The sequence below is a fragment of the Pedobacter foliorum genome, assembly GCF_013266735.1.
Taxonomy (GTDB): Bacteria; Bacteroidota; Bacteroidia; order Sphingobacteriales; family Sphingobacteriaceae; genus Pedobacter; species Pedobacter foliorum.
Genome location: NZ_JABSNU010000004.1, coordinates 115,174 through 172,844 on the forward strand (window position 1 = coordinate 115,174; position 57,671 = coordinate 172,844).

The 57,671-nt window shown below is 36.2% G+C and carries 55 protein-coding genes and 2 pseudogenes (2 of these 57 only partly in view); 48 read left to right on the plus strand and 9 right to left on the minus strand.

The features are described from left to right. The 9 genes from HQN83_RS10295 to HQN83_RS10335 form a co-directional block, all read left to right on the plus strand. Positions 1-1,932, plus strand: the 3' portion of a protein-coding gene (locus HQN83_RS10295; protein ID WP_173090256.1) for a PDZ domain-containing protein. The gene continues 426 nt to the left of window position 1, outside the view; 1,932 of the gene's 2,358 nt are visible here — the last part of the coding sequence; its start codon lies off the left edge, out of view; its stop codon occupies positions 1,930-1,932. A 19-nt stretch (positions 1,933-1,951) separates the two neighbouring features. Further along, entirely contained in the window at positions 1,952-4,090 is a 2,139-nt protein-coding gene (locus HQN83_RS10300; RefSeq protein WP_173090257.1) for an alpha-L-fucosidase, read from the plus strand. Between the two features lie 188 nt (positions 4,091-4,278). After that, entirely contained in the window at positions 4,279-5,529 is a 1,251-nt protein-coding gene (gene fucP / locus HQN83_RS10305; RefSeq protein ID WP_173090258.1) for an L-fucose:H+ symporter permease, read from the plus strand. A gap of 27 nt (positions 5,530-5,556) precedes the next feature. Next, positions 5,557-5,892 carry an L-rhamnose mutarotase gene (locus HQN83_RS10310; RefSeq protein WP_173090259.1) on the plus strand — a complete coding sequence of 112 codons (336 nt, stop codon included), beginning with the start codon at positions 5,557-5,559 and terminating at the stop codon, positions 5,890-5,892. Next, a complete protein-coding gene (locus tag HQN83_RS10315; RefSeq protein WP_173090260.1) occupies positions 5,892-7,550 on the plus strand; it encodes a UxaA family hydrolase in 1,659 nt (552 codons plus the stop codon). The genes HQN83_RS10310 and HQN83_RS10315 overlap by 1 nt, the downstream gene beginning before the upstream one ends. 10 nt (positions 7,551-7,560) lie before the next feature. Continuing rightward, the gene (locus HQN83_RS10320) at positions 7,561-8,325 is read left to right on the plus strand and encodes an SDR family NAD(P)-dependent oxidoreductase (protein ID WP_173090261.1); all 765 of its coding nucleotides are present in this window, start codon (positions 7,561-7,563) and stop codon (positions 8,323-8,325) included. A gap of 29 nt (positions 8,326-8,354) precedes the next feature. Further along, positions 8,355-9,212: a fumarylacetoacetate hydrolase family protein gene (locus HQN83_RS10325; protein WP_173090262.1), complete on the plus strand. Its 858-nt coding sequence runs from the start codon at positions 8,355-8,357 to the stop codon at positions 9,210-9,212. Then, complete coding sequence (locus tag HQN83_RS10330; RefSeq protein WP_173090263.1) at positions 9,199-10,032, plus strand: amidohydrolase family protein; 834 nt, start codon at positions 9,199-9,201, stop codon at positions 10,030-10,032. Before HQN83_RS10325 ends, HQN83_RS10330 begins: the two co-directional genes overlap by 14 nt. 7 nt (positions 10,033-10,039) lie before the next feature. Further along, entirely contained in the window at positions 10,040-10,822 is a 783-nt protein-coding gene (locus HQN83_RS10335; protein ID WP_173090264.1) for an SDR family oxidoreductase, read from the plus strand. Positions 10,823-10,952: 130 nt separating this feature from the next. On the opposite strand, the gene HQN83_RS10340 is transcribed toward HQN83_RS10335, so the two are convergent. Then, positions 10,953-12,755 (minus strand): aminopeptidase P family protein, encoded by a 1,803-nt coding sequence (locus tag HQN83_RS10340; RefSeq protein WP_317172500.1) that lies wholly within the window; start codon positions 12,753-12,755, stop codon positions 10,953-10,955. Between the two features lie 108 nt (positions 12,756-12,863). On the opposite strand from HQN83_RS10340, the gene HQN83_RS10345 reads away from it, so the two are divergent. Further along, positions 12,864-13,982 carry a hypothetical protein gene (locus HQN83_RS10345; RefSeq protein ID WP_173090265.1) on the plus strand — a complete coding sequence of 373 codons (1,119 nt, stop codon included), beginning with the start codon at positions 12,864-12,866 and terminating at the stop codon, positions 13,980-13,982. 5 nt (positions 13,983-13,987) lie between these two features. Here the strand turns inward: HQN83_RS10345 and HQN83_RS10350 are convergent, their stop codons facing one another. The 3 genes from HQN83_RS10350 to HQN83_RS10360 all read right to left on the minus strand — a co-directional run bounded on the left by HQN83_RS10350 (position 13,988) and on the right by HQN83_RS10360 (position 18,716). Then, positions 13,988-15,859, minus strand: a complete 1,872-nt coding sequence (locus HQN83_RS10350; RefSeq protein ID WP_173090266.1) for a tetratricopeptide repeat-containing sensor histidine kinase — start codon at positions 15,857-15,859, stop codon at positions 13,988-13,990. Between the two features lie 120 nt (positions 15,860-15,979). After that, the gene (locus HQN83_RS10355) at positions 15,980-17,851 is read right to left on the minus strand and encodes a tetratricopeptide repeat-containing sensor histidine kinase (RefSeq protein WP_173090267.1); all 1,872 of its coding nucleotides are present in this window, start codon (positions 17,849-17,851) and stop codon (positions 15,980-15,982) included. Positions 17,852-17,945: 94 nt separating this feature from the next. Continuing rightward, positions 17,946-18,716, minus strand: a complete 771-nt coding sequence (locus HQN83_RS10360; RefSeq protein ID WP_173090268.1) for a hypothetical protein — start codon at positions 18,714-18,716, stop codon at positions 17,946-17,948. A 644-nt stretch (positions 18,717-19,360) separates the two neighbouring features. Here HQN83_RS10360 and HQN83_RS10365 point away from each other — a divergent pair. Together HQN83_RS10365 and HQN83_RS10370 are read left to right on the plus strand one after the other, a co-directional pair. After that, on the plus strand, positions 19,361-19,780 hold the full coding sequence (locus HQN83_RS10365) for a hypothetical protein (RefSeq protein WP_173090269.1): 420 nt from the start codon (positions 19,361-19,363) through the stop codon (positions 19,778-19,780). Position 19,781: 1 nt separating this feature from the next. Beyond that, a complete protein-coding gene (locus HQN83_RS10370; RefSeq protein WP_173090270.1) occupies positions 19,782-20,399 on the plus strand; it encodes a hypothetical protein in 618 nt (205 codons plus the stop codon). A 66-nt stretch (positions 20,400-20,465) separates the two neighbouring features. Here HQN83_RS10370 and HQN83_RS10375 read toward each other — a convergent pair whose 3' ends face one another. Further along, a complete protein-coding gene (locus tag HQN83_RS10375; protein ID WP_173090271.1) occupies positions 20,466-21,458 on the minus strand; it encodes a glycoside hydrolase family 26 protein in 993 nt (330 codons plus the stop codon). A gap of 208 nt (positions 21,459-21,666) precedes the next feature. Between HQN83_RS10375 and HQN83_RS10380 the strand changes: the two genes are divergently transcribed. Beyond that, positions 21,667-22,458, plus strand: a complete 792-nt coding sequence (locus tag HQN83_RS10380; protein ID WP_173090272.1) for a lipocalin-like domain-containing protein — start codon at positions 21,667-21,669, stop codon at positions 22,456-22,458. Here HQN83_RS10380 and HQN83_RS10385 read toward each other — a convergent pair whose 3' ends face one another. Beyond that, positions 22,459-23,133 (minus strand): hypothetical protein, encoded by a 675-nt coding sequence (locus tag HQN83_RS10385; protein WP_173090273.1) that lies wholly within the window; start codon positions 23,131-23,133, stop codon positions 22,459-22,461. A 4-nt stretch (positions 23,134-23,137) separates the two neighbouring features. Next, a complete protein-coding gene (locus HQN83_RS10390) occupies positions 23,138-24,214 on the minus strand; it encodes a carboxypeptidase-like regulatory domain-containing protein (protein WP_173090274.1) in 1,077 nt (358 codons plus the stop codon). A 226-nt stretch (positions 24,215-24,440) separates the two neighbouring features. On the opposite strand from HQN83_RS10390, the pseudogene HQN83_RS25290 reads away from it, so the two are divergent. From HQN83_RS25290 to HQN83_RS25510, 7 genes and pseudogenes are all read left to right on the plus strand, one after another. Further along, a pseudogene (locus tag HQN83_RS25290) lies at positions 24,441-24,736 on the plus strand (ORF6N domain-containing protein). Continuing rightward, positions 24,733-26,511, plus strand: coding sequence for a DUF885 domain-containing protein (locus tag HQN83_RS10400; protein ID WP_173090275.1), 1,779 nt, complete (start codon positions 24,733-24,735; stop codon positions 26,509-26,511). The pseudogene HQN83_RS25290 and the gene HQN83_RS10400 overlap by 4 nt, the downstream one beginning before the upstream one ends. A gap of 458 nt (positions 26,512-26,969) precedes the next feature. After that, complete coding sequence (locus HQN83_RS10405; RefSeq protein WP_173090276.1) at positions 26,970-27,440, plus strand: hypothetical protein; 471 nt, start codon at positions 26,970-26,972, stop codon at positions 27,438-27,440. 134 nt (positions 27,441-27,574) lie between these two features. Continuing rightward, the gene (locus HQN83_RS10410) at positions 27,575-27,910 is read left to right on the plus strand and encodes a hypothetical protein (protein ID WP_173090277.1); all 336 of its coding nucleotides are present in this window, start codon (positions 27,575-27,577) and stop codon (positions 27,908-27,910) included. A gap of 189 nt (positions 27,911-28,099) precedes the next feature. After that, positions 28,100-28,357 carry a hypothetical protein gene (locus HQN83_RS10415; protein ID WP_173090278.1) on the plus strand — a complete coding sequence of 86 codons (258 nt, stop codon included), beginning with the start codon at positions 28,100-28,102 and terminating at the stop codon, positions 28,355-28,357. Positions 28,358-28,512: 155 nt separating this feature from the next. Next, positions 28,513-29,082, plus strand: coding sequence for a hypothetical protein (locus tag HQN83_RS10420; RefSeq protein ID WP_173090279.1), 570 nt, complete (start codon positions 28,513-28,515; stop codon positions 29,080-29,082). Positions 29,083-29,158: 76 nt separating this feature from the next. Next, positions 29,159-29,308, plus strand: a pseudogene (locus HQN83_RS25510) (hypothetical protein); the annotation flags it as partial. Here the strand turns inward: HQN83_RS25510 and HQN83_RS10425 are convergent. Both HQN83_RS10425 and HQN83_RS10430 read right to left on the minus strand, forming a co-directional pair. After that, positions 29,295-29,597, minus strand: a complete 303-nt coding sequence (locus HQN83_RS10425) for a hypothetical protein (RefSeq protein WP_173090280.1) — start codon at positions 29,595-29,597, stop codon at positions 29,295-29,297. The pseudogene HQN83_RS25510 and the gene HQN83_RS10425 sit on opposite strands and share 14 nt — an antisense overlap. A 499-nt stretch (positions 29,598-30,096) precedes the next feature. Continuing rightward, positions 30,097-30,327: a hypothetical protein gene (locus HQN83_RS10430; protein WP_173090281.1), complete on the minus strand. Its 231-nt coding sequence runs from the start codon at positions 30,325-30,327 to the stop codon at positions 30,097-30,099. Here HQN83_RS10430 and HQN83_RS25295 point away from each other — a divergent pair. The 28 genes from HQN83_RS25295 to HQN83_RS10565 form a co-directional block, all read left to right on the plus strand. Next, positions 30,320-30,817, plus strand: coding sequence for a hypothetical protein (locus tag HQN83_RS25295; RefSeq protein WP_246254443.1), 498 nt, complete (start codon positions 30,320-30,322; stop codon positions 30,815-30,817). The two genes, HQN83_RS10430 and HQN83_RS25295, sit on opposite strands and share 8 nt — an antisense overlap. A gap of 48 nt (positions 30,818-30,865) precedes the next feature. Continuing rightward, positions 30,866-31,135 (plus strand): hypothetical protein, encoded by a 270-nt coding sequence (locus HQN83_RS25300; RefSeq protein WP_246254445.1) that lies wholly within the window; start codon positions 30,866-30,868, stop codon positions 31,133-31,135. A 335-nt stretch (positions 31,136-31,470) separates the two neighbouring features. Continuing rightward, positions 31,471-32,163 carry a hypothetical protein gene (locus HQN83_RS10440; RefSeq protein WP_173090282.1) on the plus strand — a complete coding sequence of 231 codons (693 nt, stop codon included), beginning with the start codon at positions 31,471-31,473 and terminating at the stop codon, positions 32,161-32,163. Positions 32,164-32,344: 181 nt separating this feature from the next. Beyond that, complete coding sequence (gene gmd, locus HQN83_RS10445; RefSeq protein WP_173090283.1) at positions 32,345-33,481, plus strand: GDP-mannose 4,6-dehydratase; 1,137 nt, start codon at positions 32,345-32,347, stop codon at positions 33,479-33,481. Between the two features lie 27 nt (positions 33,482-33,508). Next, on the plus strand, positions 33,509-36,076 hold the full coding sequence (locus HQN83_RS10450) for an SLBB domain-containing protein (protein ID WP_173090284.1): 2,568 nt from the start codon (positions 33,509-33,511) through the stop codon (positions 36,074-36,076). 17 nt (positions 36,077-36,093) lie between these two features. Next, positions 36,094-37,206: a Wzz/FepE/Etk N-terminal domain-containing protein gene (locus HQN83_RS10455; protein ID WP_173090285.1), complete on the plus strand. Its 1,113-nt coding sequence runs from the start codon at positions 36,094-36,096 to the stop codon at positions 37,204-37,206. 19 nt (positions 37,207-37,225) lie between these two features. Beyond that, positions 37,226-38,413, plus strand: a complete 1,188-nt coding sequence (locus tag HQN83_RS10460) for a UDP-N-acetylglucosamine 4,6-dehydratase (protein WP_173090286.1) — start codon at positions 37,226-37,228, stop codon at positions 38,411-38,413. Position 38,414: 1 nt separating this feature from the next. Beyond that, positions 38,415-39,557, plus strand: a complete 1,143-nt coding sequence (locus HQN83_RS10465; RefSeq protein WP_173090287.1) for a LegC family aminotransferase — start codon at positions 38,415-38,417, stop codon at positions 39,555-39,557. Next, positions 39,547-40,167 (plus strand): acetyltransferase, encoded by a 621-nt coding sequence (locus HQN83_RS10470; RefSeq protein WP_173090288.1) that lies wholly within the window; start codon positions 39,547-39,549, stop codon positions 40,165-40,167. The genes HQN83_RS10465 and HQN83_RS10470 overlap by 11 nt, the downstream gene beginning before the upstream one ends. Then, complete coding sequence (neuB, locus tag HQN83_RS10475) at positions 40,164-41,183, plus strand: N-acetylneuraminate synthase (RefSeq protein ID WP_173090289.1); 1,020 nt, start codon at positions 40,164-40,166, stop codon at positions 41,181-41,183. The genes HQN83_RS10470 and neuB overlap by 4 nt, the downstream gene beginning before the upstream one ends. Further along, positions 41,180-42,298, plus strand: a complete 1,119-nt coding sequence (neuC, locus tag HQN83_RS10480; protein ID WP_173090290.1) for a UDP-N-acetylglucosamine 2-epimerase — start codon at positions 41,180-41,182, stop codon at positions 42,296-42,298. The genes neuB and neuC overlap by 4 nt, the downstream gene beginning before the upstream one ends. Continuing rightward, on the plus strand, positions 42,288-43,343 hold the full coding sequence (locus HQN83_RS10485) for a nucleotidyltransferase family protein (RefSeq protein WP_173090291.1): 1,056 nt from the start codon (positions 42,288-42,290) through the stop codon (positions 43,341-43,343). The genes neuC and HQN83_RS10485 overlap by 11 nt, the downstream gene beginning before the upstream one ends. Before the next feature lie 3 nt (positions 43,344-43,346). Further along, positions 43,347-44,066 carry an acylneuraminate cytidylyltransferase family protein gene (locus HQN83_RS10490; protein WP_173090292.1) on the plus strand — a complete coding sequence of 240 codons (720 nt, stop codon included), beginning with the start codon at positions 43,347-43,349 and terminating at the stop codon, positions 44,064-44,066. After that, positions 44,063-44,995 carry a Gfo/Idh/MocA family protein gene (locus HQN83_RS10495; protein ID WP_217277373.1) on the plus strand — a complete coding sequence of 311 codons (933 nt, stop codon included), beginning with the start codon at positions 44,063-44,065 and terminating at the stop codon, positions 44,993-44,995. Before HQN83_RS10490 ends, HQN83_RS10495 begins: the two co-directional genes overlap by 4 nt. Further along, a complete protein-coding gene (locus tag HQN83_RS10500) occupies positions 44,988-45,728 on the plus strand; it encodes an oxidoreductase (protein ID WP_173090293.1) in 741 nt (246 codons plus the stop codon). The genes HQN83_RS10495 and HQN83_RS10500 overlap by 8 nt, the downstream gene beginning before the upstream one ends. Positions 45,729-45,769: 41 nt before the next feature. Further along, positions 45,770-46,615: an imidazole glycerol phosphate synthase subunit HisF gene (hisF, locus tag HQN83_RS10505; RefSeq protein WP_173090294.1), complete on the plus strand. Its 846-nt coding sequence runs from the start codon at positions 45,770-45,772 to the stop codon at positions 46,613-46,615. 2 nt (positions 46,616-46,617) lie between these two features. Continuing rightward, entirely contained in the window at positions 46,618-47,274 is a 657-nt protein-coding gene (gene hisH / locus HQN83_RS10510; RefSeq protein ID WP_173090295.1) for an imidazole glycerol phosphate synthase subunit HisH, read from the plus strand. After that, a complete protein-coding gene (locus tag HQN83_RS10515; protein WP_173090296.1) occupies positions 47,271-48,506 on the plus strand; it encodes an N-acetyl sugar amidotransferase in 1,236 nt (411 codons plus the stop codon). The genes hisH and HQN83_RS10515 overlap by 4 nt, the downstream gene beginning before the upstream one ends. 6 nt (positions 48,507-48,512) lie before the next feature. After that, a complete protein-coding gene (locus HQN83_RS25445; protein ID WP_173090297.1) occupies positions 48,513-49,076 on the plus strand; it encodes an acyltransferase in 564 nt (187 codons plus the stop codon). Further along, a complete protein-coding gene (locus tag HQN83_RS10525; protein WP_173090298.1) occupies positions 49,066-50,247 on the plus strand; it encodes a hypothetical protein in 1,182 nt (393 codons plus the stop codon). The genes HQN83_RS25445 and HQN83_RS10525 overlap by 11 nt, the downstream gene beginning before the upstream one ends. A gap of 59 nt (positions 50,248-50,306) precedes the next feature. Continuing rightward, positions 50,307-51,833, plus strand: a complete 1,527-nt coding sequence (locus HQN83_RS10530; RefSeq protein ID WP_173090299.1) for a lipopolysaccharide biosynthesis protein — start codon at positions 50,307-50,309, stop codon at positions 51,831-51,833. Positions 51,834-51,938: 105 nt separating this feature from the next. Then, on the plus strand, positions 51,939-52,556 hold the full coding sequence (locus HQN83_RS10535; protein WP_173090300.1) for a CatB-related O-acetyltransferase: 618 nt from the start codon (positions 51,939-51,941) through the stop codon (positions 52,554-52,556). Continuing rightward, on the plus strand, positions 52,547-53,125 hold the full coding sequence (locus HQN83_RS10540) for an acyltransferase (protein WP_173090301.1): 579 nt from the start codon (positions 52,547-52,549) through the stop codon (positions 53,123-53,125). Before HQN83_RS10535 ends, HQN83_RS10540 begins: the two co-directional genes overlap by 10 nt. Then, complete coding sequence (locus HQN83_RS10545) at positions 53,110-54,258, plus strand: NAD-dependent epimerase/dehydratase family protein (protein ID WP_173090302.1); 1,149 nt, start codon at positions 53,110-53,112, stop codon at positions 54,256-54,258. Before HQN83_RS10540 ends, HQN83_RS10545 begins: the two co-directional genes overlap by 16 nt. After that, positions 54,251-55,213 (plus strand): glycosyltransferase, encoded by a 963-nt coding sequence (locus HQN83_RS10550; RefSeq protein WP_173090303.1) that lies wholly within the window; start codon positions 54,251-54,253, stop codon positions 55,211-55,213. Before HQN83_RS10545 ends, HQN83_RS10550 begins: the two co-directional genes overlap by 8 nt. A gap of 139 nt (positions 55,214-55,352) precedes the next feature. Then, positions 55,353-56,252: a glycosyltransferase family 2 protein gene (locus HQN83_RS10555; RefSeq protein WP_173090304.1), complete on the plus strand. Its 900-nt coding sequence runs from the start codon at positions 55,353-55,355 to the stop codon at positions 56,250-56,252. Positions 56,253-56,280: 28 nt separating this feature from the next. Continuing rightward, positions 56,281-57,375, plus strand: a complete 1,095-nt coding sequence (locus HQN83_RS10560; protein ID WP_173090305.1) for a hypothetical protein — start codon at positions 56,281-56,283, stop codon at positions 57,373-57,375. Continuing rightward, positions 57,356-57,671, plus strand: the 5' portion of a protein-coding gene (locus HQN83_RS10565; RefSeq protein WP_173090306.1) for a glycosyltransferase family 4 protein. 764 nt of this gene lie beyond the right edge of the window; the window shows 316 of its 1,080 coding nt (coding positions 1-316); the start codon lies at positions 57,356-57,358; its stop codon lies beyond the right edge, outside the window. Before HQN83_RS10560 ends, HQN83_RS10565 begins: the two co-directional genes overlap by 20 nt.

Here is a 57,671-nt window from a genome sequence, read left to right on the forward strand (position 1 = left end):
CCTAACTACAATCCTGCAGTAAGGTTCTTTGGTGGGTCTTCTGCAGATGCATTGAGCCCAGAGCGCATAGCTAGCTGGAAAAACCCAACAGGTGGTTTTATCCATGCATTGCATAGAGCAGAGTGGGGTGGTTATCAATACCAGATTACCGGAAAAGATGGAGAAGGGAAACTGAAAATGGAAGGTGGCTACCAAAATAACCGCCAAATGGGGATGCATGAGAAGCATCGCTTCGTTGAAAATATATTCGAAGAACTCGATACAGTAGGAGAGTGGTATTATAATAAAGAGGAAAAGATGCTTTATTATTACCCAGAACCGTCCAACACTAACCTTGCCGGATCTAAAGTCGAAATCCCTCGCTTAAAACATCTTTTTGAATTTAAGGGCTCCGAAAAAACTCCTGTTAAAAATATAAACATCGAAGGCCTTGAACTTACCCATACACTTAGAACGTTTATGGAAACCAAAGAGCCACTATTGCGTAGCGATTGGACCATATACAGAGGTGGTGCAGTTTTGATGGAAGGAGCAGAGTCGTGCCAGGTGAGGTCTTGTTACTTCAACCATGTTGGAGGCAATGCCATATTTTTAAGCAATTACAACAGAAATAATAAAGTCTCAGGCTGTCATATCGCTTACGCAGGGGCGAGCGGAGTTTGCTTTGTTGGCGATCCAAAAGCGGTTCGTTCTCCTAGTTTCGAATATGCTCAATTTGTACCATTTAACGAAATTGATACGGTTCGTGGACCAAAAACAAACAACTACCCTGCAAATTGTACAGTCGAAAATACATTGATGTATGGGCTGGGACAGGTTGAAAAGCAGGTAGCAGGTGTGCAAATTTCAATGTCGATGAGTATCAATGCTATTCATAATACCATTTACGATGTTCCAAGAGCAGGTATAAATATTAGTGAAGGAACATGGGGTGGCCATGAGATTGCCTTTAATGATGTTTTCAATACTGTTTTGGAATCAGGAGATCATGGTGCATTTAATTCATGGGGTAGAGATAGATATTGGAATGCTGATGTTCCTGTAATGAATAAGATCGTTAAAGATAACCCTGCATTAATCACAGCTGATGTAATAAAGACCATTACACTGCACGACAATAGATTTCACTGTGAGCATGGATGGGATATCGATTTGGACGACGGGTCAAGCAACTATCGCATCTATAATAACGTTTGTTTAAATGGAGGGTTAAAACTTCGTGAAGGGTTTTACAGAACAGTAGAAAATAATATCATTCTAAATAATTCATTTCATCCCCATGTTTGGTTCGAAAACAGTGGAGATGTGTTTAAGCATAACATTGTAACCAGAAATTATTATCCTATCGGAATCAACTTCTGGGGTAAAGAGATCGACTATAACTTCTTTGCAGATAAAGCCTCGTTAGAAAAATCACAGCAGGCAGGTACAGATCAGCACTCTACATTTGGAAACCCTGAATTTGTAAATCCTTCAATTGGCGACTACAGCGTTAAAAGCACTTCTAAAGCATTGGCTTTAGGCTTTAAGAACTTTGCTACTGATAAATTTGGCGTAACATCACCGTCCTTACGCAAAATTGCCAAAAAAGCACCAATTCCTGTCCTTAAGGGAATAGAAGGTGTAAACATGAGTGAGTCTACTGAATGGTTTGGATTGAAAGTTAAAAACCTGGAAACATTGGGCGAGCGTTCTGCAACAGGAATGCCTGAAGAAATAGGTGTTCTGGTACTTGGTGTAGATGCGAATAGTCCTTTTGTTGGGGTATTAAAACCTAATGATGTTATCCTTTCTTTTAAAAAGAAAACAACAAATAAAGTAGCTGAATTGGTTGCCGAACAGCAGAAAAATAAATCAGATAAAACTGTCGAAATGACTATTTTTAGAAGCCAAAATACACAAAAGATCAACTTAGATAAGCCGCTCAAATAAATACGACAACCAGTAAAACATGAAACAAAAAGCAACCATTTTATTTGCATTATTAACCCTCTGTAAAACCCTGGCTTTTGGTCAGCACGACCCTAAAGCTTTAAAAGAGTGGCAGGATCAAAAATATTCTATGTTCATTCACTACGGAATTTATTCTGTTTTAGGTGGGGTTTGGGAAGGAAAACCAGTTACAAAGGGATTAAGTGAACAGATTCAGGCCCATGCAGGTATCTACAGTGATACTTACGCAGATGTGGCTAAAAGGTTTAATCCTAAAAACTGGAATGCAGATTCTATTGTTTCATTGGCTAAAAAAGCAGGTATGCGTTCTATCGTAATTACCTCAAAACACCACGATGGCTTCTGTATGTTCAAAACCAATACTACAGATTTTAACGTGGTTGATGCTACACCTTTCAAAAGAGATGTGGTAAAAGAACTTTCTGAGGCATGCAAGCGTGGTGGATTAAGATTTGGATTGTATTTCTCTTTAATCGATTGGCATTACCCTCAGGCTTCTCCAATTTCGAGTAGTAATTCAGATTATATTACACCTGAGCATGTGCAATACAATAAAAAACAGATTACAGAACTATTAAGTAATTACGGACCAATTTCAGAGCTGTGGTTTGATATGGGCTCTCAAAATGCAGACGAGAGCAGGGAGTTAAGAGATTTAGTTCATAAGCTTCAACCTGATTGTATGATCGGTAGCAGAATCGGAAACGATATGGGCGATTTTAATGTGATGGGTGATAATCAGGAGCCGGATTATGCAATTGGAGTACCATGGCAGTCACCTGCATCTTTCTTTGATGAAACCTGGAGCTACCGTTCGTGGCAGGAAAGAGGAAGTGAGGAAGCGAAAATTCGTGAAAAACTGACAAGCTTAATTAAAGTTGCAAGTCGCGGAGGTAATTTCTTATTGAATATAGGTCCCAAAGGAGATGGTTCAGTGGTTGATTTCGAAAAGGATGTTTTGCTAAGCATAGGCAAATGGTTGGATAAGAACAAAGAAGCCATTTATGGAACAGATCCTGATCCTTTCCATATTTCATTTAAATGGGGAAGCCTTACCAGCAGACCAAATAAAATCTATTTGCACTTGCTTTCAGCTCCTGAAAATGGAGTAATAGCGCTTCCTGGACTTAAAGGGAAAATTAATGATGTGTACGTTCTTGGGGAGAATAAAAAAGGTAAATTCAGTCAGAATGCTTCTGGCGTAACAATTAATGTTCCTCAAGGTTTAGCTATTGAAAAGGAATTTAAAGTGATTGTAGTGGAGTTTGCCAATGGATATTCTGTGCCTCCAGCAAACATCATCGCATTCACTAAAACACCGTTAACCCTTAACTCGCATAATGCTTTTAAGCATTATAGCAGCTCAGGAGTAGATTACAATAACCGTTATCAAAGCACTGTAAAGGAATCGTGGACGATCAGCCCTTCAAAAGGGGGGAACCTAACACCTGTTATCTATTATACAGACGAAGAAAAAGGGAAGGCAATAGATTTAGAAATTAATGGAAAAACTACCGTTGTTACATTGAACGGAACTGGTGCCGAGATGCTAAAGAATGATCCTGCAGCTATTCAATGGGGAGATATTTACCAGTCGGGCTCTTATTACTCAGGTATGGGTGGGGTACATGGAAACTTAACCAATGTAGATGTGAGTAAGCCTTGGCCAAATAACGACAGTCAGGTATGGAGTAAGGAAGCTAACAGGAAAAATAATGTTACTTATGAAATAGAGGCAGATAAAAATTCAGCAACCTATTTCTTACAGGAAATTACTTCAGATAAAGATCAGTCCTGTCTTGTCGGCATAACCAGTGGAGATGGTGTTACTGTTACGTTGAATGGAAAAGTATTGGCAGAGCATAACAATCCATTTAAAGAAAAACAATTAAAGGATGTAATCTTATTACCACTCAAAAAGGGAAAGAATCAGTTGATTGTGAAGTACTATAATGGCTTTAAAAAAATCAATGTGATGAGCATTGATAACAAATTAAATCAAACGGTTTATCGCCAGGAGCTAAAACCAATTGCTGTAGAGAAAGGGAAATACTATCCAATTAGCTGGCAATTGCACAATCCACTTTCTCCGCATACAACTATCGGACTATTTAATGCACGAATTGAAATCAGATAATCAGAACAAATCCGATTAAGTTATTTTGGCAAATGAATTGAGATTTCTGTAAGAGCACATTGGGTAACGAGCCACTCAATGTAGTTAACCGAATCTTTATTTGCCAAAATAGCTTAATAATAAGGTAAAATGATAAAATAAATCATTTCAAAAAACGCGTTCTTTGACTAACCAAAAAATTAAACCAGATGACTCAAAACAAGTACCTGTTTCCATTTATTATGATTACCTCCCTGTTTTTTATGTGGGGCTTTGTACATAATTTAGATCCAATTCTAATCCCGCATTTAAAAAGGTCTTTTAGTCTAAGTACTTTAGAAGCGTCATTGGTAGATTCTGCTGTATTCATCGCCTACTTTGTGATGGCGCTTCCAGCAGGATTCATTATGAAAAAGTATGGTTATAAAACCGGGATCATTCTTGGTTTAGCATTGTTTGCCATAGGGTCGTTTTTATTCATACCTGCTGCAAATACCCAAGCATATGTATTCTTTTTAGGAGCGTTATTTATTATCGCATGTGGACTTACCATTCTGGAAACGGCGGCTAATCCTTATGCATCATTGCTTGGCCCTCCCGAAACGGCAACTTTTCGTTTGAACTTTGCACAGTCATTTAATGGGCTTGCTGCAATGACAGCTCCGATAATTGGTGCTAAAATTATTTTAATTGAAGGTATTTCAGATGCTGAATTAAATAAAATGACTGCTTCTGCAAGGGAATTTGCCTTGGCATCAGAAGCGTCATCTGTAAAAATGCCCTATTTAGTGCTGGGAGGTATTATTCTTGTAATCGCAATCATCTTCGTCTTTTTGAAATTACCTGAAATTGTAGAAACAGAAGAGCCTGGCGACAAAGCAACTGACCATACCATATGGGATGCGCTTAAACATAAACACCTGAGATGGGCTATTCTTGCGCAGTTCTTTTATGTAGGTGCGCAGGTTTGTGTGTTTAGCTTTTTTATTCTGTATGCTACCAAAGCTGCGGAAATAGATCAGCAAAAGGCAGCTGGCTATGCAGGTATTGGAATGGGGTTAGCCTTTTTAACCGGGCGTGTACTTGGTACTTTCCTAATGAAATTTATAAAGGCAGAGCGTTTATTAGCTATTTATGCCGTAGCCAGTATGGTGCTGTGCGTTGTTGCAATAGTATCTCATGGTACTGTAGCATTGTTTGCTGTTATTGGTATTGCATTCTTCATGTCCATCATGTTCCCAACTATATTCTCGCTGGGGATCAAAGATCTTGGAAAGGACACAAAATTTGGAAGCAGTCTGATCATTATGTCCATCGTTGGTGGGGCGTTATTGCCGCCGGCAATGGGTTATATTGCTGATTTAGCCGATATACAGGTTGGTTATATCGTGCCATTAATATGCTTTGCTGTTGTATTCCTGTTTGGTATAACCGGACACAAGGTTGTAAAAAGAGCGTAATATTAAAACCTTAGAAAAATATATAAAATGAAAAGATATTGTTTAGCGCTTGATCTGGTAAATGATCCTGATCTGATCAAAGAATACGAAGTCATGCACGAGCAGGTATGGCCTGAAATTCAGGACAGTATTACCTCTGCCGGCATTGATGCCATGGAAATTTACAGATATGGCAATAGGCTGTTCATGATTATGGAAGTAAATGGTAAATTTAGCTTTGAAAAGAAAGGAGCTATGGATGCCTCAAATGAAAAGGTGCAGGAATGGGAGAAATTAATGTGGAAATATCAGCAGGCTATTCCGGGTTCTAAACCGGGTGAAAAATGGGTGATGATGGATAAAATATTTGAATTAAAAGCATAATGTCAATAATAACTAATAAGAGTTTCTTGCAAATACATCCAGACGATAACGTTCTGGTAGCGTTGCAAGATTTACCAAAAGGGCTAAAAATTGAATGGAATAACTTAACATTCGATTTACAGGATGATGTACACGCAAAACATAAGTTCTTTATAACGGAAAGAGCAATTGGAGAAGATGTGTTAATGTATGGGGTTTTGGTTGGTAAAGCCACTGCTTTTATTCCTCAGGGAGGATTGATGACTACCGAAAATGTTCATCATGCTTCTCAGGACTATGCCTACAGAGATGTGAATTATCAATGGCAGGTACCGGATGTATCAAAGTTTCAAAACAGAACATTCAACGGATACCACCGTCAGGATGGTAAAGTAGGAACAGCAAATTATTGGTTGTTTATACCAACTGTTTTTTGCGAAAACAGAAACCTTGATGTAATAAAGGAATCATTATACAACACTTTGGGCTATAATGTAACTGATAAGTATAAGCAATTTACAGATCAGTTGCTTACCGCGTATCAGGATGGCGAATCAATTGAATCTTTTGATATAGATCACCTTGCTTCTGCTCAGGCAGTCAAAAACAGAGTGTTCAAAAATGTTGATGGCATAAAATTCCTTAATCACCAGGGTGGTTGCGGAGGTACACGTCAGGATTCCGATCTATTGAGCAATTTATTAGCTGCTTATGCAGATCATCCGAATGTGGCCGGTATTACGGTTCTTAGCCTTGGCTGTCAGCACTTACAAACTCAAAGTTTGTTAAATGACATTAAAGAGCGTAATCCTACGTTCAACAAAAAGGTCTTAATTTTTGAACAGCAGCAAAGCCAAAGCGAAGAGCAACTGATAAAAGATGCAATTCTTAAAACTTTCTCGGGTTTAACCGAGATCAATAAAGTAGAAAGAAGTCCTGCCCCACTTAGTCGACTATGCGTTGGTGTTAAATGTGGTGGTAGCGATGGCTTCAGTGGCATCTCTGCTAATCCTTCAGTTGGTTATACTTCTGATTTATTAGTCGCACTTGGCGCTAAAGTTTTGTTGGCAGAATTCCCTGAGTTATGTGGGGCTGAGCAAAACATAATTGATAGATGTGTAGATAAACCTACGGCTGATAAATTTATCAGACTAATGCAGGAGTATGATGCACAAGCTCACGCTGTCGGTTCAGGATTTCACATGAACCCATCCCCGGGAAATATAAAAGATGGCTTAATTACCGATGCGATCAAAAGTACGGGAGCAGCTAAAAAAGCAGGCACTTCGCCTGTGGTAGATGTTTTGGATTATACAGAACCTGCAACTAAACCAGGCTTAAGCTTGGTGTGTACGCCAGGAAATGATGTGGAGGCAACAACCGGAAAAGCGGCAAGTGGTGCTACCTTAATCCTTTTCACTACAGGTTTAGGTACGCCGACAGGAAACCCTGTTTGTCCTGTTATTAAAATAGCTACAAACACAGCCCTTACCAATAGAATGGGTGATATTATTGATATCGATACCGGAGCAATTATTCGCGGAGAAAAAACCATTGAACAAATGGGCGAGGAGATTTTAGAATATTGTATCAAAGCTGCTAGTGGCGAAATCACTCCTAAAGCAGTATTGTTAAATCAGGATGATTTCATCCCATGGAAAAGAGGCGTTTCATTATAATAGTATAAGTATGTTCAGTTTAAAAGGAAAATCAGCAATTATTACAGGCGGTGGAAGCGGAATTGGCAGAGCAATATCAGTGCTTTTTGCAAAACAGGGTGCTTTGGTTCACATTATCGAACTAAATGCTGAGGCTGCTGCACAAACCATAGATGAGATCAGTAAAGCAGGCGGAAATGCAATAGGTTATAGTTGTGATGTAAGCAATCAAGCTCAAGTAATTGATATTTTTAATAAAATAGGAAATATAGATATTCTGGTTAACAATGCAGGTATTGCTCATGTTGGAAAGCTTGAAACCACAAGTGAAGACGATTTTACCAAAATCTTTAATGTAAATGTTAAAGGCGCTTATAACTGTTTGTACGCTGCTATCCCTGCATTGAAAAAAAGCAGTGCTCCTGTAATCCTTAATATGGCGTCTATAGCTGCCTTAGTTGGTATTACTGATAGATTTGCTTATTCGATGAGTAAAGGTGCTATCTACGCAATGACATTGTCTGTAGCACGCGATTATATGGCAGATGGAATCAGATGTAACAGTATTTCACCTGCAAGGGTGCATACACCGTTTGTTGATGGTTTTATTGCTAAAAATTATGCGGGTCAGGAAGAGGCTATTTTCGAAAAGTTATCGAAAAGTCAGCCAATCGGTCGTATGGGTAAACCGGAAGAAGTGGCCTCACTTGCATTATACTTATGTTCAGACGAAGCAGGCTTTGTAACCGGAAATGACTATCCTTTAGATGGAGGATTTGTTAAATTAAATAACTAATTTGAGTTTTTTTAAATAAATATAAATCAATGAAATTAATCAGATGGGGAGCAGCCGATCAGGAAAAAACCGGCGTTATTGTAAACGATATTTGGTATGATACCTCGGCATTTGGCGAAGATTACAACGAGAAGTTTTTTAATGATAATGGCTTAGCCAGACTTGAAGCATTTGTTAAAGCAAATGAAGGCAAGCTAGCTCAGGTGCCTGCCAACACACGTTTAGGTTCACCTGTAGCACGTCCTTCAAAAATTGTTTGCATCGGGTTAAACTATGCAGATCACGCAAAGGAAACCAATGCACCATTACCACCGGAACCGGTTATTTTTATGAAATCGACTACTGCTTTAGTAGGGCCTTTTGATGATATCGTTATCCCTAAAAACTCTGTTAAAACAGACTGGGAAGTTGAATTGGCAGTTGTAATCGGTAAAAAAGCATCTTATGTTGAAGAAGCTGATGCACTTGATTATGTAGCTGGTTATGTGTTGCATAACGATGTATCAGAACGTGAATTCCAGATCGAAAGAAACGGAACATGGGATAAAGGAAAAGGTTGCGATACTTTTGCTCCTTTAGGTCCATTCCTTGCAACTAAAGATGAAATAGTTGATGTTGATAATCTTAGATTATGGCTTAGCGTTAACGGTAAAATAATGCAGGATGGCAATACTTCTAACTTCATATTTAACGTGCCTTTCGTAATTGCATATGTAAGTCAGTTTATGACTTTATTACCTGGTGATGTAATCTCTACAGGAACGCCTGCTGGTGTTGGACTAGGGTTTAAACCTCCAATTTATCTTAAAGAAGGCGATGTTGTAGAACTGGGCATTGATGGCCTTGGCACATCAAAACAACAGGTAAAAAATTATGTTAAGAATTGATTCTCATCAGCATTTCTGGAAATATAATGCCTTAAGGGATAGCTGGATAACAGATGATATGGCGGTGCTGCAGGACGATTTTCTTCCTAAGCACCTGCAACCTGTACTCGAGCATTTTAATTTTGATGGTTGTGTCGTTGTTCAGGCAGATCAGTCGGCCAAAGAGAATGCTTTTCAACTTCAAAATGCTAAAGATAATCCTTTTGTTAAAGGGGTTGTTGGCTGGGTTGATTTAAGAGCTGACAATATTAATGAGCAACTGGCTGATTTAAGTGAGCATCCGGAGATGAAAGGATTCAGACATATTTTGCAGGGCGAAACCGACCGCGCATTGATGTTGAAGACGGAGTTTGTTAACGGAATTAGCAAGCTGAAAAAATACGGATTTACCTACGATATATTGGTTTTTCCTGATCAGCTTAAGTATGTGCCGGAGTTGGTAGCTCAATTCCCTGATCAGCTTTTTGTACTGGATCATATTGCAAAACCGGATATTAAAAATAAACACATCACCGAGTGGGCGCTTGACATACAAAAGCTGGCCGCTCATGAAAATGTATACTGTAAAGCATCGGGCATGGTAACTGAGGCGGATTGGAAGTACTGGAAGAATGAAGATTTTACCCCATATCTGGATGTCGTATTCGAAGCCTTTGGAGCAAATAGAGTAATGTATGGATCTGACTGGCCGGTAAGCTTGTTGGCAGGGGCATACGGGCAGGTTATAGACCTTGCTAAAAGCTATGTTTCTAAGCTTTCTGAAAACGAGCAGGCACTTTTTTGGGGTGGTAATGCAACTAAATTTTACAATTTGAAATAAGCAATCTATGGATCTGCAATTAAAAGATAAAGTAATTATCGTAACTGGCGGTGCAAAGGGCATTGGCGAGGGCATTGTAAGAGTATTGGCCAAAGAAGGTGCCATTCCTGTTATCATTGGAAGAAACGAATCAGATAATTTAAAACTGGCCAATGATGTGGCCGCGAGTGGTGGACAGGTATTTCAGGTTGTTGCTGAATTAACTAATCCTGAAGATAATGCAAAGGCGGTAAGCCAGGTGTTAGAAAAGTTCGGTCGTATAGATGGATTGGTAAATAATGCCGGTGTAAATGACGGTGTAAGTCTAACCAATGGCAGCTATGAGAAATTCATCGAAAGCCTGCACAAAAATATGGTGCATTATTATTTAATGGCACATCATGCGTTGCCATCATTGATCAAATCTAAAGGATCTATTGTTAATATAGGCTCAAAGGTTGCAGATACTGGCCAGGGTGGTACATCAGCCTATGCGGCAGCAAATGGCGGCCGTAATGCACTTACAAGAGAGTGGGCAGTTGAATTACTACCTCACGGTATCCGTGTAAACTCGGTGATTGTATCGGAGTGTTATACACCTCTGTATCAAACATGGATTAGCTCTATACCTAACTCTGAAGAGAAACTAGCTTCTATTAAAGCTAAAATCCCATTGGGAAATAGAATGACGACTGCAGAAGAGATAGCTAATGCAACTATATTCTTGCTGTCAGAGGTTTCTAGCCATACTACAGGACAACTTGTTTACGTTGATGGCGGATATGTTCATTTGGACCGCTCTGTTAGCTAGGAAAGCAGGGGGCTAGAAAATGCCTAAAAAAATAAGAAAGGTTACATTCCTTAGATTAACCCCAATAGGGTGCAAAAATCTAAAGAATGTAACCTTTGCTATTTACATTCCCCCCTTATACTGAAGTAGGCTAAATGCCTTTAGTTTCTTCAGCCAACCACACTATTTCTTCTTCAGTAAGGAACGGGCTAAGCTTCTCAAACACCAATGCATTATAACCGTTAAGCCAGTCAATCTGGTTTTGTTCCAGTAAGTCTTTTTTAACAATTTTAGTGCTAATTGGAGCAATGGTTAAGCATTCAAATGAATAGAATTCATTAAACTCGTTGGTTACATCCTTAATGGTGTTTACAAGGTTTTCAATTCTCACACCATGTTTCCCCGGGCGATAAATTCCAGGCTCTACAGATGATATCATTCCAAGCTCAAGAGCAATCGGTGTTGCTGTCGGGTTTAATACCTGAGGTCCTTCATGTACATTTAGAAAGTAACCAACACCATGTCCCGTTCCATGACCATAATTAACTGCATAATCCCATAGAGGCTTACGTGTTATGGCATCAATCTGATAGCCACAAGTACCTTTCGGGAAGCGGGTTTTACAACCATCAATCATACCTTTTAGTACTAGCGTATAATCGGTTCTTTCCTCATCTGTATTATTTCCCATTGGGATGGTACGTGTAATATCGGTAGTTCCGTAAAAATACTGACCACCTGAATCCAGAAGGAATAATCCCTCTGCTTTTATTTCCGAATTACTTTCTTCTGATGCGCCATAGTGAGGTAGGGCACCATGAGCTCTATATGCGCTAATGGTATTGAAACTATCGCCAACAAAGCCTTCCTGGCCTGCTCTAAACTTAAGCAATTCAGCCGCTGCAGAAAGTTCAGTAATTAACGTTTTCCCAATGTTTTCAGAAAGCCATTTTAGGAAACGGGTAATCGCAACACCATCCTTAACCATTGCAGTGCGGGTGTTTGCGAGCTCTGTTTCATTTTTAACGGCCTTAAGATGGGTTGATGGATTGGTATCCTTTATTACGCTTACTGTTTTCGAAACTAACTTCGCATAGGCAAAGCAGTTGCGTTTTGGATCAATAAATATAGAGCTGTTCTCAGGGATTCGCGCTAGAGCGTCTTCAATGTCTTCGTAAGCAAATACTTCTACGCCCTCTTTTAGTAATTCTTCTTTATCGTCAGTGCTTAATTTATCCGGGTTAATAAATAGTTTCGCATGGTCCTGATTGATTAATGCAAAGCTTAAAACTACAGGGTTGTAACTCACATCATTTCCACGGATGTTGAATAACCAGGCCATATCATCTAAAGAAGATACTAAATGATAAGCAGCACCTTGTTTTTTTAGCGCTGATCTTACCTCGGCAAGTTTACTGCTTACAGACTGTCCAATGTGTTTTTCGGCGATTAAAAATGCACTTTCCTTTGGCAGCTCAGGTCTGTTTTTCCAAATGGAATTTAAATAGTCTTTATTGGCTAAGGTGATATTCTTAACAGAAAACTGTTGAGTAAACAAATCTCCTAAAAGTAGAGATAGCAGCTTTTCATTGCTGGCAACAACAGATCCGTTTTCTAATTTTTCTATCAACCATTGAATATATTCAGGAGCATGTTGCACCTTTTGTTTTACCAGTTCAAAACCACTGTTTTCTAGTTGTTCAGCAGCTTGTTCAAAATAGCGGAAGTCAGTCCACAGTCCTGCAAAGTCATATGTAATTACCAATGTGCCTGCTGAGCCCGTAAAGCCCGAAGCAAAAGGAATGCATTTGTAATGATCTGGCAAATATTCACTAATATGCGGATCTGCAGATGGAATAATGTAAGCCTGTACATTGTCGGCCTTCATTTGTTTGCGTATCTCGCTCAGTTTTTCCGGATAAGTCATATCTAGCTTTTTTTTGTTAGTCCGCAAATTTATGTATTTAAATTCTTATCTGTTTATAAGAGTAAAATTGGTGATAGCAGGAAATAAAACTAAGTGTGCTAAGCCGAACTTAGTCCACTTAATTAAACATTTTTTATGTTAAAACTTAAACAGCTCATTTCTATTTGTTTTTTTTGCACAGTTTGGAGTATAGCCTCAGCGCAATCTTATCGGCTAGCTAAAAGTAAAGGAGTTTGGTTTCCGGCAGTTCAAAAGAGTGTGTCTTATCAGCGGGCACAATATTTTGGCTATAAAATGGATCAGCAAAAGCAAATGTATTCCAATATGGGTCGTTTTATGGAATTGATCCATCAAATTCCCTTTTTAAACCCGCCAAATGGCTATGAAATTGGCTTGTATGCTGCACTATGTGAAAACGGGGGCGATCCAAAACAGCCAATTCCGGGAAAGTCAGGTATGATTATCCGCGAATATTTTACAAGAGGAGATAATCCCAAAATTGAAAGGGCAGCAGAAGGGCCATCAATAAATGTTTACTTTAATGATATCTCTCTCTTGGCAAATAAAATTGGAACAGGAGAGGATGGGTATTTTGAAGAACCTGAAATTATAGATAGTATTAGTGGCTTTCCAGTATATCGACAGGGTTTGGTTGTTGTCACTAAAATAGATAAACCATTATTTGTACCTGTTAGTGTTGCCAAAGTAATTGAAATCAGCATTAAACAAAAGGAAAAGGATTTGGAAGAGGTAAAAAAATCATTTAATAAAGGGTCAACCTATAAACAGTGGTTAGCCAAGAAGGACGCTACTATAAAAGCAGTAAATGAAGGTTTAGCTTATCTGGCTAAAACAGACCCTGAGAAAGCAAAAACAAATAAAGAAAAATTTGAAAGGGAAATGAAAAAAACGGATAGCACGATGAAGGCCGAAGAGGCCGGGAATTTATTAGAACAACAGCGTATGGTGGCAAAGTATGAGGATGATGTTCAGAAGGAAAAACAAAAACTTGCCTCACTAAGTGCTGAACAGAAACAGGCACCTGCAACTACGAATAGGGGGAAGAAACTGGTAGTCCCAAATAAAGATTTTTTAAAAGCGTCATTACCGGTGTATGCCATTCAACTGGCTCTAATAGATCTTTTTAGATATAAAATAGAAGAAAAAGGATCATCAGGAGGTCTTTCCATGGATGCTATTCGTGAGATACGAAAAACAATAAATCTTAAAAAACTGTTAACTGGTTTGCAGTAAGAATGTTAAAACGCTTCCGGATTAATTGGGGTTGCAAAAGACTTCGCCTTGAGGGTAATTGCCTCCTGATCTGGATTTAGAATGAATGACTTAACATCAAATTCAAGGAAAATAGTAGTGCCTGAATTGGGCAAGGAGGAAATCTCAAAAGTTCCACCAAGATTCAAAGTCCGCGACTGCAGGTTCATTAATCCCATTCCGGTGTTAGAGAAAATGGCCGTATCGAAACCAATTCCATTATCTTCGATGGTAAGACTCAGTAGCGTATCATTAATTGATAACTGCACAATTGCTTCTGTCGCTTTTGCATGTTTTAATATATTATTTACTGCTTCCTGAACGATGCGGTAAATCAGCAGTTCATACTCACTTTTTAGTGCCGGAATTTTTCCAATTAAATAGCAGTTGATGATTAGTCCCGGCTGACTAATTCTCTTGCAGAATCGGGTAATTGCCATTTCCAATCCTTCATTTAGCACTACCTCAGGAGCAAGATTGTGTGAGATGTTGCGGACTTCTTCCGAAGCATAATTAATTAATGATAGTGTTCGTGCATAGGTGCCTATCTGGGAGCCAACAATTTCATCTTTAAGTGTACTCATCTGCATTCTTGCTGCGGATAGGATACCTCCTACACCATCATGGAGCTCCCGGGCTTGCCGAGAACGTTCATTTTCCTCGCCGGTTAACCGGGCCTGCAATAATTGTTTTTCCCTTTCAGCAAGAGAGACCTTTTGTCTTTGTCGGTACACCAGATAGATCAACAAACTTAGGGTCATGAACAATGCACATAAAGAAACAGAAAAAATGAGCCATTTATTCTGTTTCTGCAACTCATAACGATGATTTGAAAGTTTAAGCTTCTGTTGTGCCAGCGTTTTTTCTTTTAAGGAACTTTGATATTTAATCTCTTGCTCTTGTATGCTATTTTGGGTGTTGGCATTTAACATAGAATCACTAAGTGCCTGATATTTTTTTCTCAGCATTAAAGCTTCTGCGGGTTTACCCAATTGTTCTTTTAAGTTTGAACCAACGAGGTAAAGATCTCTAAGTTCATTCTTTGTTAATTGATTTTCGGCGCTGCCAATTACTTGCTTAAAGAAATGATCTGCTTTTTTGTATTGCTTCAGGTTAAAGTAGGAATTTGCAAGGCCACCCAATATATAAATGTCATAATCTCCGGGAGTATTTGGGTTAAGCATAGCATAGCCTTTCTGATTCCATTCCAGGGCTTTCGTGTAGTCCTTTGTTCGGATGTATATGTCAGCAATGTTGATAATGCCGTTAAGCTCCATTGTAATATCATCGGTGTTTTTCCCAAATGCAATTACTTGTTTAAAATCTGCTATTGCCTCGGTATACTTGCCATTTAAAGTTTTGCTGCATCCAAGGTTAACAAGGCTTCGTGCAATCTGGGTTTCATCTTTTAGTTGGATTGCTAAGTCATAACCCTTCTGAGCATAATAAATACTTTTCTTTTTGTCACCAATGTCAAAAAATAATGATGCCATATTGGTATAAGTTATCCTTTCATTTAATGGGTCATTTAATTGTTCAGAAAGGCGAAGCCCTTTAATGAAATTCTCTGCAGATAAATTGAATTTTCCAAGCGCATGATACTGTAACGCAATATTGTTATAGGCCTTTGAAGCCCGTTTCTTCTCGTTCAGCTTTAAACTTAATTCCAATTGCTGTTGCCCAATGATAAGGGCTTCCTTGTATCTGAGCTCCTGAAAGAGAAAATTGGAATAACGGCTTGTGTAATCAAAAAAACCTCGATGATACTTTATTTTTTTTGCCAAAACTCCGGCCTTATTGTAATAGAAATCCGCTGAATCCATTTTACCATTCTTTAGGTGCTCATTGGCTAGTCTCATGAATTTTTTTACCGTAGTGCTGTCGCCGTCTGAATCATTTTTTGATAAAGAATATACTGGTAGACAAAGCGTAAGGAGGATGATAAGTTTGGCAATCACGATATCATTATTTATCTGGGTTTAATTTTTCACTAATGAAAAATCGTCAATTGGGTCATTAATGTTGTTTAGAATATATGGAGTGATGTCAAATTCAAGGAAAATTGTTGTACCCGAACCTGATGAGGAAAGCTCGAAAATTCCGCCTTTTGCGATGGTTCTAAGCCGCATATTGTTTAGTCCCATTCCGTTAACGCCAATCGTGGTAGCATCCATTCCCTTGCCATCATCTTCAATAGTTAGATTTAATACATTATTGCTGTTTGATAGCTGAACAATTACCTCTTTGGCGCACGCGTGCTTAATAATATTGGTTAAGCCTTCCTGAACTGTTCGATAGATGAAAAGCTCAAAGTCACTGTTGTATCTGTCCACATTTCCAATGGAGTAGTAAACAACATTTAATGTTGATCCATTTGTCTTTTCGCATAATGAAGCAATGGAGGCGTTTAATCCTTTTTGAAATAATATCTGTGGTGCTAAATTATGTGCAATGGACCTTGTTTCACTTGAAGCATTATCCAGCATGAAAACTGTTTTTTTAAATGTAGAAGAGTTCGAAAGGTAATGGTGTTCATCTAATAAAATACTCATTTGCATTTTAGTAACAGATAAAATACCTCCCACACTATCATGAAGTTCAAGCGCCAGTCTCGATCTCTCTTTTTCTTCTCCATTAATTAGGGCCTCAAGAATCGCAACTTCTTTTTCTTTCTGAATAAGGTTTAACTTGTGCTTGTCGACCTTATGTTTAGCAGAATAAACCAGATAAACAGCCAGTGAAATTGCGGCAAGAATTATGGTGGCTAAAACCGCAATTGTAATGTATTTATTCTTTTCCTGCAGTTCAAGCTTGTTTTTGGAGATGATCAGCTTTTGATCAGAAATGGCCTTTTCTCTTTTAACACTTTGATGCTCAATTTCCATTCGATGTATGGCAGCTTCGTTCTCAATACTAAACAGAGAATCTTTTATAAAGTTGCTTTTTCTAAGGTAATGGAGCGCCTCTTTATGATTGTTTAAGCTGCTATAGATGTTGGAGGTGAGGCTATATATGTCTCGCAGGCGAGCAGCAGCACCTGCTTGTTTGGCAAGAGGAATAACCATTTTTATATACTTTAAAGCCTCTTTATTTTTGTTCATTGCATGTAATACTCCGGCCGTTGACATGTAAATCATGCGATCATATTCTTTTAAATGGTGCGCTTTGGAAGTAGAGTCAGCTTTGCCATAATAATATAGAGAAAATTTATAGTTTTTGTGATCTTTATAGGACTGACCCAGGTTTAAATATGCGGTAACCTCATATGTGTAGTTCTTTGATGCTTTACTTAATTTAATAACCTCCTTTAAGTGATAAGCCTCTTTGTCTAAACTTCCGAATATTCCTTCTCTACTAGATATATCTAGCAATGCTATAACAAGAGAAGCGGTATCCTTAAGTATCTTAGCAATTTTATAGGTGGCTTCTGTGTAGTAGGTTGCTTTTTTCTTGTTTACCAGCGTTAAAAAAACAGACGATAGATTTGAGTTTAATTCAAGCTGTTTAACTTGATCCTTCATCAATTCAGCAATCTTTAATCCGGAAAGCCAATTGGCTGTCGCATTTTTAAAGTCACCACGATGATAGTCTTCAGTGCCGATACCAATATAAGCATTCACCATTCCTGCTGAATCTTTTCTCACCCTACTTAGCATTAATGCCTTATTAAAATAAAGCTTCGCTGAGTCTAGTTTGTTTTGTTTGTGCTTTTGTTTTCCTAATGAAAGATATTTATTGATCAGTAGAGTATCTGCATGGAATTCCCCCGAACTTTTGCTTTTTGCCCCGACCTGCAGAGAAAAATAAAAGAACACAATAAATACAGTAAGGTATTTGGGAGGGATGTTCATATCTCAAAGATAATCAATTTCTTATAATCCAAAAAAGGGCGAAGGAGACCTCCGCCCTGCTTCTATTTTTGACAATAGAATCGAGCTTGAAACGTTATTTATATTCAAATTTTAATACAGTATCGTGATCATCTCCTGATACTCTTGTTTTTCCTGTTAGTGGGTAACCATCACCATCATAAGTAAAGGTGCTGGTAGAAGAAAATCCCGGGTTTTCACCTAATGTAATTGCGGCAGTTAGCAATTCATTCTTTGAGGAGAATTCAAGAGATTCCCCGGGTGATATGATGTACTTTAACAGAGAAGCATACAGTGGAGATTTCTTAGTCCCATAAGTAAAAGCACTGCTAAAAGTTTGCTCTCCAGCGGTAACGTCCATTTTTGAAAGATTTCCATTTTGATAAGTAAGGACATATTCTACCGGGTCATCATTACCCTCTTTCATCACAATTTTTGATACCCTACCATCAGCTACTGTATATTGAATGGTTTCGTTTGATTTAAGTGTTTGTCCTGTATATGTTTTTCGTGTTCCGGTAGTCGGTACTCCATTTGTATAAGCAACCTCATAAACCTCCCTTTCTGTATCGGTTTTTGATTCTATCTTAGTTAGATTGCCATTAGCATCATAGCTGTAAATTTTAGCTTCAGTGTTGTCTTGTAGGTTGTACGAAATCAAACGGTTCTTATTGTCGTAGGTTAATATGAAAACTCTGATTTCACCCTCTTCTGTTTCAGTTACCTTTGTTAGGTATTTTATCTTTCCGTCGTTGTTGTCTGGATTTTTATCCTTGTCCTTGTCTTTTTTGCACCCTGCCGCAACAACAACTATTGCTGTTAGCAGAATTAGTAAATTTTTCTTCATGGTTTATTTAATTAATTCTTGTTTTTCATAAGCTTATTGTAAGCCTATTTGGCGATAACAAAATTATAAGGAATAGTGAGGCTGTTCTTTCGTAGAAAGGCCTATTTATCAAACTAAGTATTTGTACTTAGTTTGTGAAAGTTATGTTTGTCAGTAGGTTAGTCGTCCTAAAATGGGGAATAAGGGAGAAAAAAATACCCATTCATTTTGTTCTTTTTTCGTTTCATGAACATTAATTAGCCCAAAATAAATGATGGCAAAGTTTTTGTCTTTTTAACGTAACAAATCGGTGAATGAATTTATATACAATTGATTTTTGCTTAGCATTGCCCGATTTTATAAAAAAACTAAATTAATTTCTCTAATAGATGAGCTATCAAGATTACAAATGCAAGAAGTGCAATACCGATTTTCATTACCAGGTACCTCGTGGATTTGTGTTAAAACACTTACTGGGGTTTCTTCCGGTAAGAATTTACTGGTGTCCTAAATGCACCACGAACAGATATGTGTGGGTGGGAGATAAAGCTACTGCTAAGTAGAAATTCTATTTTATAAATACCCATTTATGGGTATTGTGTCCCTTTTTATTTTGTGTTTCCTTTGAGTAAATATTATTTATTTACTTAAGTGCTTGCGCCTATATGATGAATTTTAATTCAGTTGAGAATCCGGGTTTACTTAAAAAAAGAGGTATGGGGAATGAAGTTCTAGGTAAGTGGTGTGTTGTCGATGCGGTCGAAGTGAACTATGAAGGCGATCTTGAAGTATTCCGGGGTGATATGGTTTCTGAGGTCGGTGCCTATATGGAATTTAAAGAGGATGGGCAGGGCCATGTTTTTGACCCCGTAACAGGTTCTGAATTATTTACTTATGTAGTCTCAGGCAGTAGTTTGATTTTAAAATATCTTGATGAAGATAATTCTACCACTTGTTATCATGTTCGAGAGTGGACAGATGCTTCCCTTTCTGTTTACGAAGAATGTATAGAAAATTATAACGGTGAAGTGCATAGAGAAGTGATCGAAATTAATTTAAAAAAATACTTACCTAATACTGATTAAGATGAAAAATGTTAGCAAATTAATACTCTTAGTATTGTTTTCTGCATGCATTATTGCATGTGAAAAAGGAGGTGGCGAAAATCCCGATAATAACAATGAACCGGATAAGGGACCTGTTATAGGTAATGGGGGTGGGGTTGATAACACTTTGCATATGGCATTTAAAACACCTGATTGGGAACGCAAAATTGATTGTACACATTTGGATCTTAATCCGATTGGGCTAAATGATTCTACGTCATATGTGTCGGCCACATCTGCTTCTACTAATGAAACATTTTACTTCTCCTTTCCTAAGGATAGTTCGGCGATGGTTAAACCATCTAATATTAAAAAATACCAGATAGTAGTTACAGGACGTAATAAAAAGCCATTTGAGTTTTCTCAAACGTTACCGATAACTGCAGGATCACAAACTAAACTAACTAGCTCGGAGGGCCTAACTTCATCTTCTTATAATGAAGTTGTCGAAATTAAATATACTGGTGTTAAGGGTGATTTTGCTCAATTTCAGGTGAAGTGCCGTTACAGTATGAACATGTATGAGTCACAGAATGAAAGCAACAAAAGACTGGTTACCGGAACTTTCCATTTTAAAGTTAAAACAACGCGATTGTAGCGCATTGTGATTTAGGGTTAATAATCGTGAAACAGCCTTGGATAGTCCGAGGCTGTTTTCGTTATATCACCTCCATCTCAACAACTTGTCTAGTGTAAGTACATTAGGCGATTTGTAAAGTTTCAATATTTCTTCCGGTGTGTTTTTGCTAAAAGTTAATTCTGCCCAGCTCATGAAAAAGGTGTATTTGGGTTGTGCTGCTAATTGTGCTGCGGTTGGGAGCTTATCACATTCTCCAATGGCAATGGGTTTACCATTAGAGATCCCTACCATGGCATTGTATTTTTCCTGTGTGTAACCGCTACCGTCATATATATCAAGTGCGGCTACATCCCAGTATTGATCACCGGGATTGTAATTTTTTACATCTTCAGCCAATGTAGGGAAATCCTGCATGTCCCATACCCATATCAAATTATCCAAACCTTTCGTCTTTTGTAAATAATCGTGTGTTATCTGGTACAATCTCAACGTGCCATTACTACCGGGGCGACCTCCCCACCAGAATTTACTTTGATTCATCTCGTGCAATGGACGGAACATTACCTCCACGCCATTGTCTTTTAATATTTTTAAGTGGGTAGCCACTTCATCCATCATCTCTTTCCAACGGTTGTTAAGTTCAGTGCCATCGGTTATCAATTCCTGCCATTGTTCATTACTGAGATTGCTTAGTACCCCTTTGCCATTATCCCATTCACATGGTTGAGAATAAGCCGGACTACAGGCATGCCACATGATGTTCACTACATAGCCTGCTTTCCATTTACTGATGGCTTCCTTTATCATAATATTCCGGTTGCCAATATTTTCTTTTTGAAACAGGAAATCCCCACTCCAAAGACCAGGATATTTGCCCGTTATTTTTTTAGTTTCTTCTGTCCAGATGGCAGGAGTTGCATTGGGTTCGCGATTGTGTACACCACTGATCGTGCTTTTTCCGGATATTTTATATAGTAATTGGAGGGTTTTAAAATCAGGTTTCTTTTGAGCGCGAACACTAATTGTTAAGCAGGCGCAAATTAGAAAGGGTAGGAGGAGTATTTGGTTTTTTTGCATAGCTTTTATTCTTGTGCATTTGTTGGTTACTCGAAGCTACAAAAAGCCTCCAGATATTTATCCAATCTCTTTGGTAATCTAATTCCAATCCTAAATAGGGTATAAGTCAAATAAAATACCTAGAGCTAGGTATTTTATTTGACTTACACATGCTCTAATTTTGATCTGTACAACCTGATCAATAGACAATTTTATTAATCATCTAATCATGAAAACTACAATCGCAAAGCTGGCAATATTGGCAGGTGTTTTTTATTTTTCTCTTGCTTCATGTTCGAAAAAAGAGAACGATCCTGAAAAAGACGAAGTTGAAGGTGAAATAGATACGGACAAACTTCCAGGTATGTGGAAATTGACTGCTCATATAGTTGGTGGGAAAGACATAATTAATGAGAGAGGTGATGAGTGTATAAGGGATAATAGCATTTTTTTCTTTTCGGAGGACGATCTATTATTTGATGAGGGACTTTTAAAGTGTAGTCCAGCAGATCCTATGATCCCCAGAGGTAAATACGAGTATAATACAGAACATACCCAGATAAAAACCACTATAGGAGATAAGAAGGTTACTTACAAAATACTGACGCTCAATGCAACCACACTTAAGCTTCAAAATACTGCAAACAATGAGCAGTTTATCTATACAAAATCAAATGTAACTGTAGTTATTAATCCCAACGGACTGGTAGGCAGCTGGCAAATTACTGGACATACGGTCAATGGAGTCGAAACCTTAGAATCACAAACCTCATGCATAGCTGACGACATTTACACTTTTACAAGTGAAAATAAAATGTACATTGATGATATGCAGAGAATATGCAAACCAGGTGAACCGGCAACAACAATTGGCAGCTACACGATAAATACAAGTCAGACCAAAATGGTTACCAACATTGGGGGGATAACTGAGGATTTGGACGTGTTAATGTTAACTGTTACTACACTTGTCATAGAGCAGGACTCAAAAAAGGAGAGAATAACATTTGTGAGGCGATAATTATCTCATTGAAATTTTGGCTGATATTGCGAAGTCTGTTAATTCTGGTGCAAAATAATCGTAAATAGTCCACTTCCCCGAGGGGTCTCGAGCCCAGGTTTTTACTTCTGCTCCTTTTATCGGTGACATTGCAATAAAGGGCTGGTAGGAAGCAATAAGTCGAAATGGATTCGAAATTACATTTTTAAGTATGATGCTATCTGCTGTCATTTTAGTGAATCTTTCATTGTAAGTATCCTTTGTGTAGGTTATTACAACAAAGAAATCACCTGCTGTTAGCTCTATTTTATAAGGTTTTAAATTAACCTCTATATTTTCAGATAACTTATTTTCTATCTCAATTATCTGAATATTCAGTTCCTTCCCTGGCCCGCCAGTTTGGTCATCTTTATTGTAAATACCAACTCTAAACTTAGTTTGATTGAAACTGCTATCACTAGTGCTTACAATAAGTCTGTTTAGAGTAATGCTTTCCAGAAATGCGCCTGGTGATGGCACATCAAGCTTTTGAGCGATTTGCATGTAATTAAACCTACCTGTTGGTTTGTTGACTCCCGCATGATAAAAAATATCTTTTCTTGGGAAATCATTTAGCTTTATAGGCTTTTGTCCGAACGAATAAAAGAAAGGGAGCAATAGCAGTAATTGAATTGTAGCTGTCTTTTTGAAATCCATGAGGTCAATATTTTAAGGTAGCGCTAATAGCCAACTTTTCACCGGTTAAGTAATTGTATGGGCGCCATGTGCTCAGATTGTTTTCTTTTATCCATACATACCCAGGTTCTTCCCCAGGGATAGCCCTTAAAATTGGCTGGTAAAAATAATTTATAGTGGAAACATTAGTTTTTATTGGTCTGCTTTTTAAGCCTCTGTGAATTAGGTCTTTTTCTGGGGCTCCTATCGCAATTTGATACTCTTCTAGGGTTTCGCCCCTATTATCCATTGTTGCAATTATATAGCTTGAGTTGCCAAGGTAAGATGTCCATGGAATTACCTTTCCATTTTTATCTATGGCCTCTGTTAGTTCTTCAACCTTATCTTGTGGGTACTCGTTAAATGGGATAAATAATCTTTCTATACCAACAAAAAATATCTTTTTGGATGGGACAATGTGGTAGCTACTGAGGTCTATATTTATTGTGCGATCATCTTTGTTTGTTACGAGGTATCCGTCGGGCAATAGTTCTTTACCCGGTCCGCCGGTTTTTTCATCAAGATCATAAACTCGTACAATAAATTTTGTTTGCGGATTTAGAACATCTGGTGTGACTGATCTTTTTATCTTAATTGATTCAAGAAAACCCCCTGCTTCCGGACATTTCATCATCTGCGCAGTAAACATATTACTGCCTGGGGTATAATGTATAGTTTCCGACGATTTATTGATGGTCATGGTCTTCGATTTTTTTGCATAAATGCTTAACCCTTTTAAAGTAGCAACATCTTCTACTAAGGCGATGATCTTATCTGATGGTAGTTCAGATAACGCAATCCTAATTGCTTTATAGCCCACACAACTAACGATAATAGAATCAGATGGTTTGTTTTCTGGTGATATAAGGGTAAAATTACCCTTAATATCTGTCTGTGTCAGGATGTTTTTAGGCATTAGTCTAACATTGACCTTTGCAATAGGTTTTGTTGTTTTAGAATCTATGATCTGACCAACGTAACTCTTTTGCATTTTTTGGCCACTTAAATCCGTTGCCAGAAATAGCAGAATAGGGAAAATGAGCATTAATTTGATATTCAACATGTTGAGAGTTTAATTCTATTCAATATAAAAGTAGGGAATTCTTAATTGAAAAAGCTCATTGGTATAAACAGCCTTCACTAATTTAACCGCTATTTGCTGCTGAATAAATATGTAACCTCTTGTGGGGCTATCTGAATATATTCGTACTATGAGCCAGAAGAATGATGTAGCTATACCCGATGAGGTAGTGATGAACAAAATATATGTAGTTGGTGATCAGAAAGTTATGCTGGATAGAGATCTGGCGGAACTGTATGGAGTAGAGACCAAGGTATTAAAGCAAGCGGTAAGACGTAATCTTGCCGGTTTCCCGAAGACTTTATGTTTGAGATGACTAAAGAAGAGCTTGAAAATTGGAAGTCACAATTTGTGACCTCCAAAGAAGATCGTCAGGGTTTACGTTACATGCCTTTCTGCTTTACCGAACAGGGGGTAACAATGTTGTCCTGTGTGTTAAACAGTGAAAGGGCGATTCATGTAAATTCGCTATATTTGATTAGACACTTGATCAAAGTTAAATGAAGAAAATAGTTCTTTTTACAGTTTGCATTGGCGCACTGCTTTCCTGCAAACAAAAACATACATCTGAGAATGGAAAAAGCAATTCGCAATTTACAGCAATGTGCGAACAATACTATCAGGATGGACTAAAATTATCCCCCATTAACGCTACTTATATTGGAGACGAACGCTATAATGATCTTTTGCCAAACGATGGCTCTCAAGCTTTCATTAAGGAATATAAGGACTATAATCAGCGCTATTTAGATAGTTTAAGCAAATTTAACAGGGATGAACTTACTGCAGATGAGAAGCTATCTTATGATTACTTAAAAGATCAGCTGGATATGAATTTGGAAGGCTTACAGTATCATTCAGAATACCTTCCTTTCAACCAAATGTTTGCTTTACCGCTAACCATGGGGCAGCTAGGTTCAGGCACGGGAGCACAACCATTTAAAACTGTAAAAAATTATGAAGACTGGTTAAAACGTGTTACTGCATTTTCGGTTTGGGCAGACACAGCTATTGCTAATTTCAAAAAAGGTGCAGATGCCGGTATTGTTCTGCCAAAAGCTTTGGTAATTAAAATGATTCCTCAAATGCAGAGCATGGTTGTTGCAGATCCTGAAAAAAGTTTATTTTATGGACCAATAAACTTACTTCCAGCGAATTTTTCGGCCAATGATAAGCAAAAATTAACTAAAGAATACCGCGATGCAATTGCAACTGTAATTACTCCTACATACAAGAGGCTGGGAGATTATCTTCAAAATGAGTACCTTCCTAAAGCCAGAACAACCTCCGGCTTCTCGGCCATTCCAGGAGGCTTAAAATGGTACACTTATTTGGTGAAACAACAAACTACAACCAACAAAACTCCTGAGGAGATTTATCAAACTGGTTTAAAGGAGGTGACCAGAATAAAAAGCCAAATGGATAGTATAAAAAGTCTGACTGGTTTTAAAGGAGATTTAAAGGCATTTTTCGAGTATATGAAAACTGACAAAAAATTCATGCCTTACAAAACACCTAAAGAAGTTTTAGCTGCATTTGAAAATATCCATCAAAGGATGAAACCTAATTTGAAAAAAATGTTTGATGTTGAACCTAAAACGCCATTCGAAATCCGTCAAACAGAGGCTTTTAGGGCTGCATCGGCCAGTGCGGAATACAACCAGGGGTCTGCCGACGGGAAACGTCCAGGCATCTTCTATGTGCCGATTATAGATGCGAAAACATTTAACACCACATCAGGCATGGAATCACTCTTCCTACATGAAGCTATCCCCGGACATCACTATCAAATTTCTTTAACACAAGAAAATGAATCCCTCCCTAACTTTCGCCGTTTTGGTGGGCATAATGCCTATGTAGAAGGTTGGGCGCTATATTGCGAATCTTTAGGAAAAGAATTGGGATTATATCAAGATCCTTACCAGCACATGGGTGCTCTTGGTGATGAAATGCACCGCGCTATTCGTTTAGTGGTTGATGTTGCCATTCATACCAAAAATATGAGCCGAGAAGAGGCTATAAAATATATGACCGATAATGAAGCCATCAGCACAGAAGGCGCAACAGCAGAAATTGAACGTTATATGGGCATTCCGGCACAGGCCTTGGGTTATAAAATTGGAGCCCTTAAAATAAGGGAATTAAGATCCAAATATGAAAAAGAGCTAGGGTCGAAGTTTAAATTGTCAGCGTTCCATACTGCTGTTTTAAAAGATGGATCTTTTCCGTTGTCAGTTTTTGAATCTAAAATGGATAGTTGGGCTGAAAGCCAAAAGTAAAATTCAATTTGCAGTTCTTGCTTTTGGCTCCCTATGTAGTTTTTCTTTTCTCTAAGAAGGACTGGAGTATGTATAGGGAAAATCAATGGCGGAGGATTAGTGTGATTGTGTTGCTGAATATTTATGTGTTACTAGTGAGAATTAATTTTTGGTTGTAAGGTCTTTCTCCAAATATTTTTTAGGGATTGAACATGAGGAATATAATCTAGGAAGTTGAATTTAAGCATTATTAGAAATCAAAAATGATGGATGTGATTTTTGTTTTTCTTAAGCGCTATTTCATTTATGTTTTGGGGGCCTATTTACGTTCAGGAGCTTTTATCAATTTATTGTGGAAGGTAGTTAGGTCGCCTTATTAACGCCTCTCCCGCTCCATTGATTGCACCAAATGATGTATGCAATACATTATTTAATTAATTGCTATATGAAAAATTACTTCATTGTTTTAGCTTTAATTTATGAAAAGAAATTTCTCATTGGTAATTGGTGTGTTATGTTTATTTCTATCTTGTAAATCCGAAAATAAAAGGCATGAGGAATTTTTTATGAAGAATTTCGCCTCTTTAGATTCTATAAGAGCCTATGTTGAGGGTGAAATAAAAAAAGAAAAAATGGATGATAATCAGGTTGTTTTATTGTTTACCTCTGAACCACAATATAGTAAGCATAAAAATCTCATTTTTGATCATAATTTAGCTATAAGAATGAATAGGTTAAAGATTAGACAGATTAGATGCGTTACGGAAAAGAAAGATACCTGCGGAATTTTTGATGTTCTTTATTTTCAATTAATGGCAAATGGAAATGAGGGGAATAAAGTAGTATATTACGTTTATGATAGGTGTGATAAGTTCAAGAGCTTTGAAAATCACAAAATCTATCAGAAGAAGATACTCAAAAATTGGGGATTATTGATTGATCGAACCTAAGAGTTTTAATTATTAAGCATTGGCCTTACGCCTCAATCCATTTAGATATCTCTATCCTGACAATGTCCTGTAGATATTAGAATTGAGATCATGTGCCCTTATAATTGGCTTGTTGGCATATTTAAAGGAGATGTATGGGATCCGCATATGAAATAAGGATTAACTGCGATGAGCAGGGGAAAAAGAATGTTGAAGGTATTTTGGGATTATCGAGTGATGATTCGACAAGAGGATGGTGCTTGGCAATTGAAGAGGATTCTCCTCAATTTTTAAATGCTTTGACCATTTTCTTTAATTTAATATCATCGAATCTACAGAAGTTAGATAAAGTTGGAATTAAAACAGATATGATAACTTTTTGGTATTTGTATGAGTATGAAGGGCAATGTAACATGGAATTCTGGCCTGATATTACAAAGAAAATTGGGGAGCTTGGAATCGTTTTATGTATCAGTTGCTGGGAAAAGTAAATGCTTAGATGAAATTATTATAGCCAAATGAATCTATTGTAAAGTAAAGAAAAAGGTTTTTTTTTAATGATAAGATTAATAAGTATTTCTAATTGGCATTTATGTATTAAGAATCAAAGGATTCATTTGGGTGGACTAGTGCTACTGTTGTTTGTAGGGCACTTTATTTATAAAACTACAGTAACGACTATGGAAAATTATCAATTGTCGAATAATGGTGAAATATGTAAAGCAATGGTTGTTTCTCGAATGAAAGTTGGCGGTAAAGGAACAATAAGAGTTGATTATAGGTTTAATGTAAATTATAAGGAATATTCAGGCGTTGTAAATAATGAAGAATATTATAATGGTGATAGTATTAATATCCTTTATTTGGAGAAGAGTCCAGAGATAAATAGGTCTTACAATTTTATAAAAGAAAATTATAAGACTCAAATAATTCCTTAAAAATCTTAACTGACAAAAAGATACAACAAAAAGGAAAAATAGCGCTTCAATAGAATCATTGTGAATTTAATCTTTAGTCAACAAGGAATAGCAAATTGAGAAGCTACATTGGAATAGGTTATTTATTCTATCTTAGCAGAAGAGCAAAATAAATCATGGGATTGTTTTATAAGATTTCGTCACAGCACCTTTTTAAGGTGAAAAATGAAATATTTGTGAAAAATGGAATTCCAGCGCTCCAAAGAAATGGTTTCGAAGAGTCGCCATTTAAAGGGATGCGTTATGGGAAACTTAATGCTAATATATATGCTTATGATTTGTGCAGGTTAGCATCAAATTCGAGATTGGAGTATATTACAGTATATATATCAAAGGGGGATAGCTGGATCAATGTTTTTTTAAATGTTTTTTGGTTAGAGCCTCACTTAGATTCTTTAAAGGCTCTAAAGAATCTAGATGGAATGCAATTTCACCTGCCACCAAATAGCATTTCCATGATGCGGCTGCGGATTGATGATTTTAAAGGGATGCCACTCTTTCGTACTATGGCACATAAAATAAAGCCCTTTTATTCTGAAAAAGGCTTCCATAAAAGAGTCGAAGAGCTAAGCAGGTTGCTAGAGCTGGATTTAAATAATATTGATTCTTTTATAACGCGATGGTATGAACTTTATGTGCCAATGGTCACGAATTGGGAAGGCGAGAAAGTTGAGGAAAACAAATAGGAAAGAAAAATAAAATCACTACCATGTGTACATCCTAGAGACTCACCGATTGAATAAGTAGGAGAAACGCAATAAAGACCGTTTCCCGAAGGACTTTATATTCACTTTGACTGAACATAAGTTTGTAGACATGAAGTCGCAAAACGGGATATCAAGTTGGGGAGGGCGAAGAAAGCTGCCCAGTTCGTCTATTATCAGGATCAGAATAGGTTTTATTTCTTCTTAACTTCTGTTATTTTAATTTTCTTGTACGACCTATATGTAGTAGCATTACCGCATATAAAGTCCTCATCTAATAGTGTATAGTTAATAAATACATGCATTTTGTCGTGTTCAAATTCCTTAGGTAAATTAATTGCAGAATAGTAGCTGTCATTTACTTTTATTATCCAACCACATTGCTCTGTTGCTATCGGGCCCCCATCTAAAATTACGGCTTCAGTAAATTTATCGTTTGTTTGCTTTTTACACGATGTCCCTATTAATAATGGTAATAGAAGAATGAATAAAAACATTTTGTTTATAAAATACTGTTCTTGTTTGTGCCTTGACAGTAATAATCTTAGCTGAGAAAAAGATGCAGCAAAAATGAGAAAGTAGCGTTTCAATAAAATCATTGTGAATTTTAGTTGTAAAAATAACAATTTGCAAGCGTAATTTTTTTTTCATCAAGAACCTAATTATCTCAAACCAGCCTCGGCAAAGCCAAGACTGGTTTAGTATATCAAAGTTCACAACAGCTCCAGCTAGCGCCGTCCGAAGAGGTTAATTTGAAATAAGCTAATCTCCTTACCTCCAATAATTTAAGCAGACCCCAATTGTATGTTTTTTGCTGGACTCAATTTTGTAACTAACACAATACTAATGCGTTATTATTGGTTCTTATTTCATAAGTTGATTGTTTTACTAAAATTGATCGCTCTCATATGCAAGTAAATGGATTTAATTGGCTCATTCCCGAGCTAGATAAAAAGTATTGCCGTAGTCAGGCAGAAGAATTTATCATAGAAAATATCAAGTGCGGAAATCTGTTGTCCGGAGAACTGCTACCTTCTTATCGCCATTTGGCAAAATAAACGGCCTAAGCGCCACAACAATTAAACGGGCGTATTCAAATTTGATCATTAGTTGTTGGTTATTGGCCAAACCGGGAGGAGGGACATTCGTTTCGGATATCCTTCCTAATTGTGAAGTACCGAAGGGAGGATCTTGCTTCACAGATACGTTTCCCGCCAGTTTGCGCATTACAAATTTGGTAACTCCTGAACCTGAAGCCGGAAACCAGACAGGTTTTTTTGCGCTCGGAACTTACTGGCCTGATGAGAGAATGTTTCCCTACGAAAATTTTTATAAGTACTACGGACGCTATCACAAGGTAAATCCAAAAATGAGTCAGGCCGATTTTCTCACCTCCTACAAGAGTGAGTATCTAAAACAAGCAATTTCTACAGATCTAAACCTAAGGCATCATTTTGGAATAAAACCTGAAATGCTTGGGCTTATTAAAGATCGTGAAGCCAGTTTGAAACGTGTTTTTAAAATAATGTCGGTATTTGGGGAATTTAAGTCGTTGGTAGAGTGCTGGATGGGGCCTGAGCACGCTAGAATGATTCGGGAAGCACGAAATGTTATAAAGCCTCGCAAGTTTTACAAACAATTGATTCCAATAGCAAAGGCTGAACTATGGGTGAGGGAAGCTACCGGTAACAACGATGGGTTTAGGGTTGAGGAATAGCAGGCGGCGGCAGGGTTAAAGAAAGGTGATCCTTACTGCGCTGCTTTTGTGAGCTGGGTTTTTAAACAGGCAGGATATGCTAGTCCGAGAACAGGCTGGTCGCCGGCACTGTTTCCAATTGCTAAATTGGTAAAGGCTGCAGCTCCTGGTAATGTGTTCGGAATTTATTTCCCTTCATTAAATCGGATTGCACATTGTGGCTTTGTCGAATATGTAGATGTCAGCTGGGTTGGTGCCATCGAAGTGAATACGAATGTGGCTGGAAGTAGGGAAGGTGATGGGGTTTATCGGAGGTTGAGGCACAAGAGAACGGTTTAAAGGTTTTCTATTGGTGGTAAAAGACAGTGATCTCTTCGTGCCTGAATCTCGAAGGGGAGATTCTAAGGTCTTCTCTGAGACACTGACTTTTAAATAAATAGCATGGGGATAGTAACATGGTGGTTAGAAGACAGCAGGGGGAGTAAATAACATGGTAGTTAATGGCAGATTTTTCTCGTTTAAATAATATGATTTTATCAAAGGTAAACTGAATTATTGTTTTACATTTGAAATGGGAAGGTAATCGTTTGAAACTTTTGTTTCAGACCATCAAACACACAAACAGGGATAATATTTATAATAGTTTACTGCCTAGACAGGCAATTTAAATGCGTATGAAAAAAACTTTACTACTGATTGTATTTTTATTTACTACTGTTGCTGCTTTTTCACAAATAAATGGCGATTATAATTATAGCATCTCGGTTAGAGGATACAGTGCGATGCAAATGCCTAAAATATTTAATGAATCGAATTCTGATAAATTTACCGATGCTTATTTTAATGGGTTGATGGTTAAATTTAATGACAATCAGATCAATTACCGTTTAGGTGGGACTTTCTATAATAAATCAAAAAAGTTTTTTAATGAATGTGAAACCTGTGAGGAAGCCAATGGTAAGCTACTGGACTATTCCTTTAAGTTGGGATTCGAGAAAAATTTTAATTATTCAAGGATTCAGCCCTATTTTGGATTTGATATTGGCTATCGCTACAGTAGATTCAGAGGAAGTCAGGAAAATAGAAATGAGCTAAGGGCCAGGAGTATGGGCTCAGTTGCTGAGGATCTGGAATCTACTAAAAGCGGAATTTTGGCTTCTCCTGTTTTGGGTGTTAAAATTAATCCAATACCCGAAATCTCTATTTTTGTTGAAGGCGATCTGGATCTCTTTTATTCTTTTGAGAAGCAAAAAACGATTTTGCAAGATATTAGTAATACTCAGGTTGTGAATAACGACCGTAAGACCGAATTTCTTTTGAATCCTTTTTCTGTAGGCATTCAAATTCATTTAGGAAGCAATAAATAAGCTTTTACTTCATTTCTGGCTTTAATGGCGGTTTATCTTTTGCTTACAAAGTAAATAATTCCGTATGTTTGCGTGAATAAATTGAACACAAACACCAAATGAAACTGCATGAGCTTACCGCTCAGATCTAACTTAAATAAGTCTCATGCAACTTCATAGCACCTAAAGCGTATACACATAGATGAAAATTGCCTTAATTACGGGAGTAACGGGACAGGACGGAGCCTATTTAGCGGAATTTTTGCTAAAAAAAGGGTACTTTGTACATGGGTTAAAGAGAAGGTCTTCGTCGTTTAATACTGAGCGTATAGATCACCTATATCAAGATCAGCATGAAAATAATGTGAATTTTAAATTGCATTATGGTGATTTGACTGATTCAACGAATTTGATTCGAATTATACAGGAAACTCAACCTGATGAAATTTATAACCTTGCCGCAATGAGCCACGTTAAGGTTAGTTTCGAAATGCCTGAGTATACTGCAAATGCTGATGGAATTGGTACACTTAGGTTATTAGAGGCGGTTCGTATATTGGGACTTACCAAAAAAACAAAGATTTATCAGGCATCTACTTCAGAATTATACGGATTGGTACAGGCAGTTCCTCAAAGTGAAACTACACCTTTTTATCCAAGATCACCATATGCAGTAGCTAAAATGTATGCTTACTGGATTACTGTTAACTATAGAGAAGCCTACGAAATGTATGCTTGTAACGGTATTTTGTTTAATCACGAAAGTCCGGTTAGGGGTGAAACCTTTGTTACCCGTAAAATTACCAGAGCAGCTTGCAAAATAGCTTTAGGCTTGCAAAACTGTTTATATCTTGGGAATTTATCAGCACAACGCGATTGGGGACATGCTAAAGATTATATTGAGGCGATGTGGTTAATTCTGCAACAAGAACAACCTGAGGATTATGTAATTGCAACAGGGGTTACTACTACCGTAAGGGATTTTGTGAAAATGAGCTTTGCTGAACTTGGTATTGAAATTGAGTTTAGTGGCAAAGATCAGTATGAGCGTGGAGTAATTATTGATGTAGATCAGGAGTTAATAGCTAAACTGGGTTTAAATGATGAGTTTTTGAAGCCGGGGACTGTTGTAGTACAGGTGGACGAGAAGTATTTCAGACCAACAGAAGTTGATTTATTACTTGGAGATCCTACCAAAGCAAATACAAAACTAGGCTGGAAGCCAAAATATGATCTTCCTGCCTTAGTAAAAGATATGATTGATTCTGATCTTCATTTGATGAAAAAGGATGAATACCTGAAACAAGGAGGGTTTAAAACACTGAATTATTTCGAATAAAACATCTTACACACGACCTAACACCCTATGAAATTTAAAAATATATTCACTGCGCTTCTTTTTTTCATTGCCATTGTTTTTTCTCAAACGGCCTTTTCTCAGACGAATTATGCAGATGTGAAAGTAGACGACCTTACTGATACACAGATCAGACAATTGATTCAAAGAGCAGAGTCGGTAGGATATAATGATGCTCAGCTTGAACAAATGGCTGCGGCTCAGGGAATGAATGCAACTGAAATTCAGAAACTTCGTTTGAGGGTGGAGAAGATCAGGAAACAAGATGGTGGTCAGGGGAATGAGAAATCAGATGCCAATGGCTCCGGTAAGAACCAGCAAAATGGAAATGAGACGGATAGGAGCAGAGGGTATGATCGTCAGAATTTACGTGATACTGCAAAAAATGCGAAAACCACAGGCTTAAATGGCGATTTAAAAGATAAAAAGGCATTAGAAGAAGAGAAGCGTTTGGAAATGCAAAAGCTTTTTGAAGGACTTAAACCTAAAATTTTTGGGGAAGATTTATTTAAAAATGAGAATCTTACATTTGAGCCAAACCTTAGAATGGCTACGCCAAAAAGCTATGTGATAGGTCCCGATGATGAGTTACTTGTTGATTTAAGTGGTGATAATGAGGTGAATTATAAGTTAAAGGTGAGCCCTGATGGCACTATTCGTTTACAATATGTAGGCTTGATATCTGTTGGTGGCTTGACTATCGAACAGGCCATTTCAAAGATTCGTTCCAGTATGGCCGGTACTTATCCAAGTTTAAAATCAGGACGCACTAGTGTAGCGATAACTTTAGGTAACATTAGGAGTATAAAAGTAACGGTAATTGGTGAGGTTGTAAAGCCTGGATCCTATACTGTTCCATCATTATTTACCGTGTTTAATGCGTTGTATGAATCTGGAGGGCCTAACAGAAATGGATCATTCCGTAAAATTCAGGTGGTTAGAAACAATAAAGTAGCCGCAACTATTGATGTTTATGATTTTCTATTAAACGGGATCCAGAAGAATAACATCAGGTTACAAGATCAGGATGTGATTAACGTACCTGTGTATCAAACAAGGGTTGAAATGGCTGGTGAGGTTAAACGTCCGGCCTTATATGAAGCCTTAAATACGGAATCATTAGAAGATATGGTTCGCTTTGCAGGTGGCTTTTCTAATGATGCTTACACCGCGCAGATCAAGGTACTTCAGAAAACCAATAAAGAACGTAAAATCACAGATGTACAGGCCGATGATTACAATAAATACAATCCATTAAATGGTGATAAGTATGTTGTTGAGGCTATTTTAGATCGCTTTGAAAATAGGGTAGAGATTGCTGGTGCAGTTTTCCGTCCGGGTCAGTTTGAGCTTGATGATAATTTGACCTTAAAACAATTGATTGCTAAGGCTGATGGATTAAAGGAAGATGCATTTCTAAACAGAGGGTACATATCCCGTTTAAATGCAGACAATAGTTTGTCACTTTTATCATTTGATGTAGCTAAGGTATTGGCAGGCACTGAAGCAGACATAAAGCTTCAGCGAGAGGATAAAGTTACCATTTCTTCCATATTTGATTTAAGGGAAGAATATAAGGTAACTATTCAGGGAGAGGTTAGGCAGCCTGGTACTTTTGAATTTGGGGATAATATGAATCTGGAATCGTTGATCCAAATGGCAGGTGGCTTTAAGGAAGGCGCAACTCCAAATCGTATAGAGATTTCCCGCAGAATTAAAAATAGTGATGCAACTTCGGCATCTGCACAGACAGCGGAAGTATTTACTGTGAATGTAGATCAGCATTTAAAGATTCAGGAAAAAGATTTTACACTAAAACCATTTGATATTGTTTCAATCCGTAGTTCAGAAGGCTATCAGGTACAGCGACAGATTAAAGTAGAGGGAGAAGTGCTTTATCCTGGAACTTATACAATTACTAAAAAGGATGAGCGCATTTCTGACATTATTAAAAGAGCAGGTGGGTTAAGTCCTTTGGCTTATGTTGAAGGCGCCTCTTTAAAGCGTACTGGCGGTGCTGAGGCAAGAGCTGCAGATAGTTTGGAGAGACGAAAGGAAGAGAAAGAGAAGTTGATGAATTTGCAGCGTTTAAAGCAATCGGGCGCAAAGGATACCACAACAATAGAAAAAGATCTGCAAGTTCTGCGTAGCGACTTGGTTGGTATTGATTTAGTGAGAATCTTGAAGAAACCGTTATCAAGAAACGATTTGATTGTGGAAGATGGAGATGTAATACGCGTTCCTAAGGAGTTGCAAACCGTAAGAGTTACCGGAGAGGTTTTAAAACCAAATAGTATAGTTTACATCAAAGGTAGAAGCTTTAAAGGATATGTTGATGGGGCTGGTGGATATAGTTACAATGCCTATAAAAGAGGCGCTTATATTGTGTATTCTAATGGATCCGTTGCTGCGGCTAAGAAGTTTTTGTTCTTTAATAATTATCCTCAAGTGAAACCAGGTGCTGAGATTTTTGTGCCAAAACGTGCTGAGAGAGAGAAAATAGGAATTCAGGGGTTAGTTGGGATATCAACTGCCATTGCATCTTTAGCAGCAATTATAATAACAGTACTAAGATAATTGATTGTCTGATCGATATGAGTTTAGGAAATATAAATAATCAATCAAATGTCTCTTCAGATGAGATTTCTTTAAAAGAGCTATTACTTAAAATAGGAGAATGGCGGCAATACCTTTTATCTAAATGGGCTATTATACTTGCTTTTGGGGTATTGGGTTCATTATTGGGATTTACTTATGCTTATTTCCAAAAACCTGTTTACACTGCTACTACCACCTTTGTTTTGGAGGATGGGGGATCATCAAATACAGCAGGAGCATTGGGAAGTCTAGGTGGATTGGCATCAATAGCGGGAATTGATATTGGTGGGAGTGGTGGTATCTTTCAGGGAGATAATATAATACAATTATATAAATCACGATCAATGATTGAAAAAACTCTGTTAACTGAGGTTGAATACAACGGTAAACATAAATTGTTAGTTGATCTTTATATTGATTTTAATAAACTAAGAGACGAATGGGCGAAAAAAGCAGCACTAAAAAATATTCAGTTTCATGCACAATTAACAACAAGTGGATATGTGCTTAATTTCACTCGATTGCAGGACAGTATTTTAGGAATTATTGTTAAGGATATTAATAAGAATTATTTGAACGTAGCCAAACCAGATAAAAAGTTAAGTGTTATTAGTGCAGAGGTAAAGGCACAAAATGAATTTTTTGCTAAAGCTTTTAATGAGCAAATTGTAAAAAATGTGAATGATTTCTATGTTCAAACGAAAACAAAAAAGTCAATTCAGAATGTTCAAATTTTACAGCAAAAAACCGATTCTGTACGTAAAGTAATGAATGGAGAGATTTATAGCGCTGCTGCTGTGGCCGATGCAACACCTAATTTAAACCCAACTAGACAGGCTCAACGGATTGCCCCAGTGCAACGTTCTCAATTTTCTGTCGAGGCAAATAAAGCAATGCTTAGTGCCTTAATTCAAAATTTAGAAATGTCAAAAATTGCTTTGCGGAAAGAAACGCCCTTAATTCAGGTAATTGACGAACCAATTCTTCCTCTTGATAAACAGGGGTTTGGTAAATTAAAAGGAATTATTATAGGAGGACTATGCTTTGGATTCTTAGTTGTTGGTATGCTGATTATTAGAAGAATTGTCAAATTAGTTTTAACCACATAAATTATCTGAGTATTTTTAAATGAATTTATTAAGTTTAATAGGAAGAGATAAGGAACTATTTTATAAAGATATTACAAAATATAATGATCTTTTAAAAACTATTGTTCAAAAGTCACGATTTCTGGTTATTGGCGGAGCTGGGTCTATCGGTCAAGCTGTTACCAAAGAAATTTTTAGAAGAAATCCTAAAAAGCTTCACATTGTAGATATCAGCGAGAACAACATGGTGGAATTGGTTAGAGATATTCGCAGTTCCTATGGATATATTGACGGAGATTTCCAAACTTTTGCTTTGGATATTGGCTCACTGGAATACGATGCTTTTATAGAGGCGGACGGTCAGTATGATTACGTTTTAAATCTTTCTGCCTTAAAACATGTGAGAAGTGAAAAGGATCCTTATACTTTAATGAGGATGATTGACGTAAATATTTTTAATACCGATAAATCAATCCAGCAATCTATAAGTAAGGGAGCTAAAAAGTACTTTTGTGTATCTACAGATAAGGCTGCTAATCCTGTTAATATGATGGGGGCCTCTAAACGGATTATGGAAATGTTTTTGATGCGTAGAAGCAAGGATATTAGTATTTCAACTGCCCGCTTTGCGAATGTTGCTTTCTCTGATGGTTCTTTGTTGTATGGGTTTAATCAGAGAATTCAGAAACTCCAGCCGATCGTTGCACCAAATGATATTAAGCGTTATTTTGTAGTACCGAAGGAGTCGGGAGAGTTGTGTTTGATGTCTTGTATTTTTGGCGAGAACAGGGATGTATTTTTTCCAAAACTTAGTGAAAGCCTACATTTAATCACTTTTGCCGATATTGCCGTTAAATATTTAAAAGAGCTTGGATATGAACCATATCTATGTGAGACTGAAGATGAGGCAAGAGAACTTATAAAAACCTTACCTCAGCAAGGCAAATGGCCATGCTTGTTTACCAGCAGTGATACAACAGGTGAAAAAGATTTTGAAGAATTCTTTACTGAACATGAGGCTTTGGATTTGGAAAGTTTTGATAATCTCGGGGTAATAAAAAACACATTCAAGGTTAATGATGAACTGTTAAATTTATTTTCGTCTCGGATTCAAGAGTTGAAATCACATAAAGCATGGTCCAAGCAAGACATTGTTGAGTTGTTCTTTAAAATGATCCCGGATTTTGGACATAAGGAAACAGGTAAGTATTTAGACGCAAAAATGTAATATGAAAAATCTGAAGGATATTATCGCGTTTATTCAAAATTCTTATAGTACAAAGGAGTTTATTCCATTGCATGAACCAAAATTTAGGGGCAATGAAAAAAAATATCTATTAGATACGATTGATTCTACTTTTGTTTCCTCAGTAGGTGCATATGTAGATCGTTTTGAAGAAATGATGCAATTATCGACTGGTACACAGAAAGCAATTGCTGTTGTGAATGGGACAGCTGCTTTGCAGGTGGCTCTTCGACTTGCCGGTGTTGAACAGGGAGATGAGGTAATTACCCAGGCGCTAACTTTTGTTGCCACTGCTAACGCAATTGCTTATAATGCGGCAATACCAGTTTTCGTTGATGTTGACCTTGATACAATGGGCTTGTCTCCAAAAGCAGTTGATGCATTTTTAGACGAATATGCAGAGCTTAGAGACGATGTCTGTTATAATAAAATAAGTGGCAGAAAGATTGCTGCTTGCTTGCCGATGCATACTTTTGGCTTTCCCGTCCATTTAGATGAACTGATTGCAGTTTGCAATAAATGGAATATTCCATTAGTAGAAGATGCTGCCGAATCTCTTGGAAGTGAATACAAAGGGAAAAGTACTGGAAGCTTTGGTAAGTTGGGAATATTCTCTTTTAATGGTAATAAAACCATTACCTGTGGAGGTGGCGGTGCCATTGTATCCAACGATCTTGAGATTGGAAGAAGAGCAAAGCACTTAACAACTACTGCTAAGAGGCCTCATCCTTATGAGTTCTACCATGATGAATTGGGATACAATTATAGAATGCCCAATTTAAATGCTTCATTAGCATGTGCCCAATTAGAGCAACTCCCATTTATGTTAGGAAGTAAAAGAGAATTGGCAGATATATATAGCAAATTTTTTGCTGAACAAGGAGTGAATTTTAGAACAGAGCTTCCTGATACAAAGGTGAACTACTGGTTGATGTGTGTAGAGCTGGAGAATAAAGCAGAAAGAGATCTTTTCTTGAAGGAAACTAATGAAAATAAAGTAATGACACGTCCTATCTGGCAACTAATGTACCGCTTACCAATGTACTTGCATTGCCAACGCGACGGTCAGACAAATGCGGAGTTTTTGGAAGAGCGAATTGTAAACATACCAAGTAGTGTTCGATAGAATTGGCATCATAGGATATTCAGGTCATGGCTTTGTTGTAGCCGATGCAGCCCATATGGTCGGCTTGTCCTTAGAATTTTATTGCGAAAGATTTGAAACAGAAAGAAATCCATTTAAACTGAAATATCTTGGCTTTGATGGGGATAAAGATTTTATTGGATGGAAAGAGGACTATAAGTTCATTTTAGGCGTTGGAGATAATCAGATTAGGAATGCGATAGCACTCCGGGTTTTGGCAAATAAAAAAGAGCTCTTAAATGTTGTTCATCCAGATGCGTTGATTTCAAGTTATGTTGAAATGGGCATAGGGAATTTTATTTCTAAACGTGCTGCAGTTAACCCTTTAGCAAGTATTGGTGATTTTTGCATTTTGAATACCGGATGTATAGTTGAACACGAATGTAAGATCGGAAACGCAGTTCACATTGCGCCTGGAGCAGTGCTTGCGGGGAATGTAGAAGTTGGTGATTTCACATTTATAGGTGCAAATTCCGTGATAAAGCAAGGGGTTAAAATTGGTTCAAATGTGATCATTGGAGCTGGATCGGTTATATTGAAGGACATTGCAGATCATAAAAAAATTGTTGGTAATCCAGGTAGAATGATATGAAAAAGGAAAGTGTCATAATTATTGCAGAAGCAGGAGTTAATCATAATGGAAGTTTGAGAAATGCCTTTCGCCTTGTTGATGCGGCAGTTGATGCCGGTGTAGATTATGTTAAATTTCAAACCTTTAAAGCAACTAATTTAGTTTCCGTAAAGGCAAAGAAAGCTGAATATCAAATAGAAAATACTAAAAATAGTACTGAATCGCAATTGCAAATGCTTCAGAAGCTTGAACTTTCTGAAGATGATCACGAAAAGATTATCGCGTATTGCAATTCGAAAAATATTAAATTCTTTTCCACCGCGTTTGATTTAGATTCTCTGGAATACCTGTCAAAAATAGGCATGGATATGGTTAAAATACCATCAGGAGAAATCACTAATCTTCCTTACCTGAGAAAGGCTGCTGATTTATTTAGGAAAGTCATTATTTCAACGGGAATGGCTACCTTAAGTGAAATAGAAGACGCAGTTGCTGTTTTTATTAACCATGGAATTGCAAAAGAGAGCATTACAATATTGCATTGTAATACGGAATATCCTACACCGATGAGGGATGTGAACCTGTTGGCGATGTTACATATCGGAAAGGAATTTAAAACTTCCATTGGTTATTCTGATCATACATTGGGGATTGAGATTCCAATTGCTGCGGTTGCTTTAGGAGCTGTGATGATTGAAAAACATTTTACATTGGATAAAAATATGGAGGGCCCTGATCATAAAGCTTCCTTAGAGCCCGAAGAACTTAAAGCCATGACCTTGGCAATTCGTAATATTGAGCGGGCTATTTCAGGTTCAGGATTAAAAGAACCTTCGGAGTCCGAGATGAAGAATATCGCTATTGCAAGAAAAAGTATTGTAGCGAAAACAAATATAAATAAGGGGGACGTATTTTCAGAAAACAATCTAACAGTTAAGCGTCCGGGTGATGGTATCTCCCCAATGAAGTGGGATGATCTTATAGGTAAGATTGCAATGGAAGATTTTGAAGCAGATGATTTAATTCAATTGATATGAGAATAGGTGTTTTGACAAGCTCAAGAGCTGATTTCGGTATTTACCTCCCTCTACTTAGAAGGCTGCGGGATGATCATTTTTTCGAACTAGAGATCATTGCTTTTGGAACACATTTGTCAACCCTTCATGGTGAAACTATCGAACAAATTACCGAAAAAGGTTTTAAAGTAAAGTACAAAATTGAATCTATGCTTTTGTCAGATAGTGCTGAATCAATCTCTACAGCAATTGGTTTGACTACTGTTAAGTTTGCTAGCTTCTGGGCACAATACGCTGCTGATTTTGATTTGGTGTTTTGCCTTGGAGACAGATATGAAATGTTCGCTGCTGTTACTGCTGGTATTCCTTTTAATATTCCTTTCGCCCATTTGCACGGCGGGGAAACAACTCTTGGCGCAATTGATAATGTGTTTCGGCATGCAATAACGCTCGCTTCTCAGTATCATTTTGTGGCTACAGCACATTACGCAAATCGTGTAGGTACCATTATAAATTCCCATGAGCACATTTATCAAATCGGTGCTTTAAGCCTTGAGAACATCACAGATATGGATCTCTTGAGTATCAAAGAGTTCCAGCGAAAATGGGGAATAGATCTTTCTATCAAAACGATACTGACAACTTTCCATCCTGAGACGGTTAATGCAGATCAGAACGTTTATTATACAAATGAACTTGTTTCCGTTATTGAACACAGCACAGATTATCAACTTTTGATTACAATGCCAAATGCAGATACAGCGGGCAGTAAAGTAAGAAATATATTAATTGATAGATTGAAAGGAAATGATAAAGTTTTTTTGATTGAGAATTTAGGTTCCCAAAGTTATTTTACTGCGATGAAATACTGTTCTTTTTTAATGGGTAATACTTCCAGTGGAATTATCGAAGCGGCTTCATTTGGGAAATATGTGATTAATCTTGGAGACAGACAGAAAGGGAGAGCCTTTGGCGATAATGTTATCAATGTTCCTTTAATTAAAGAGGATATACAACGAGCTATTGAAAAAATCGAAATAAGTGAACCTTATGAAGGTGGTAATATATATTATAAAGAGAATTCCGCTAACGAACTTATAAAAATCTTAAAAAAACTAGCATCACATGCAAAATAGAACTCAACATATTGTCAATTATAATCATCCAACCCGGATTGCCTTAAAATCCTTGGATATTTTAGGAGACAATGTAAGCCGGACCTTGTTTGTTGTGGATGATGTCAATAGGTTGGTTGGAGCCTTAACAGATGGAGACATTAGAAGGGGTCTATTGAACGGTTTAGAGATATCTGAGCCAATTCAGCTTTTTATGAATACCAATTTTAAATTCTTGAAAAAATCCGATAATAATTTGGAATTAATCAGATCATATAGAGAGGCTGAAATACACCTTATACCACTTATTGATGATAATTATCATCTGCTAGATGTGCTTGATCTGAAAAAACTAAGAACCCAGCTTCCGCTGGCAGCATTAATCATGGCTGGTGGACGTGGGGAACGTTTAAGACCCTTAACCGAAGTTACCCCAAAACCAATGCTCAAGGTTGGAGACAAGCCAATAATTGAACATAATATTGATAGGTTAATTGCTTATGGAATAAAAGACATATTTATAAGTGTAAAATATCTGAAAGATCAGATCATTGATTATTTTGGGAATGGTGATGCCAAGGGTATTCATATACAATATATTGAAGAGACCGAACCACTGGGAACAATAGGAGCATTAGGTTTGATTCATTCAATTGAACATGAGGATATTTTGGTAATGAATTCTGATTTGTTAACCAATATTGATTTTGAGGATTTTTACAATTTTTATAAGATCAATGGTGCAACTATGGCTTTGGCAAGTGTACCATATCATGTGAATATACCATATGCTGTGTTGGAAACTTCAGGACATTTGATATCTTCATTCTCTGAAAAGCCTAGCTATACTTATTATTCAAATGCAGGAATTTATCTAATGAAGTTCGAATTAAAGAACTCTTTTGAAAAAGGTCAGTTTTTTAATGCAACGGATTTAATGGATAACATTATAGCAGATATTAAGCGTTCTTTAGTTCATTATCCTCTATTAGGATATTGGCTAGATATTGGAAAACATAATGATTTAATTAAAGCTCAGGAAGATATTAAACATATAAAATTGTAAAAATTGAGAATTCTAATTACACTTTGTGCCAGAGGAGGATCCAAAGGAATACCTGGTAAAAATATTAAGCCTCTTGCGGGGAAACCTCTCATTGATTATACAATTGATATAGCTAATCGTTTTGTTGAAAAATATAGTTGTCGAATAGCGTTGTCTACCGATGATACAGCTATAAAAGCTGCTGCAGAAAAAAAAGGATTGTTTACTACATATATTAGGCCAATTGAACTTGCATCGGATACTGCTGGTAAAATTGATACGATCAAAGATTTATTGCTTTATGAGGAATCACTATTAAAGGATAAGTACGATTATGTTCTGGATCTGGACTTAACATCTCCTTTGAGAACGTTTGATGATCTTGAAGTCGCATTCAGAATGATTGAAAGCGATAAAAATGCCTTGACGTTATTCTCGGTTAATCCAGCCTCGAGAAATCCTTATTTTAATATGGTAGAAGATAAGGGCACTGGTTATTATGATCTTATTAAGAAATCATCAGACGGTTCGGTAATGAGTAGGCAGAAAGCTCCTGCAGTTTATGATTTGAACGCTTCGTTCTATTGGTACAGAAGATCATTTTTTGATTTGGATTTGAAATCACCTATCACTGATAAATCTTTAATCTACAAAATGGATCATATCTGTTTTGATTTGGATCATCCTATCGATTTTGAATTTCTTGAATATTTAATCTTGGAGGGAAAGATAGATATCGTATGATGAATATCTTGATCATTGGGCTTGGATCTATTGCAAAGAAGCATATCGTAGCATTACGTTCATTAAATAGGGATTTTAAGATTTATGCTTTACGCTCTGGAATAGCTGGAGAGGATTTGGAAGGCGTAACCAGTGTTTACAATTTAAATGATTTGATAGCATCAGTCGATTTTGCTATAATTTCAAATCCTACAAATCTCCATGCTCAATATGTTCGGGATTTGTCTGAATGGGGAATCCCCCTTTTTATTGAAAAACCTCCATTGGCTAATTTGCGAGAAGGAGAGGAACTGAATAAGAAGATCGCGGGTAGCGAGGTTATGACTTATGTGGCCTGTAATCTTCGTTTTCATCCCTGTATCGAATTTCTCAATCGTTTTGTTTTAGAAAATCCAGATAAACGTATTAATGAAGTAAATGTTTATTGTGGATCGTATTTACCCGATTGGAGACCTGGACAGAATTACAAAAGAATTTATAGTGCAAATCCTGAAATGGGTGGAGGTGTGCATTTGGATTTATTTCATGAATTTGATTATATACATTGGATTTTTGGTAAACCATTTTCTGTTTGCTGCATTAAGACAAGTAAGTCCTCATTGAACATAAAATCTTTCGATTATGCTAATTATGTTTTAGACTATAATCAATTTACGATAAGTTTGATATTGAACTATTTTAGAAGAGATTCCAAACGCAGCATAGAGATTTTGTTTGAGAATGAAACCTGGAGCATTGACCTTCTGAAGAATTCTATCGTTAGTAGTACAGGTGAAATGGTCTACAATAGGGATAATGATTTTGTTATTGGAGATACTTACAAAGCTCAGATGGAGTATTTTATAAATTGTTTAGTAAATAATCAGAAGCCAATGAATTCTTTCGCAGAATCTTTAGAAACGCTTAAAACTTGTTTGTCCGATGAATAGATTAAAAGACAAGATCATTATTGTAACGGGTGGAAATGGCCTGTTGGGTAGAGACATTATCGACAAAATTATTGCTGAAGGTGGCTTTTGCATTAATGTAGATATTAATCATGAATCGACAGTTGATCTGTCACGTATCAAAGGTGATATTACTAAAGAATCGTCTGTTTTGGAATGCATTGAAACCGTTATTTCAAAATATAAGAGAATAGATGGACTTGTAAATAACGCTTATCCTCGAACATCCGATTGGGGAAATAAATTTGAAGATATAAATTACCAATCGTGGCAACAGAATGTTGATTGGCAATTGAACAGCTACTTTTTCTTTACACAACAAGTCTCCAAATTGATGATAAAACAGAAAAGTGGATCAATCATTACTATGTCGTCAGTATATGGCATTGTTGGGCCTGATTTTACGGTTTATAATGGAACTACAATGACTATGCCTGCTGCTTATTCTGCTATCAAGGGCGGTCTGGTGAATTTCACTAGATATCTGGCCTCTTATCTTGGGCCAAATAATATCAGAGTAAATACAGTTTCTCCAGGTGGTATATTTGACAATCAAAATTCTATTTTTGTGGAAAATTATAATCAAAAAGTTCCAATGCGAAGAATGGGATTGCCAGAAGATATATCTCCAGCAATTGTATTTTTGTTGTCAGATGAAGCAAAGTATATTACAGGACAAAACATTGCTATTGATGGTGGTTGGACTTCAATTTAAATAAATTCAATACAAGCTCATTGGAGCGAAAAGATAAATAAATGAAAACAGTTAGAATAATTCCCCGTCTTGATATTAAAGGTCCTAATTTGGTTAAAGGTATTCATTTGGAGGGACTAAGAGTGTTGGGGAAACCTTCAGACTTCGCAAAGTTCTATTATGAGCAAGGAGCAGATGAGTTGATGTTTATGGATGTCGTTGCTTCTTTGTATGAAAGAAATAGTCTTCATGATATTATTTCAGAAACTGCAAAGAGGATTTTTATTCCAATTACTGTTGGAGGAGGATTAAGGACAATTTCAGATATAAAAGATGTTCTTAGAGCAGGTGCAGATAAAGTTTGTTTGAATACAGCGGTTATTAAAAACCCTAGTTTAATCAGAGAAGCCTCAAGAATGTTCGGTTCATCTACGATTGTAGTCGCTATAGAAGCAATTAAAGAAGGCGAAGGTAAATATTTGGCCTATACTGATAATGGAAGAGAGTATACAGGAGTAGACGTTTTTGATTGGGCTCAAAAAGCCGATGAACTCGGGGCTGGCGAAATTGTAATTACTTCTGTAGATAAAGAAGGGACCGGTCAAGGGTATGACTTAGAGTTAGTTTCTAAAGTTAACAGCTTGGTAAGTTGTCCTGTTATTGCTCATGGTGGAGCAGGAAAACCTAGTCAGGTGGTGGATGTATTGCAAAAAGCTAAAGCAGACGCAGTGATGATTTCTTCCCTATTTCATTATGATTTTATAAAGGAAAATGAATCAACAGCTTCATCTCTTGAAGGGAATGTCGAGTTTTTGAAGCAAAAAAGAAATTTTCATACGTTTGAAGCTTGCAGTATCCAGCATTTAAAACATGTATTGATTGATCATCAAATTGAATGTAGATTATAGTAATGGAAAGTACTAAAAGAAAAGTGGTCATAATTGATTACCAGTTGGGAAATTTATTTAGTGTAAAACAGGCTTGTGATACTGTTGGTATAAATGCAGAAATTAGTTCTCTAAAAAAGGATATTTTAGACGCGGATGCTCTTATATTACCAGGAGTTGGAGCTTTTATTGAAGCAATGAATAATCTTAAAAAATTAGATTTAATAGATGCGATAAAAGATACAGTTAACAATAGTACACCAATATTTGGAATTTGTTTAGGACAGCAACTACTTTTTACCGAAAGTGAGGAATTTGGTGCTGGAAACGGTTTAGATTTAATACCAGGTATGATTAAGCGATTTCCTGAAGAATTAAACGGCAAGAAAGTGAAAGTTCCACAAATTGCGTGGAATAAAATTTATTCTTCGAGCCAAGAGTGGGATAAAACGCCATTAACTGAGTTACAGAAAGATGAATTCATGTATTTTATTCATTCTTATTACGTCAAACCTACATTAAATGATTGTATTTTAACATTAACCGACTATGATGGGATAGAGTTTTGTTCGTCTATCTTAGATAGGAACTTATTCGCAACACAATTCCACCCGGAGAAAAGTGGAGAAAAAGGTTTGTCAATATATAGAAACTGGGCTAAAAATTATAATTTAATATGATGAGTGAAAAACAAGAACTGGAAGCATTTTATGGATTACCTACAGAGGTGAAATTCTGTAAAATTTGCGTAATGTCGAATCAGAGACCCACATCAACAATCGAATTTAAGCATACAAAGGATAGTAAAAAAACAACCATGAATTTTGATGAGCATGGCGTTTGTGATGCTTGTAGAACTGCGGAAATAAAAGATAATATTAACTGGGGAATGCGTGAGGAAGAGTTAGTGAAACTCTTAGACAAGCATAGGAAAAATGATGGATCATATGATTGTTTGGTTCCAGGTAGTGGTGGTAAAGACAGCGCTTACCAAGCCCATGTTTTGAAATACAAGTATGGTATGAATCCCCTTACTTGTACTTGGCCGCCAATTTTGTATACAGATTATGGTTTAAAAAATTGGAAAAATTGGCTAGATAGCGGTTTTGACAACGTATCTTTCTATAGAAATGGTAAAGTTATGAAGCTATTGACGAAACTTTCAATAGAAAATTTATTACATCCATTTCAAACCTTTATTTTAGGACAGAAAAATCTTGCACCAAAGATTGCAGCAAGATATGGTATCAACTTAATTTTTTACGGAGAAAATGAAGCCGAATACGGAAATCCATTAGCTGATAACACCAGCTCGTTACGTGATAAATCCTACTATAGTTTTGAGCATTTGGATGAGATATATTTGGCTGGGGTTTCAGTTAAGGACTTAATGGAGAAATATGAAATAAGACTTAGCGATTTAATGTCTTACTTCCCGCCGACGGTAGCGGAATTAGAAAAAGCAAATGTAGAGGTTCATTATTTAGGATATTATTTGAAATGGACTCCGCAAGAAGTTTATTATTATGCTGTTGAAAATACTGGATTTAAAGCCAGGCCCCACAGAACTCAAGGAACGTATAGTAAGTATAGTGGAATTGATGATAAGATAGATGATTTACATTTCTTCACTACATTTATTAAATTTGGTATTGGTAGAGCCACCTATGATGCATCACAAGAGATTAGAAATAAACATGTCACTAGAGAAGAAGGTGTTGCTTTGGTGAATAGATTTGATGGAGAATTTCCAGATCGTTATTTTGATGAAATAATGGGGTATCTAGATATGAAGCCAGAATATTTTCATGAATTATGTGATAAGTTCAGATCGCCACATTTATGGGGCAGGGATGAAAATGGTGAGTGGAAACTGAGGCATAATGTGGCAGGCAAAGGATTAGACGATTAATATTTCATGCTAATAGAGCTACGTGATAAACTTAAATTTTGGGCTAATACGGATCGTATTGGCCCAGATATTTATGGTACCTATTGGAGATTGTTTCTGAAAAGCAAAATGTTAAAACTTTGCAAAAGGAAATTTAATTTTTTTGCGGATACTGCTGATTTTAGACCAGGAGCCTATGCTATCGGTTGTTCTCAAATATCGATTGGAAATAGAGTTGTTATTCGCCCAGGTACTATGTTACATGGTGAGACGGAAACTCTTAGAGAATCGATATTGATTGAAGATGATGTTTTAATAGGTTGTGGTGTCCATATTTATGTTGAAAATCATCGTTTTGACAATCCTGACTTACCCATAATCGACCAAGGTCATGCCCAAGCCCTTAAAGTAGTCCTAAAAAAGGGATGCTGGATAGGTGCTAACGTTATAATTTTACCGGGAGTTACTGTTGGTGAAAATGCTGTGATAGGTGCCGGTTCTATTGTTACAAAATCAATTCCAAATTTTGCTGTTGCTGTAGGTAATCCAGCTAGAGTAATAAAATCAATAAAAAATAGAAATGAGATTTAATAAAATCATCTATATAAGATATATTCCACTTACTGCAAAGGTGTATAAAGATTTTTATATGGATGAAGTGGAAAAGGCAGGTATCGATATAGAGTATTGGGATGTAAGTGCTTTATTTTTTAAACATAGTTATGATCAAGAAGATTCCTCATTTCTAACTAATACAATAAAATTTGACACATATGATGAGGTAGAAGAGGCAATAGTAAAAGTGCAACCCTTAGCTGATAAACTATTTGTTTCTATCATGACATTTGAAGGTCGGGTATTAAAATTGTATAAGATGTTTACTAAGTACAATTGTATACTGGCTGTCTTTGGAAGAAATATGTTGCCATTGCCTGCTCAAAATAGTAAGTCAATTTATTGTTCTATAAGAAATATATCGTTTGAAAAAGTTAAAAGATTCTTAAATACAAGAAGTATAATTAGAGGGAAAGAAAATGGGCGTATCAAACTGTACGATATTATGTTCCTAGGCGGAACGGAAGGATGGAAAGGGATCGGCATAATTAATGAAAATGATGTTTCTAAAGCGGAGGTTATTAAGGTAAATAGTGATGATTATGATAATTTTTTAATGCTTAAAGGATCCAAGCGTATTATAGATCATGATTATATATTGTTTTTAGATGAATATTTACCTTTACATCCAGATACTTTACTTTTTGGTATAAAAAATGTATCCGAAAAACAGTATTATCCCGAGTTAAATAAATACTTTGACCGAGTAGAGGAGCAATTTGGAATGCCTGTAATCATTGCTGCACATCCTAAAGCAGTTAGATACAAAAATGAAGATTTTTTTAACGGACGCAAGGTGTTTTTTGAGCAAACCTCACAGCTTACTGAGCACTCTTATTTTGTATTAGCCCATGATACTACCTCTATAAATTATGCCATTTCTTTTAATAAAAGACTGCATTTTATTACGTCAAAGAATATATATAACGAAATAAATATGGTACATAGAAATTCTGCAAATTTTGCTGATTTTTTAGGTTGTAATTTACAATGGTTCGATAAAAATAATCCAATTAATTTAATAGAAGAACTCCCTGTTGAGAATTATCAAAAGTACAGGAATAAATTTCAAACTTCTTGTGAGACTGAAAATAAATTAAGTAAGGACGTCTTCATAGACTTTTTAAAACAATATCTTGCAAGATAAATGCATTTCTTGTCTTATTTTTCAAATGAGGACAAGCTTCTGAAGCATAAAGATAAATAATGAACAATTTTTTAAAAATATATTTCTGGCAAGTTGTTTCAATATTGTTTAATTTTGCTGCGGTATTTGTGGTTACTCCATACATATCTTCAAATCAGCCTCTTTATGGGATTTATGCCATAGTTACTTCCGCCTATTTATTTATCTCTTATGCTGACTTTGGTTTTTTGAGCGCGGCTATGAAATATGCATCCGAAAGTTTTGCTCAAAAAAATATCGTTGAAGAAATCAAGGTGATTGGTTTTGCCGCAATGGTTTTTCTTTTGTTTATAGTATTATATGGTATCGGTATTCTCCTAATCTCTATATCACCATGGGTACTCGTAAGCAATCTTACTAATGAGAGAGAAATCTCAATTGCCAGAGATCTGTTGTTAATTTTGGCATTTTTTTGCCCGGTTTTCGTTCTTCAAAGAATTCTTCAAATCATATTCGGTGTAAGGCTACAAGATTATAAATTTCAACGAATATTAATCGTTTCCAATTTAGTTAAAGTGCTATCTGTTTTTTTCTTTTTTGGAGGGGGTAAATATTTAATTGTAGAATATTTTTTATTCTCACAAATTTGCACAGTATGTGCAGTTATTGTTGGGCTTTTAGTTGCTAAGAAATTTTTAAAATATGATTTGAATTTATTGTTTAAGTCTATAAGACTATCAAAGGAGCAATATCAAAAAACTAAGAAACTAGCCTATACATCCCTTTTTTTAACATTTAGCTGGATTTTGTATTATGAGTTAGATACTTTTGTCATAGCCAAATTTTTAGGACCTAACGCAGTAGCAATATTCGCTATAGCCTTAACAATAATGACTTATTTTAGAACCGTATTTGGTGTTTTTTTTTCGCCCTTTATTGCAAAATTCAATCACTTTATTGGAGTAAAGGATTATGATGGTTTAAAAGATTTCTTTTTTAAAGTTTTGATTGTTTTCATCCCAATAACAGTTTTGCCAGTATTGAGTGTTGTTTTTACAATTAAGAATTTTATTTTAACTTGGGTTGGCTCTGGATACGAAGGTTCTGTACAGCTTGCCCAAGTTATGTTAATGAGTTATTTGCTTAGTTTTATAACCTATCCAGCTGGAATTTTAATCATTTCTAACGAGCGAGTAAAAGCATTATACTTTACTAGTGCGTTGCAACCATTTATTTACTGGTTAGGTATACTAATTACCTACCCATTTTTAAAGCTAGAAGCTTTTGCTTATTTTAAGTTCATTGCATTTTTTGTCGAGGCAATTGTATATATTGTTTATGTGGTTTATTTCTTTAATACCACCTTTTTGAAGTTTTTCAAAAAAGTATTTATTCCAATTATTCCAGCTTGTGTAACTGTAATTGCTTTGATTTATTTCTCGAGGTCATTTTGGCCTGTTGAACATAATAAGGCCAGTTTGCTTCTTTACTTTAGCTATATTGGTATAGTAGTTGTGATAGGTTTGACGGTGGTTTACTTTGTTTCTAATCCTTATAAACTATTTATAAATAGCATTTACAAAAAAGCAACCGATAAATTTTTATAAATGTCTGAACGCAATAACATGGTAATCTAAATTATGGTTAGTTTTATACTAAAATTAGTTTCAAATTTTTTTTTGAGTGGGTTGTATAGTTTGAAAAGATGTTTTTTGTTAGCAAAAAATCAGACTGAAAATCCAACATCTAGATTTTACAATGGCTCTTTGGTTTATAACTCTAAATTGGGGAAATACAATGTGATTTTTAATCATACTAATGTTGGCAATTCTATAATAGATTCACATACCTACATTCAAAAGAATTCGAATGTCTTAAACGCTAAGATTGGTAAATATTGTAGCATTGCCTCAAATGTGACCATTGGCCCTGGCCTCCACAGAACCGATGGTATTAGTACACATCCAGCATTTTTTTTAAAGAATACCCCACTCGTTAAAACCTATTGTAAAGTCGATAGTTTTGAAGCTAATAAACAAACTGAAATTGGTAATGATGTTTGGATTGGACAAAATGTAGTGATCTTAGATGGAGTTAAAATTGGAAATGGTGCAATTATAGCTGCGGGGGCGGTCGTGGTTAAAAATATCGAACCTTATTCTGTTGTTGGCGGTGTACCATCAAAACATATTAAATATCGTTTTGATGCCCCGACGATTTCACTTTTAGAAAAGAGCGAGTGGTGGAATTATCCTGAAGATTGGTTTGAAAAAAATGGACATATGATGAGGAATAGCGATGAATTTATAAATTATTTGAAATGTTTATAAAAAAAGTTTATGACTACATTTATTATAAAGCTTATTATTTGATAAACTCTAAAAGTTTTGCATTTTTGGCCCCAAGTGCAAGGGTACAGAAGCTGTTGCGGATAGAGGGAAAGCAAAATATAAGCATTGGAAATAATGTTATTATCCAAAGGTTAACTTGGTTAGCTGCCGTGCCGTTAACCGGTGCTCATAAATGTAAACTAACAATTGGTGACGGAACCATAATTGGACATTTTAATCATATTTATGCCACCGGAGAAATTATAATAGGTAAAAATGTGCTCACTGCTGATAAAGTTTATATAGCAGACAATCAGCATAATTATGAGGATATAAATGTGCCAGTACTTAAGCAATCTATAAAACAATTTCCTGCAATTACGATTGGTGACGGAACATGGTTGGGAGAAAACGTTTGTGTAATTGGAGTGAGTATAGGAAAGAATTGTGTAATTGGCGCAAATTCAGTTGTAAATAGGCCCCTGCCCGATTATTGTGTAGCTGTCGGGTCTCCGGCTAGAATTATTAAAAAATATAACTTTCAATCAAAAGAATGGGAAAAGATATAAAGAAAATATTGATTACAGGTGGAGCTGGTTTCATTGGTTCAAACGTTGCACGTAACCTTTTGCAGAATGGGTATGAAGTAAGTATTTTGGACAATTTTTTGCCCCAAATCCACGGAGATAAAAATGAGCTTTCTGAAGACTTAAAAGGTCGGGTAAAATTAATATATGGTGATGTTGCTGATCCGGAAGTTTTGTATGCAGCACTTCAAGATCAACATGCCGTTATTCATTATGCAGCAGAAACGGGCACTGGACAATCCATGTATAATATAGCGCATTATACCAATATTAATATCCAGGCCACTGCAAATTTGTGCGAATATATAATAAATGAAAAACACGCGATACAAACCGTAGTAGTGGCTTCATCAAGATCTATTTACGGTGAAGGTAAATATAATTCTAAAGCCTTTGGTAATGTTTATCCTAATGGTAGAACCTATCAAGATATTAAAGAGAGTTTTGATGTAAGCTGCCCCATTTCGGGCAACTTCGATCTCGAATTAATGGCAACAGACGAAGATTCTGCTATACACCCCTCTTCTTTTTACGGTATTACCAAGCAAGTTCAGGAGCAAATGGTAATTTTAGCATGCAGGCTGAAAGGAATAAATGGTTTTGCATTAAGGTATCAAAATGTTTACGGTCCTGGGCAATCTTTAAAAAATCCGTATACGGGTATTTTATCTATTTTTTCCCGTCTAGCTCTGCAAAATGAAGAAATAAATATTTTTGAAGATGGATTGGAAAGTAGAGATTTTGTCTATATAGATGATGTAGTAAAAGCAACTATAAAATGTTTGGATCAAAATATTACAGGACAATATATTTTAAATGTGGGCAGCGGTGTACCCGTTTCTGTTATAGAAGTGGCAGAGGAAATAGTTGACTTTCTAAAAAGCTCCTCTGTAATTAAGATTTCTGGTGCATTTAGAGAAGGCGATATCAGACACAATTATGCTGACCTTAAATTGGCGAAACAAATAATTAACTTTCAACCAGACTGGTCCTTTAAAAAAGGTTTACACCAATTTTTAGCTTGGGTACTCGAACAAAAAGATATTCCGTCTAATACAAGTGATTATAAACGATCTTTAGGGGAACTAAAAGAAAAGGGGTTACTTAATGTATAGTCCAATACTCCCTTTAGTAAGCATTGTCTTTACGAGTTACAACCATAAAGAATTTCTTGAACAAGCTTTAGACAGTTTAATTAGTCAGACTTATCCTAATATAGAAATCATTATTATTGATGATTTTTCTACAGATGGCAGTCAAGAAATTTTGAAGCGGTACGAACATCATGTAAATGTTCATTTAAATCTTTCAACTAAAAACTCTGGAAGTTATGTGAAGGCAAGTAATTTGGGGGCATCTTTAGCAAAAGGTGAATATTTATTATTTGCACAATGTGATGATTTTGCAGAGCCAAACCAGGTAGATAGGCTAATGGCGCCCTTACTAAAATATGAAGATATTGGGGTGAGTTTTTGTAGGAGTAATATGATCGACGAGAATGGGACTGTCCTGGGAACCGATTTTGATGTGAGAGAAATTGCTTTTAAAAAAGCTTTCAGTTCTGATAATAGGATCTTAGGGAAACAAATGCGGACTTTTCTATCTAAATCATGCGTAATACCTAATTTAAGTGCTGCAATAATTAGAAAGGCCCTCTACGAAAAAGTGGGCAGATTGTCAGCGAAATATTTGGTTGTTGCAGATTGGGCTTTTTGGCTAGCTTTATCTGAAAATTGTGACTTTTATTATACAACGACTCTTCTAAATAATTTCAGACAACATAATACAACCATTAGAAGTACTATCAAAATTAAGAAGCAAATTCTGGAACTTTATGAAGTATTCTACAATCATATAAAGGAGTATGAAATTTCCGGAAAAGAAAGGAAAGAGTTTGAAATCGGCGCTGGAGCTATCTTTTTATCTTATTTCAATGAGGGAAAAGTTGCTTGGTTAAAGGGGTTCCCAAGTACAGTTAAAGAAACAAGCAAATTTACAAAATTTAATATCTGGTATCTCTTTTTAGGATTCATATATAAGATGAGATCGTTTTTAGCTAGAAGATTGTAATTTATAAGTATCTTGGCTGTTAGTTTTGACTAACGGCTCTCATTCAAACCAAAAAATAATTTTGCGTACTATTGAACTTAGATATATCTAATTAGATGAACTAAGGAAAATTTTGCGGCATTATTAATTTTATACTATCATGAAACACAATAAGTTCAAATTTTCAATAATCATTCCAACGTATAATCGGGCTTTGTTGCTAAAGCGATGTTTGGATTCTTTATGTAGTCAAACATATAGGGATTTTGAAGTTATTGTTTGCGATGATGGTTCTACCGACGAAACGAATGAGATTATCAATCAATTTGAAGATAAGCTACAGCTTAAATATATATATGAGGCAAATTGGGGAGGTCCAGCACGACCACGAAACAATGGTATAAAAGAATCATCAGGGGATTGGTTGTGCTTTTTAGATTCTGACGATTGGTGGCGAAGTGATAAATTGGAGAAATGTATACCCTTTTTAAATGATTATGACATTATCTACCATGACTTATTCGTGGTAAGTGAAACTACTTCAGGTGAAATTGATAAGGCATCTGTATTTAAAACCCGTTCTTTAGAGGGCGATATGTTGCGAGATTTACTGATTAACGGGAATCCTATTGCAAATTCAAGTGTGGTTGTTAGAAAAGAAATCATTGATCTAGTGGGAGAAATTACTGAGGATAGAAATTTAATAGCTATTGAGGACTTCGATTATTGGGTAAGAATAACTTTTCATACTAAACGCTTTCTATATATTCAAGAACCCTTGGGCTATTATTGGCTCGGTAGCAACATTTCACAACGCTTGTCACATATAGAAAAGGAAAAGTTTTTTTTCAAAAAACACTCTTCCCAATTATCAATTGTAGACCAGAAAACCGCTCGAAAGGTTTTAAATTATAGAATAGCTCGACTCTATCATATTAATGAAGAATATCAAAAAGCATTTAAGAGTTATTTAAAGGCAATTACAACTAAAGCTCGAATTAAATACTTCGTTAATCCTATTATTGGTTCTTTACTTGCAATCTTAAATGTTAAAAAGTAATCGCATAACTACATTCTTAATTATCCTAATGTTTTTTATACAATATTTAGGGGTAGGAGTATATGCTCACATACTTATATTTTTTATGATTTGTGTACAAATAGGACTGCGCAAGTTTTCGCCGATAACTAATTTTGATATTGTATTTGTTTTAATTTTGTGTTTTCTTTTTCTGATTAAAACATTGAATATTTCCTTATTGGATAGCTTTTTGTTATGGAAATTTTATTTTGGATTTATCTTATTTTATATCTTTTTTAGAATATCTAAATATCAAATAGACTATAGATGGCTTTTTATTCTCACATGTATAGTATCTGTTATTGACTTTGCACTTATCAATTCTATTGTGCCAATTGGGCTGATGAAAAACGTCCCCGGAGGAGAATTGAATGTTTCTGCCCAAGAGCTAAAGGGAGCTTATTATCGATCTTATGGTCTAGGAAGCAGTCCAACTGTATCCGCAACTATTGTTGTTGTACTGTTAGCTTCAATTTTTTACCATCAAAGAAGACAGTATAAAGACATCTACGCTCTATTTGCTACAGTACCCTTAATAATGTTTGGTTCTGGAACAGGATTTGTTCTTTTTCTTATCTTTTTGTTCATGCGCTATAAATTATTTGAAGGGAAGAAATTATTATTTGGGACGTTAATCTTAGTGCTGTTTGTTGTGGCCATAACATTAATAGACCAAAATGAGAACGGTGGATTATTATCCAGGATGTCTATTGTCTATTATAACTTTCTTTTCGATTTTAAAATGGAACAAATTGCTGAAGTTATTACTAAAATTCATATTTCTTTAGTTCAGGCCTTGTTTGGATACAGCTACAAACCTGATGAAGGATTAAGAATTATGTCTGATTTTGGTTGGCTAGACATGCTTGAAACATGGGGGTATATTGGGATGGCTTTACTATGGATCTTTGTTATAGTAAAAAAGAAACTTAAAGACCCACCTGTGCTCCTGTTGATGATTAGTGCCCTCCATTATCCTGGTTTGTTTTCAATTCCTGGACAAATAATTATGGGTGCTTTACTAGCTGTAGTATCAAGAGATACTTATTTGAAGTCAGAAGTGGAATTAAAATTGAGCGGTTATGAAAATTCTAATTCTTGAGGACTCATCTCAAACAACATATGGAGGCGGGCAAAAAATATCTAAACTTGTTTGCAAGGCCTTAAGTCAGCGTAATGAATTATTGCTAATGGACTATGCTTCGGATAGCTTGTTTATACAGGATGTGAAAGGCTATGTTCAGGTCGTCTATTTCGCAGGATATAAATTCTCAAAAGAAAAATTTATCCAGCGATTTTACCAGGCCGTTGCATTTGTAAAAAGTTTTTTCAAAATTTTAAGGATCTTAAAAGATCAAAAAGTGGATGTTTTATATACAACGACGAAACTCACTTTAT

Coding starts and splice junctions, on each gene's coding strand:
- HQN83_RS10300 (WP_173090257.1), top strand. CDS start 1,952: ATGAAACAAAAAGCAACCATTTTATTTGCATTATTAACCCTCTGTAAA.
- fucP (WP_173090258.1), top strand. CDS start 4,279: ATGACTCAAAACAAGTACCTGTTTCCATTTATTATGATTACCTCCCTG.
- HQN83_RS10310 (WP_173090259.1), top strand. CDS start 5,557: ATGAAAAGATATTGTTTAGCGCTTGATCTGGTAAATGATCCTGATCTG.
- HQN83_RS10315 (WP_173090260.1), top strand. CDS start 5,892: ATGTCAATAATAACTAATAAGAGTTTCTTGCAAATACATCCAGACGAT.
- HQN83_RS10320 (WP_173090261.1), top strand. CDS start 7,561: ATGTTCAGTTTAAAAGGAAAATCAGCAATTATTACAGGCGGTGGAAGC.
- HQN83_RS10325 (WP_173090262.1), top strand. CDS start 8,355: ATGAAATTAATCAGATGGGGAGCAGCCGATCAGGAAAAAACCGGCGTT.
- HQN83_RS10330 (WP_173090263.1), top strand. CDS start 9,199: ATGTTAAGAATTGATTCTCATCAGCATTTCTGGAAATATAATGCCTTA.
- HQN83_RS10335 (WP_173090264.1), top strand. CDS start 10,040: ATGGATCTGCAATTAAAAGATAAAGTAATTATCGTAACTGGCGGTGCA.
- HQN83_RS10345 (WP_173090265.1), top strand. CDS start 12,864: ATGTTAAAACTTAAACAGCTCATTTCTATTTGTTTTTTTTGCACAGTT.
- HQN83_RS10350 (WP_173090266.1), bottom strand. CDS start 15,859: ATGAGACTAGCCAATGAGCACCTAAAGAATGGTAAAATGGATTCAGCG.
- HQN83_RS10355 (WP_173090267.1), bottom strand. CDS start 17,851: ATGAACATCCCTCCCAAATACCTTACTGTATTTATTGTGTTCTTTTAT.
- HQN83_RS10360 (WP_173090268.1), bottom strand. CDS start 18,716: ATGAAGAAAAATTTACTAATTCTGCTAACAGCAATAGTTGTTGTTGCG.
- HQN83_RS10365 (WP_173090269.1), top strand. CDS start 19,361: ATGATGAATTTTAATTCAGTTGAGAATCCGGGTTTACTTAAAAAAAGA.
- HQN83_RS10370 (WP_173090270.1), top strand. CDS start 19,782: ATGAAAAATGTTAGCAAATTAATACTCTTAGTATTGTTTTCTGCATGC.
- HQN83_RS10375 (WP_173090271.1), bottom strand. CDS start 21,458: ATGCAAAAAAACCAAATACTCCTCCTACCCTTTCTAATTTGCGCCTGC.
- HQN83_RS10380 (WP_173090272.1), top strand. CDS start 21,667: ATGAAAACTACAATCGCAAAGCTGGCAATATTGGCAGGTGTTTTTTAT.
- HQN83_RS10385 (WP_173090273.1), bottom strand. CDS start 23,133: ATGGATTTCAAAAAGACAGCTACAATTCAATTACTGCTATTGCTCCCT.
- HQN83_RS10390 (WP_173090274.1), bottom strand. CDS start 24,214: ATGTTGAATATCAAATTAATGCTCATTTTCCCTATTCTGCTATTTCTG.
- HQN83_RS10400 (WP_173090275.1), top strand. CDS start 24,733: ATGAAGAAAATAGTTCTTTTTACAGTTTGCATTGGCGCACTGCTTTCC.
- HQN83_RS10405 (WP_173090276.1), top strand. CDS start 26,970: ATGAAAAGAAATTTCTCATTGGTAATTGGTGTGTTATGTTTATTTCTA.
- HQN83_RS10410 (WP_173090277.1), top strand. CDS start 27,575: ATGGGATCCGCATATGAAATAAGGATTAACTGCGATGAGCAGGGGAAA.
- HQN83_RS10415 (WP_173090278.1), top strand. CDS start 28,100: ATGGAAAATTATCAATTGTCGAATAATGGTGAAATATGTAAAGCAATG.
- HQN83_RS10420 (WP_173090279.1), top strand. CDS start 28,513: ATGGGATTGTTTTATAAGATTTCGTCACAGCACCTTTTTAAGGTGAAA.
- HQN83_RS10425 (WP_173090280.1), bottom strand. CDS start 29,597: ATGTTTTTATTCATTCTTCTATTACCATTATTAATAGGGACATCGTGT.
- HQN83_RS10430 (WP_173090281.1), bottom strand. CDS start 30,327: ATGCGCAAACTGGCGGGAAACGTATCTGTGAAGCAAGATCCTCCCTTC.
- HQN83_RS10440 (WP_173090282.1), top strand. CDS start 31,471: ATGAAAAAAACTTTACTACTGATTGTATTTTTATTTACTACTGTTGCT.
- gmd (WP_173090283.1), top strand. CDS start 32,345: ATGAAAATTGCCTTAATTACGGGAGTAACGGGACAGGACGGAGCCTAT.
- HQN83_RS10450 (WP_173090284.1), top strand. CDS start 33,509: ATGAAATTTAAAAATATATTCACTGCGCTTCTTTTTTTCATTGCCATT.
- HQN83_RS10455 (WP_173090285.1), top strand. CDS start 36,094: ATGAGTTTAGGAAATATAAATAATCAATCAAATGTCTCTTCAGATGAG.
- HQN83_RS10460 (WP_173090286.1), top strand. CDS start 37,226: ATGAATTTATTAAGTTTAATAGGAAGAGATAAGGAACTATTTTATAAA.
- HQN83_RS10465 (WP_173090287.1), top strand. CDS start 38,415: ATGAAAAATCTGAAGGATATTATCGCGTTTATTCAAAATTCTTATAGT.
- neuB (WP_173090289.1), top strand. CDS start 40,164: ATGAAAAAGGAAAGTGTCATAATTATTGCAGAAGCAGGAGTTAATCAT.
- neuC (WP_173090290.1), top strand. CDS start 41,180: ATGAGAATAGGTGTTTTGACAAGCTCAAGAGCTGATTTCGGTATTTAC.
- HQN83_RS10485 (WP_173090291.1), top strand. CDS start 42,288: ATGCAAAATAGAACTCAACATATTGTCAATTATAATCATCCAACCCGG.
- HQN83_RS10495 (WP_217277373.1), top strand. CDS start 44,063: ATGATGAATATCTTGATCATTGGGCTTGGATCTATTGCAAAGAAGCAT.
- HQN83_RS10500 (WP_173090293.1), top strand. CDS start 44,988: ATGAATAGATTAAAAGACAAGATCATTATTGTAACGGGTGGAAATGGC.
- hisF (WP_173090294.1), top strand. CDS start 45,770: ATGAAAACAGTTAGAATAATTCCCCGTCTTGATATTAAAGGTCCTAAT.
- hisH (WP_173090295.1), top strand. CDS start 46,618: ATGGAAAGTACTAAAAGAAAAGTGGTCATAATTGATTACCAGTTGGGA.
- HQN83_RS10515 (WP_173090296.1), top strand. CDS start 47,271: ATGATGAGTGAAAAACAAGAACTGGAAGCATTTTATGGATTACCTACA.
- HQN83_RS25445 (WP_173090297.1), top strand. CDS start 48,513: ATGCTAATAGAGCTACGTGATAAACTTAAATTTTGGGCTAATACGGAT.
- HQN83_RS10525 (WP_173090298.1), top strand. CDS start 49,066: ATGAGATTTAATAAAATCATCTATATAAGATATATTCCACTTACTGCA.
- HQN83_RS10530 (WP_173090299.1), top strand. CDS start 50,307: ATGAACAATTTTTTAAAAATATATTTCTGGCAAGTTGTTTCAATATTG.
- HQN83_RS10540 (WP_173090301.1), top strand. CDS start 52,547: ATGTTTATAAAAAAAGTTTATGACTACATTTATTATAAAGCTTATTAT.
- HQN83_RS10545 (WP_173090302.1), top strand. CDS start 53,110: ATGGGAAAAGATATAAAGAAAATATTGATTACAGGTGGAGCTGGTTTC.
- HQN83_RS10550 (WP_173090303.1), top strand. CDS start 54,251: ATGTATAGTCCAATACTCCCTTTAGTAAGCATTGTCTTTACGAGTTAC.
- HQN83_RS10555 (WP_173090304.1), top strand. CDS start 55,353: ATGAAACACAATAAGTTCAAATTTTCAATAATCATTCCAACGTATAAT.
- HQN83_RS10560 (WP_173090305.1), top strand. CDS start 56,281: ATGTTTTTTATACAATATTTAGGGGTAGGAGTATATGCTCACATACTT.